Source organism: Xanthomonas sp. F14 (genome assembly GCF_014199865.1).
Map to the genome: position 1 here is coordinate 291,487 of NZ_JACHOM010000002.1, position 57,671 is coordinate 349,157.

The 57,671-nt window shown below is 66.6% G+C and carries 41 protein-coding genes, 2 pseudogenes and 1 riboswitch (2 of these 44 only partly in view); of the genes and pseudogenes, 24 read left to right on the forward strand and 19 right to left on the reverse strand.

The features are described 5' to 3' along the window. Positions 1-720, reverse strand: partial view of an outer membrane protein assembly factor BamD gene (locus tag GGR73_RS09765; protein WP_024939405.1) — the 5' portion only. Its footprint begins 162 nt before the window's first position; the window shows 720 of its 882 coding nt (coding positions 1-720); its start codon is at positions 718-720; its stop codon lies off the left edge, out of view. A 120-nt stretch (positions 721-840) separates the two neighbouring features. On the opposite strand from GGR73_RS09765, the gene rluD reads away from it, so the two are divergent. The 4 genes from rluD to GGR73_RS09785 all read left to right on the forward strand — a co-directional run bounded on the left by rluD (position 841) and on the right by GGR73_RS09785 (position 3,676). Next, entirely contained in the window at positions 841-1,836 is a 996-nt protein-coding gene (gene rluD, locus GGR73_RS09770) for a 23S rRNA pseudouridine(1911/1915/1917) synthase RluD (RefSeq protein ID WP_054592204.1), read from the forward strand. 1 nt (position 1,837) lies between these two features. Next, positions 1,838-2,653 carry a peptidoglycan editing factor PgeF gene (gene pgeF / locus GGR73_RS09775; protein WP_184456715.1) on the forward strand — a complete coding sequence of 272 codons (816 nt, stop codon included), beginning with the start codon at positions 1,838-1,840 and terminating at the stop codon, positions 2,651-2,653. A 2-nt stretch (positions 2,654-2,655) separates the two neighbouring features. Then, positions 2,656-3,180 carry a DUF4166 domain-containing protein gene (locus GGR73_RS09780; RefSeq protein WP_179465334.1) on the forward strand — a complete coding sequence of 175 codons (525 nt, stop codon included), beginning with the start codon at positions 2,656-2,658 and terminating at the stop codon, positions 3,178-3,180. Positions 3,181-3,250: 70 nt separating this feature from the next. Beyond that, complete coding sequence (locus tag GGR73_RS09785) at positions 3,251-3,676, forward strand: thiol-disulfide oxidoreductase DCC family protein (RefSeq protein ID WP_166767399.1); 426 nt, start codon at positions 3,251-3,253, stop codon at positions 3,674-3,676. 592 nt (positions 3,677-4,268) lie between these two features. Here GGR73_RS09785 and GGR73_RS09790 read toward each other — a convergent pair. From GGR73_RS09790 to GGR73_RS09820, 7 genes are all read right to left on the reverse strand, one after another. Beyond that, positions 4,269-6,137, reverse strand: coding sequence for a methyl-accepting chemotaxis protein (locus GGR73_RS09790; RefSeq protein ID WP_184456717.1), 1,869 nt, complete (start codon positions 6,135-6,137; stop codon positions 4,269-4,271). 170 nt (positions 6,138-6,307) lie between these two features. Further along, entirely contained in the window at positions 6,308-6,496 is a 189-nt protein-coding gene (locus tag GGR73_RS09795) for a hypothetical protein (protein ID WP_184456720.1), read from the reverse strand. A 186-nt stretch (positions 6,497-6,682) separates the two neighbouring features. Then, positions 6,683-9,121 carry a glucose/quinate/shikimate family membrane-bound PQQ-dependent dehydrogenase gene (locus tag GGR73_RS09800; RefSeq protein ID WP_172641715.1) on the reverse strand — a complete coding sequence of 813 codons (2,439 nt, stop codon included), beginning with the start codon at positions 9,119-9,121 and terminating at the stop codon, positions 6,683-6,685. A gap of 610 nt (positions 9,122-9,731) precedes the next feature. Further along, positions 9,732-11,099, reverse strand: coding sequence for an alpha,alpha-trehalose-phosphate synthase (UDP-forming) (otsA, locus tag GGR73_RS09805; RefSeq protein WP_024939412.1), 1,368 nt, complete (start codon positions 11,097-11,099; stop codon positions 9,732-9,734). Further along, positions 11,096-12,874: a glycoside hydrolase family 15 protein gene (locus GGR73_RS09810; RefSeq protein ID WP_039525842.1), complete on the reverse strand. Its 1,779-nt coding sequence runs from the start codon at positions 12,872-12,874 to the stop codon at positions 11,096-11,098. Before GGR73_RS09810 ends, otsA begins: the two co-directional genes overlap by 4 nt. A gap of 48 nt (positions 12,875-12,922) precedes the next feature. Further along, positions 12,923-13,681 carry a trehalose-phosphatase gene (gene otsB, locus GGR73_RS09815; RefSeq protein ID WP_024939414.1) on the reverse strand — a complete coding sequence of 253 codons (759 nt, stop codon included), beginning with the start codon at positions 13,679-13,681 and terminating at the stop codon, positions 12,923-12,925. A 127-nt stretch (positions 13,682-13,808) separates the two neighbouring features. After that, positions 13,809-16,244: a TonB-dependent receptor plug domain-containing protein gene (locus tag GGR73_RS09820; RefSeq protein ID WP_024939415.1), complete on the reverse strand. Its 2,436-nt coding sequence runs from the start codon at positions 16,242-16,244 to the stop codon at positions 13,809-13,811. A gap of 228 nt (positions 16,245-16,472) precedes the next feature. Here GGR73_RS09820 and GGR73_RS09825 point away from each other — a divergent pair, with 228 nt between their 5' ends. The 5 genes from GGR73_RS09825 (at position 16,473) to GGR73_RS09845 (ending at position 22,384) form a co-directional block, all read left to right on the forward strand. After that, on the forward strand, positions 16,473-16,946 hold the full coding sequence (locus tag GGR73_RS09825) for a DUF3574 domain-containing protein (RefSeq protein ID WP_166770468.1): 474 nt from the start codon (positions 16,473-16,475) through the stop codon (positions 16,944-16,946). 11 nt (positions 16,947-16,957) lie between these two features. Then, on the forward strand, positions 16,958-17,830 hold the full coding sequence (locus GGR73_RS09830) for an XAC2610-related protein (protein ID WP_184456722.1): 873 nt from the start codon (positions 16,958-16,960) through the stop codon (positions 17,828-17,830). Between the two features lie 136 nt (positions 17,831-17,966). After that, positions 17,967-19,568: a SulP family inorganic anion transporter gene (locus tag GGR73_RS09835; RefSeq protein WP_102580633.1), complete on the forward strand. Its 1,602-nt coding sequence runs from the start codon at positions 17,967-17,969 to the stop codon at positions 19,566-19,568. Beyond that, the gene (locus tag GGR73_RS09840; protein WP_184456724.1) at positions 19,565-20,734 is read left to right on the forward strand and encodes a lysozyme inhibitor LprI family protein; all 1,170 of its coding nucleotides are present in this window, start codon (positions 19,565-19,567) and stop codon (positions 20,732-20,734) included. Before GGR73_RS09835 ends, GGR73_RS09840 begins: the two co-directional genes overlap by 4 nt. A gap of 834 nt (positions 20,735-21,568) precedes the next feature. After that, positions 21,569-22,384, forward strand: coding sequence for a DUF3014 domain-containing protein (locus GGR73_RS09845; RefSeq protein WP_065032709.1), 816 nt, complete (start codon positions 21,569-21,571; stop codon positions 22,382-22,384). Between the two features lie 133 nt (positions 22,385-22,517). On the opposite strand, the gene GGR73_RS09850 is transcribed toward GGR73_RS09845, so the two are convergent. Both GGR73_RS09850 and GGR73_RS09855 read right to left on the reverse strand, forming a co-directional pair. Beyond that, positions 22,518-23,225 (reverse strand): glutathione S-transferase, encoded by a 708-nt coding sequence (locus GGR73_RS09850; RefSeq protein WP_184456727.1) that lies wholly within the window; start codon positions 23,223-23,225, stop codon positions 22,518-22,520. Between the two features lie 45 nt (positions 23,226-23,270). After that, complete coding sequence (locus GGR73_RS09855) at positions 23,271-23,579, reverse strand: GIY-YIG nuclease family protein (RefSeq protein WP_047129181.1); 309 nt, start codon at positions 23,577-23,579, stop codon at positions 23,271-23,273. A 273-nt stretch (positions 23,580-23,852) separates the two neighbouring features. Here GGR73_RS09855 and GGR73_RS09860 point away from each other — a divergent pair, with 273 nt between their 5' ends. The 14 genes and pseudogenes from GGR73_RS09860 to GGR73_RS09925 all read left to right on the forward strand — a co-directional run bounded on the left by GGR73_RS09860 (position 23,853) and on the right by GGR73_RS09925 (position 42,677). After that, a complete protein-coding gene (locus tag GGR73_RS09860) occupies positions 23,853-26,108 on the forward strand; it encodes a TonB-dependent receptor (protein WP_456362946.1) in 2,256 nt (751 codons plus the stop codon). A gap of 64 nt (positions 26,109-26,172) precedes the next feature. Further along, on the forward strand, positions 26,173-27,501 hold the full coding sequence (locus GGR73_RS09865) for an LLM class flavin-dependent oxidoreductase (protein ID WP_126966277.1): 1,329 nt from the start codon (positions 26,173-26,175) through the stop codon (positions 27,499-27,501). Between the two features lie 16 nt (positions 27,502-27,517). Continuing rightward, positions 27,518-28,558 carry an L-glyceraldehyde 3-phosphate reductase gene (gene mgrA / locus GGR73_RS09870; protein WP_184456729.1) on the forward strand — a complete coding sequence of 347 codons (1,041 nt, stop codon included), beginning with the start codon at positions 27,518-27,520 and terminating at the stop codon, positions 28,556-28,558. Beyond that, on the forward strand, positions 28,555-29,553 hold the full coding sequence (locus GGR73_RS09875) for an aliphatic sulfonate ABC transporter substrate-binding protein (protein WP_104609125.1): 999 nt from the start codon (positions 28,555-28,557) through the stop codon (positions 29,551-29,553). The genes mgrA and GGR73_RS09875 overlap by 4 nt, the downstream gene beginning before the upstream one ends. A 127-nt stretch (positions 29,554-29,680) precedes the next feature. Then, positions 29,681-30,475 carry an aliphatic sulfonate ABC transporter permease SsuC gene (ssuC, locus tag GGR73_RS09880; protein ID WP_184456731.1) on the forward strand — a complete coding sequence of 265 codons (795 nt, stop codon included), beginning with the start codon at positions 29,681-29,683 and terminating at the stop codon, positions 30,473-30,475. Continuing rightward, positions 30,472-31,275, forward strand: coding sequence for an ATP-binding cassette domain-containing protein (locus GGR73_RS09885; RefSeq protein ID WP_184456733.1), 804 nt, complete (start codon positions 30,472-30,474; stop codon positions 31,273-31,275). Before ssuC ends, GGR73_RS09885 begins: the two co-directional genes overlap by 4 nt. A gap of 198 nt (positions 31,276-31,473) precedes the next feature. Then, the gene (gene clpB / locus GGR73_RS09890; protein WP_024940653.1) at positions 31,474-34,059 is read left to right on the forward strand and encodes an ATP-dependent chaperone ClpB; all 2,586 of its coding nucleotides are present in this window, start codon (positions 31,474-31,476) and stop codon (positions 34,057-34,059) included. A gap of 210 nt (positions 34,060-34,269) precedes the next feature. Then, positions 34,270-35,556, forward strand: a complete 1,287-nt coding sequence (locus GGR73_RS09895; protein ID WP_184456735.1) for an aminotransferase class I/II-fold pyridoxal phosphate-dependent enzyme — start codon at positions 34,270-34,272, stop codon at positions 35,554-35,556. Between the two features lie 746 nt (positions 35,557-36,302). Next, a riboswitch (cobalamin riboswitch) is annotated at positions 36,303-36,525 on the forward strand. Between the two features lie 116 nt (positions 36,526-36,641). Further along, positions 36,642-38,519 (forward strand): TonB-dependent vitamin B12 receptor, encoded by a 1,878-nt coding sequence (btuB, locus tag GGR73_RS09900; RefSeq protein ID WP_184456737.1) that lies wholly within the window; start codon positions 36,642-36,644, stop codon positions 38,517-38,519. A gap of 44 nt (positions 38,520-38,563) precedes the next feature. Further along, positions 38,564-38,714 (forward strand): annotated as a pseudogene (locus GGR73_RS09905) (bifunctional adenosylcobinamide kinase/adenosylcobinamide-phosphate guanylyltransferase); the annotation flags it as partial. Further along, complete coding sequence (gene cobT / locus GGR73_RS09910) at positions 38,711-39,757, forward strand: nicotinate-nucleotide--dimethylbenzimidazole phosphoribosyltransferase (RefSeq protein ID WP_024940845.1); 1,047 nt, start codon at positions 38,711-38,713, stop codon at positions 39,755-39,757. The pseudogene GGR73_RS09905 and the gene cobT, both read left to right, overlap by 4 nt. Next, positions 39,754-40,380 (forward strand): annotated as a pseudogene (locus GGR73_RS09915) (histidine phosphatase family protein). The gene cobT and the pseudogene GGR73_RS09915 overlap by 4 nt, the downstream one beginning before the upstream one ends. Further along, complete coding sequence (locus tag GGR73_RS09920; protein ID WP_046343895.1) at positions 40,377-41,111, forward strand: adenosylcobinamide-GDP ribazoletransferase; 735 nt, start codon at positions 40,377-40,379, stop codon at positions 41,109-41,111. The pseudogene GGR73_RS09915 and the gene GGR73_RS09920 overlap by 4 nt, the downstream one beginning before the upstream one ends. 429 nt (positions 41,112-41,540) lie before the next feature. Continuing rightward, positions 41,541-42,677, forward strand: a complete 1,137-nt coding sequence (locus tag GGR73_RS09925) for a hypothetical protein (protein ID WP_166770968.1) — start codon at positions 41,541-41,543, stop codon at positions 42,675-42,677. 9 nt (positions 42,678-42,686) lie between these two features. Here GGR73_RS09925 and GGR73_RS09930 read toward each other — a convergent pair whose 3' ends face one another. The 9 genes from GGR73_RS09930 to ybaL form a co-directional block, all read right to left on the reverse strand. Beyond that, on the reverse strand, positions 42,687-43,253 hold the full coding sequence (locus GGR73_RS09930; RefSeq protein ID WP_184456739.1) for a hypothetical protein: 567 nt from the start codon (positions 43,251-43,253) through the stop codon (positions 42,687-42,689). A 796-nt stretch (positions 43,254-44,049) separates the two neighbouring features. Next, positions 44,050-45,246, reverse strand: a complete 1,197-nt coding sequence (locus tag GGR73_RS09935; RefSeq protein ID WP_184456741.1) for a type III PLP-dependent enzyme — start codon at positions 45,244-45,246, stop codon at positions 44,050-44,052. Beyond that, the gene (locus tag GGR73_RS09940) at positions 45,243-47,006 is read right to left on the reverse strand and encodes an IucA/IucC family protein (protein ID WP_184456742.1); all 1,764 of its coding nucleotides are present in this window, start codon (positions 47,004-47,006) and stop codon (positions 45,243-45,245) included. Before GGR73_RS09940 ends, GGR73_RS09935 begins: the two co-directional genes overlap by 4 nt. Further along, positions 46,984-48,180, reverse strand: coding sequence for an MFS transporter (locus GGR73_RS09945; protein WP_184456744.1), 1,197 nt, complete (start codon positions 48,178-48,180; stop codon positions 46,984-46,986). The genes GGR73_RS09940 and GGR73_RS09945 overlap by 23 nt, the downstream gene beginning before the upstream one ends. Further along, the gene (locus GGR73_RS09950) at positions 48,177-49,979 is read right to left on the reverse strand and encodes an IucA/IucC family protein (RefSeq protein ID WP_184456746.1); all 1,803 of its coding nucleotides are present in this window, start codon (positions 49,977-49,979) and stop codon (positions 48,177-48,179) included. The genes GGR73_RS09945 and GGR73_RS09950 overlap by 4 nt, the downstream gene beginning before the upstream one ends. Beyond that, the gene (locus GGR73_RS09955) at positions 49,976-51,202 is read right to left on the reverse strand and encodes a siderophore biosynthesis protein PvsA (RefSeq protein ID WP_184456747.1); all 1,227 of its coding nucleotides are present in this window, start codon (positions 51,200-51,202) and stop codon (positions 49,976-49,978) included. Before GGR73_RS09955 ends, GGR73_RS09950 begins: the two co-directional genes overlap by 4 nt. 233 nt (positions 51,203-51,435) lie before the next feature. After that, positions 51,436-53,568 (reverse strand): TonB-dependent siderophore receptor, encoded by a 2,133-nt coding sequence (locus GGR73_RS09960; RefSeq protein WP_184456749.1) that lies wholly within the window; start codon positions 53,566-53,568, stop codon positions 51,436-51,438. Further along, positions 53,569-54,330 carry an aldolase/citrate lyase family protein gene (locus tag GGR73_RS09965; protein ID WP_184456751.1) on the reverse strand — a complete coding sequence of 254 codons (762 nt, stop codon included), beginning with the start codon at positions 54,328-54,330 and terminating at the stop codon, positions 53,569-53,571. A 215-nt stretch (positions 54,331-54,545) separates the two neighbouring features. After that, on the reverse strand, positions 54,546-56,243 hold the full coding sequence (ybaL, locus tag GGR73_RS09970; RefSeq protein WP_046343878.1) for a YbaL family putative K(+) efflux transporter: 1,698 nt from the start codon (positions 56,241-56,243) through the stop codon (positions 54,546-54,548). Between the two features lie 446 nt (positions 56,244-56,689). On the opposite strand from ybaL, the gene GGR73_RS09975 reads away from it, so the two are divergent. Then, positions 56,690-57,671, forward strand: the 5' portion of a protein-coding gene (locus GGR73_RS09975; protein ID WP_184456753.1) for a cytochrome P450. The gene runs 212 nt beyond the window's last position; 982 of the gene's 1,194 nt are visible here — the first part of the coding sequence; its start codon is at positions 56,690-56,692; its stop codon lies off the right edge, out of view.

Below are 57,671 nucleotides of genomic sequence, written 5' to 3' on the forward strand. Positions count from 1 at the left end.
CAGGGTCTTGTTGCCCAGGTGGGTGTAGGCCTCGGCCAGCACCGCGACCGCGTCGTATTGGTAGGCGCTCTGCGGATAGGTTTCCAGCAGGTAGTTGGCACGACCGGCCGCCGAGACCCAGGCGTTGCGCCGCAGGTAGTACAGCGCGTTGTCCAGTTCATGCTGGGCGAACACGTCGCGCAGCTCGATCATGCGCTTGCGCGCATCCGGCGCGTATCGGCTGTTCGGATAGCGGTCGGTGACGGTGTTGAAGTCGTTGTAGGCCTGCTGCGGCGAGGACAGGTCGCGACGGCTCGGATCCAGCGACCACACGCGGCGCAGGAACACCGTATCGCGGTTGCTGTTGGCCAGCCCGCGCAGGTAGTACAGATACGAGATGTTGCGATGGGTCGGATAGGTCCGGATGAAGCGGTCGACGCTGGAGACGGTGTCGTCGTGCTTGCCGGCCTTGTACTGGGCATAGGCGGTTTCGATCATCGCCTGCTCGGTGTACGGGCCGTACGGGTACTGGGCGATCAGGCGCTTGTAGCTGGCTTCGGCGCCGGCCCAGTTGCCTTTCTCCATCAGGCCGTGGCCCTTGCCGTAGAGCTGCTCGACCGGCATGCCCTCATCGGGATTCTTGTCCTTGGCGCCGCGGTGGCAGCCGGTGACGACGAACGCCATGACCAGCATGAGGGCAATCAGGCGCGCAGGCGCGGAAAACGTGGACCGTCGGATCATGGGTCTGGGCAGGACGCATCAGGAAAACGAGAGCGCGATGATAGCCTAGTGGCCTGTCCGGCGACTGACTCCCGCCGCCCGGACCGCCAAATTCCCGCTTTTGCCTGAGTGCCCGTGTCCATGTCCGACCCATCTGCCGACCCCCTCGACCCGTCCATCCGCCAGGCCATCGTGCCCGACAACGCCGCTGGACGCCGTTTCGACGCGGTGCTGGCCGAGCTGTTCCCCGAATTCTCGCGCTCGCGCTTGTCGGAGTGGATCAAGTCCGGCGATGCGCTGCTGAACGGGGAAATGGCGCGCCCGCGCGACACCTTGCGCGGCGGCGAGAGCGTGCAGGTGCAGGTGGTGCTGGAAACCCAGACCCACGCCGCGCCGCAGGACATCCCGCTGAGCGTGCTGTACGAAGACGACCAGGTACTGGTGATCGACAAGCCGGCCGGGCTGGTGGTGCACCCGGGCGCGGGCAATCCGGACGGTACCCTGGTCAACGCCTTGCTGTTCCGCGACCCGGCGCTGGCGGCAGTGCCGCGCGCAGGCGTGGTGCACCGGCTGGACAAGGACACCAGTGGGGTGATGGTGGTGGCGCGTACCGTGCAGGCGCAGACCGCGCTGGTGGAACAGCTGTCCGCACGCGATGTGCATCGCCAGTATCTGGCGGTGGTGGTGGGCGCGCTGGTCTCCGGCGGCACCGCCAACGCGCCGATCGACCGCCATCCGCGCGATCGGCTGAAGATGGCGGTGCGCGACGACGGCCGCGATGCGGTCACCCATTACCGCCTGCGCGAGCGCTTCCGCGCACACACCGCGCTGGAATGCCGGCTGGAAACCGGGCGTACCCACCAGATCCGCGTGCACATGGCGCATCTGAAGTCGCCGATCGTCGGCGACCCGCTGTACGGCGGCGCGCTCAAGCTGCCCAAGGGGGCCACCGACGAACTGGTGCACGAGCTGCGCACCTTCAAGCGTCAGGCGCTGCATGCCGAAACCCTGGAATTCCTGCACCCCGTCAGCGGCGAGCCGGTGCGCGCCAGCGCGCCGGTGCCGGCCGACCTGCAGCGGCTGATGACGGCCCTGCGCGAAGACAGCGCACGCGCCGCCGAGCTGGCACGCCGCTGACGTGGCCGCCGCCGCACCCTTCGTGCTGCCGGCCGACTGGCCGGCGCCACCACGCATCCATGCGCTGACCACGCTGCGTCACGGCCTGGGCGGCTCGCTGGCGCCGTTCGACACGCTCAACCTCGGCAACCGCCACAGTGCCGATGGCGACGTGCCGGAGCAGGTGGAACGCAACCGGGCGCTGCTGGTCGAGGCGCTGGCACTGCCCGGTACCCCGCAGTGGCTGCGTCAGGTGCATGGGGTGGAGGTGTTGCGTGTCGACGCGCCCGTGCTCGCGCCCGGCGAACAGCCGCCTGCAGCGGGCACTGTCGCGCCAGGCGCGCAGGAACCGGTCGCCGATGCAGCGGTGACCGCTGTGCCCGGCGTGGTGCTGGCGATCCTCACCGCCGACTGCCTGCCGGTCGTGCTCGCCGCTGCCGATGGCAGCGAAGTGGCCGCCGCGCATGCAGGGTGGCGCGGCCTGGCCGACGGCATGCTGGAGCGCAGCGTGGCGGCGATGCGCACGCCGCCGCAGCAGGTGTTGGCATGGTTGGGGCCGGCAGCGGGGCCGCAGGCCTATGAAATCGGTGAAGACGTGTTCAACGCCTTCGTCGCGCACGATGCGCAGGCGCAACGCGCGTTTGTTGCGACCCGTCCGGGGCATTGGCGGGTGGACCTGTATGCGTTGGCGCGTCAACGCCTGCAGCATGCCGGTGTGCCGGCCAGCGCCATCCATGGCGGCGGGCTGTGCACCATTTCCGAGCCGCAACGCTTCTTCTCGCATCGTCGCGACCGCCGCAGCGGACGCATGGCCACGCTGGCATGGATCGCGCCCTGAGCGTGCCGTTGTTTGCGCAGGTGTTGGGGCAGGACGCGTTCGCGCAGCTGCCTGCGCCGGTGCGCGCGCTGCATTCGGTGCAGCAGCGGCAGACCTTCGCCGGCCGGGCAAGGATTCAACGCGGCACGCATGCGCTGGTCCCGTTACTGGCGCTGTTGAGCCGCTTGCCGCGCAGTGGCGAGGTGGAGGTCGAAGTGGAGTTTCTTGCAGACGCGGCGGGCGAGCGCTGGCATCGGCGGTTCGGCGGCCTGCCGATGCATTCGCGCCTGTGGCGCGAGGGCACGCGCCTGCGCGAACATCTGGGCGCGGTGCGGTTCGAATTCGCGCTGCGCGCCGACGCGCAATCGCTGTACTGGCAGGCCACGCGGGTGTGGGCATTGGGCTGGATCCGGTTGCCTGCGCGCTGGTTCGAGCAGGTGCGTTGCCGCGAGCATGCCGACGCCGGGCGTTACGGATTTCTGGTCGACGTGCACTTGCCGCTGGTCGGCCCGTTCATTCGCTACGAGGGCTGGCTTGAACCACGTTGATCCACCGCTCGCTGACGTGTCTCAGCTGGAGTCGTCTCGGTTGGAGCCTGCTCACTCGAAGCCGTCGCGCGTGGAGCCGCCCGGCCGTCAGCCAGGTGCTGTGCCCGCGACCATCGTGTTCGATGGCGTGTGCCTGCTGTGCAATGGCTGGGTCAGGTTCCTGCTGCGTCATGATCGACGCGGGCGTTATCGCTTTGCCGCAATGCAGGGCCAGGCCGGACGTGCGCTGTTGCAGCAGCATGGGCTGGATCCGGACGACCCGTTGTCGTTTCTGCTGGTGGATGACCGCGGTGCGTGGACCGACAGCGACGCGATCGTGCGGGTGCTGGCCGGGTTGGGCGGCTTCTGGCGGCTGGCCACGGTGTTGCGCGTGGTGCCGCGTCGCGTGCGCGACATCGGCTATCGCCTGATCGCACGCCATCGCTACCGCTGGTTCGGTCGCACCGAGCATTGCATGCTGCCGACACCGGAGCAGCGCGAGCGGTTTCTCGACTAGCGCCCCAGCTAGACGTAGGAGCGCACCTGGGCGCGATGGGGCGTTACCGATAAAGCTTCGTCGCGCCCAGGTGCGCTCCTACGACTGCGCGTTGATTTCTATGATGGCTTGTCGATACGGAGTGCTGTTCGGCCGCGTGCGCTGGATCTGTGGTGGCGGACAGGCACGCCTGCTCGGTGTAGGAGCGCACCTGGGCGCGATAGGGCGTTACCGGGAAAGCTTCGTCGCGCCCAGGTGCGCTCCTACGACTGCGCGCTGATTTCTATGATGGCTTGTCGATACGGAGTGCTGTTCGGCCGCGTGCGCTGGATCTGTGGTGGCGGACAGGCACGCCTGCTTTGTGTAGGAGCGCACCTGGGCGCGATGGGCGTTACCGGGAAAGCTTCGTCGCGCCCAGGTGCGCTCCTACGACTGCGCGCTGATTTCTCTGATGGCTTGTCGATACGGAGTACTGTTCGGCCGCGTGTGCTGGATCTGAGGTGGCGGACAGGCACGCCTGCTCGGTGTAGGAGCGCACCTGGGCGCGATGGGGCGTTACCGATAAAGCTTCGTCGCGCCCGGGTGCGCTCCTACGGTGATCCGTGACGGCGGCTTACGCGGCTGCGTTTTTGAAGCTTGCGGGCGCTGCTCTCGGGTTGCCGCTGTGCGCAGGCTGCAGGCGGAAGATCGACACCGCATCGGCCAGTTCCACGGCCTGTTCTTCCAGGCTGCGCGCGGCGGCGGTGGCTTCTTCCACCAGCGCGGCGTTGCGTTGGGTGACTTCGTCCAGTTGCGCGACGGTGCGGTTGACCTGTTCGATGCCGCTGGATTGCTCGGCGCTGGCGGCGGTGATCTCGCTCATGATGTCGGTGACGTGTTTGACCGAGCCGACGATCTCGCGCATGGTCGCGCCGGCGCGGTGCACCAGGCCCGAGCCCAGTTCGACCTTGTCGGTGGAGTCGGCGATCAGCGTCTTGATCTCCTTGGCCGCATCGGCCGAGCGCCGCGCCAGCGCGCGCACTTCCGAGGCGACCACCGCAAAGCCGCGGCCCTGTTCGCCGGCGCGTGCGGCTTCCACCGCAGCGTTGAGCGCCAGGATATTGGTCTGGAAGGCGATGCCGTCGATGACGCCGATGATCTCGCCGATCTTGCGCGAGGCGGTGCTGATCTGCCCCATGGTGGACACCACATCGTCCATCACCTGGCCGCCGTTGTGCGCGACTTCGCCGGTGCCCACTACCAGCCGGTTGGCCTGCAGCGCGCTGTCGGCGTTCTGCTTCACGGTGGAGGTGAGCTCCTCCATGGAGCTGGCGGTTTCTTCGAGATTGGCGGCCTGTTGCTCGGTGCGCTCGGACAGGTCGGCGTTACCGGCGGCGATTTCCACCGCCGCGCGGCGGATCGTGTCCGATGCGATCTGGATGTCGCCGATGATCTCGGTCAGCCGGGTCACGGTCTGGTTGGTGTCGTCGCGCAGGCGCGCGAAGATGCCGTGCGCATCACCCTCCACGCGTTGGGTGAGGTCGCCTTCGGCCAGTGCACCGATCACCCGCGCCAAGGCGGCCAGGTGGGTTTCCACCGAGTCGTAGATGCGGTTGATGCCCTGCGCCAGCGACAGCAGCACGCCGTCCATGCCGTCGATCTGCATGCGCCGGCTGAAATCGCCGGCCGCGGCGGCATCGATGATCTGGATCAGCGCCTGCTCGGCGTTGACCTGCGCGGTGACGTCCATCCACTGCGCGATGGTGCCCAGCTTGGTGCCGTCGGCGGCAATGATCGGGCTGTAGACGAAGTCGATCTGGCGGCCGAAGAACGGTGCGCGCACCGCCTTGGAGGCGGTCAGCGCACGCATGCGGTCGATCGCGGCCTGGCTGTCGGGATAGATGTCGCCGATGCTGCCGCCGACGAAGCCTTCGGCATGGAAGCTGGGGCGGAAGCTCTGCACATCCGGCTCGATCAGCTTGAGCATCGCCAGCAGTTTGCGGTTGGCGAACAGCACCTGGCCGTCGTCGTCGGCGATGCGGATCATGGTGTCCAGATCGTCCAGCGCCTTGATCACGAACTGGCCGTGGCGCAGCCCCTGTTCCATCACATCGAGACGGATGGCCAGCTTGTCCTGGGTCGCCTGCAGGGCGTGCAGCAACGGCGCGAGTTCGCCGGAGGCGGTGCGCAGATCCAGGCGCTGAAAGCGCCCTTCACCGATGGCGGTCACCGTGCCGATCGCCTGTTGCAGTTGCGCCACACCGCGACGGCGTGCCCACCACCACAGCCCGGCACTTGCCGCGCCCAGTACCAGCAGCGCCGGCAGCAAGCGGCCCAAGCCGGTCCAGACACCGCCGGGCAGCAGCGTGGCGGCGTAGAGCGTCAGCAAGCCCAGCAGCCCGATCTGTGCAGCGGCAGGCAGCCATGCGGCCGTGCTGGCACGCGCAAGGTTCCGGCCGGAAGGCGGGCGGGAGACGGCGGTGGCATCGGGTGAGGGCGACATAGGCTGAGTCCAACTGAGTGATTCGGAGTGGGGAGCGGCGTCCTGCGCTGCATGGGCTGCTATGGGGTATCGGCGGCCGAGCCCGAATCATGACGGCGTGAAATCACCGTTCGTCGGAATCTGCCGACCAGACCCCCGAAAACACCGATGTAGTTGATTTGGAAGCGGTTTCAGTACGTCCCGATGTGCTGCGAAACCGTGATTTGCAGCCGGATACCGGTCTTGCAATTGTAAATTTCACGTGAAATATTGGCGGGCTTCGTAAACACTTCGTAGACCTCGACGCCACGCAGTCCGATCGCATGCACGCCACCAAGACTGGCCAGCGGCGCCATCGGTGCAACGCGACGAACACGCATCGAAGCGCGGGGAATCGGGAGTGGGGATTGGGGAATCGGGCGCGCCATCAATCCAGCCCAGCCCTGAAAGACGACAGAAAAGCGCTTTTCCCATTCCCGAATCCCGATTCCCGATTCCCCAAAAAAAAACCGGCCATCTCACGATGACCGGTCTATCGATACCTAACTAGCTGACGCTACACCGGCTTACTTCGCCGGCTTGGCGCCCGCGTCGTCGGGCAGCGCCCAGGCGATCACGCTGTCGCCCGACTTGGTTTCCATGCGGTCGTGTCCACCCACGGCGGCCACGATGTACTGCTTGCCGTCGATGGTGTAGCTCAGCGGAGCGGCCTGCGGGCCGGCCGGCACGCGGGTCTCCCAGACCTGCTTGCCGGTGCGGGTGTCGAAGCCGCGCATGAAGTCGTCCAGGGTCGCGCCGATGAAGGTCACGCCGCCGGCGGTGGCCAGCGAGCCGCTGTTGTTGGGCGTGCCGATCTCGAACTTGGTCTTGGACGGGATACCCATCGGGCCCTGGTCGTAACCGGTGCCCAGCGGACGCCGCCAGATCACCTGCTGGGTGCGCAGGTCCACGCCGGAGATGTAGCCCCACGGCGGTGCCACGCACGGCGTGTTGAGCGGCGACATCCACGGCTCCTTGCGGGCGCCGTAGGCCAGGCCCTTCTGCGCCATGTAGCCGGGCGTCTTGCTCTTGCCGTCGAACACCGACACCACGCCCAGCTCATTCATCTTTTCGCGGGTGTAGACCTGCAGGGTGTAGGGCAGGCGATTGCTGTTCATCACCATGATGCCGCGCTGCAGATCGACCGAGACGCCGCCCCAGTTGATGCCGCCGTGATTGCCGGTAAAGGCCAGCGAGCCCTGCAGGGTCGGCGGGGTGAACATGCCTTCGTAGCGCAGCTGCTTGAACTGGATGCGGCAGGCCAGCTGGTCGAACGGGGTCATGCCCCAGGCGTCGGATTCGACGATGGTTTCATACTCGCGGCTCGGTGCGCCCACGGTATTGGGCATGCCCGGCGAGATCGGCTGCGTGGCCGCGGTCCAGTCGCCGTGATCGGTGCCCTGCGGCACGGCGATCTGCTTGACCGGCATGAGCGGCGCACCGGTGGCGCGGTCCAGCACGAACACCTGGCCGGACTTGGTGGCCTGGATCACCGCAGGACGGGTAGCGCCGCCGGCGACCGGCCAGTCGACCAGGTTCGGCTGCGGGCCGATGTCGTAATCCCACAGGTCGTGGTTGACGGTGCGGAAGTGCCAACGCTCCTTGCCGGTGGCCGCATCCACGGCAACCAGCGAGGCGGTGTATTCCTCATCCTGCGGGGTACGGCCCTTGCCGAAGAAATCGCCCGAGGCATTACCGGTCGGCAGATAGACCAGGCCCAGCTCGTCGTCGGCGGCCATCAGCGACCACACGTTCGGGGTGGAACGGGTATAGGTCTGCCCGGCCGGCGGCTCGGCGGTGATCGCCGGGTTGCCCAGGTCCCAGGCCCAACGCAGCTGGCCGGTGAGCGCATCGAAGCCGCGCACCACGCCCGACGGCGCATCGCCTTCCTGGCCGTCGCGCACCTGGCCGGTGGGCTGGATTACCACGCCGCGCATCACTACCGGTGGCGAGGTCGGGCCGACAAAGCCCGGCTTGGTGTTGCCGGTGCCGGCATTGAGATCGACAAAGCCGTTGTTGCCGAAGCTGGTGCACAGCTTGCCGGTCTGCGCGTCCAGCGCGCCGAGGCGGCCATCGACCATCGGCCAGAAGATCCGCGTCGGGCACTCGGCGGTGCCTTGCGGCGCCTGGTAGTACGACACGCCGCGGCAGGTGGTGGCGGCAACGCCGGCCATCGCCTTCGGATTGGTCTGCGGGTCGAAGCGCCAGCGCTCCTTGCCGTTGGCCGCTTCCACCGCGATCACCTTCTGGGTCGGGGTGCAGATGTAGAGCAGTTCGCCGACCTTGAGCGGGGTGTTCTGGAAGGCGTAGCCCAGCTTGGAGCCGGCCGGCTTCAGATCGCCGGTATGGAATTCCCAGGCCACCTTCAGGTTCTTGGCGTTTTCCGGGGTGATCTGCGCACCGGGGGTGTAGTGGTTGGACAGGTTGGAGCCGGCGTACGAGGTCCAGTTGCTGGCATCGTGATTGGCCGCGACGTTGCCGTCCGGGCTGGGCACGTTGGCGCGGCTGAACGGCGTCGCGTTCTCGGCCGGCAGCTTGGAGGCATCGGCCAGTTCGACATTGCGCGGCACCAGCAGCGGCCACAGGATCAGCGTCGCGCCCAGAATCGGCAGCACGCCGGTCACCAGCACATAGCCCAGTCCCGACAGCGGCTGCATACGGCGGCGGGCCACGCCCCAGAACGGCAGCAGCACCAGACCCAGCACCGACATCCAGGCCAGACGCGGGACCAGGCCCCAGCCATCCAGGCCCACTTCCCACAGCGCCCAGGCGATGGTGGCCGCCAGCGTGGCGCCGAACAGCCACAGGCCGGCACGCTTGCCCAGCGCCAGCAACACGCCGGCCAGGAACAGGCCGATGCCTGCCAGCAGGTAATACCAGGAGCCACCGACGGCGACCAGGCGGCCGCCCTCGTAGGCAAGCACCGCACCGAGCACGGCGATCACCACGGCATAGACCACCAGCAACCAGGTGCCTAGTCCACGTTTTGAGGATTGATCAGTCATTTTGAGATGTCAGGAAGGACCCAGGCACCGGCAGGCGGTGGCGAGTCGTGGAGGGAGCAAGATCACAGGCTGGCAAAGGGCGGCCTTGGATCCAACAAAAACGTCCTAAAGCAGAACGTCCGGATATGAACGCGCAGCCCCTCCCAGGGTCCTCAGCGCTACTCATGCGGATATTTTAGACCGCAATGACGCTTGTGTCCGTGATGGAATGAGAACCAACGTTCCAGGCCATGCGGTTGAGGCGCTGAAATTGCTCAAATTCGATATGGCTGGAGATTGCTGCAGGCGTCAGTCGGTGTTTGGTGCATTCGTGCGCCGCGACAAATGCAGGATCCTGCAGTAGTTCTATAGAGTTATTGACTCAAGTGGTGAGGCGGGGATGTGGCATTCGGGAGTGAAGATTTGTAGAAGCTGGGAATTTGCGCTTCGGACATTTCCACTTGTACGTGCACGCGTACCCTCATCCGCCCTTCGGCCCCCTTCTCCCGAGGGGAGAAGGGGGGCGCTGCCGGTGCGCAGCGCGTCTGTGCTGATAGCGTGGTGCTGGCAGCCTGCGTTGCGGACACCGGAGTCAGATATCTGCAAGTGCCTGCAGGTAGCGCTGGCGCCAGTGATTGATGTTGTTCTTGCGCAGATGATCCATCATCGCGCTCCAGCGTTCGATGCGTGTTGCCAGCGGCATGCTTGCCGCAGTGGCGATCGCGTCGGCTACGCCGTCCAGATCGTGCGGATTGACCAGCAGTGCCTCTTTCATTTCGTCCGCTGCACCGGCCAGCAACGACAGCACCAGGACGCCCGGATTCTGCGGATCCTGCGCCGCGACGAATTCCTTGGCGACCAGGTTCATGCCATCGCGCAGTGGCGTGACCAGGCCGACCGAGGCTGCGCGATAGAAACCGGTCAACGTCGCATGGCTGAAGTTCTGATTGACGTAACGCAGCGGCGTCCAATCCGGCTCGGCATGTCCACCGTTGATGTGGCCGGCGATCTGCTCCAGCTGCCCGCGCAACTGGCGATACTCGTTGACGTCGCCGCGCGATACCGGCGCGATCTGCAGATAGGTCAGGCTGCCGGATTGGTCCGGATAACGCTCCAGATAGCGCTCGAAACCCTGGAAGCGTTCCGGCAGGCCCTTGGAATAATCCAGCCGGTCCACGCCGATCGCCAGTTGCCGGCCGCGCAGGCTTTCGCGCAGGTCGCGCACCGCCTGCTTGCCGACCGAGGCCTTGGCCTGGTTGGCGATCAGGTCGGTATCGATCCCGATCGGGAACGCCGCGGCACTGAAGCGACGCCCGCCGGGGCCTTCGACGATGTCGCCGTCGAGAATGCGGCCACCGCCGAACAGACGCACATAGGCCTTGAAGCGCTCGGCATCGCGCTGGGTCTGGAAGCCAACCAGGTCGTACGCATAGAACGTGCTGAACAAGCGCGCGTGATCCGGCATCGCCTGCATCAGGTCGGCCGAAGGCATCGGCACGTGCAGGAAGAAGCCCATCTTGCAGCCCACACCCAGCTCGCGCAGCATCGCGCCCAGCGGAATCATGTGGTAATCGTGGATCCACAGCGTGTCGCTGTCTTTCAGCAACGGCGCCAGCTTCTCGGCGAACAGCCGGTTGACGCGCATATAGCCTTCGCGGGTGGCGCGGTCGTAATCGACCAGGTCCAGGCGGAAGTGCAGCAGCGGCCACAGCGTGCGATTGGCGAACCCGTTGTAGTACGAATCGATGTCGCGCTTGTTGAGGTCCATGGTGACGAACTTGATGTCGCCCTCGGTCTGTTCGTGCATGCCGCCGCTGTCGCCGCGGACGGTCTTGCCGCTCCAGCCGAACCACACACCGCCGCGCTCCTTGAGCGCAGCCAACAGACCAACCGCCAGCCCGCCGGCGCGGTTTTCGCCGGGCACTGCAACGCGGTTGGATACCACCACCAAACGACTCATGACGCCTCCTGCCAGCTCCGCGACAAGCGCATCGCTGCGATGATCAAGCCCACATGCGAATAGGTCTGGGGGAAATTCCCCCAGGCTTCGCCGTCTTCAAACGATAGGTCCTCCGACAGCAAGCCGAGGTGATTGCGGCGCGAGAGGATGCGCTCGAACAATTCACGCGCTTCCTCCTTGCGGCCGATCGCGGCCAGCGCGTCGATGTACCAGAACGTACAGATGGTGAAGCTGGTTTCCGGCTCACCGAAGTCATCCGGTGCGATGTAGCGATACAGCGCATCGCCATGCTTGAGCACGCGGCCGACCGCTTCGACCGTGCGCACGAAGCGGCTGTCGTCGTTGGCGACGATGCCGATATCGGCCAGCAGCAACAGCGATGCGTCCAGGCGATGACCGCCCAGCGTATCGGTGAAATGGCCGCGCTCTTCGCTCCAGGCCTCGCCCAGCACGCGTTCGCGGATGGTGTCGGCGCGCTCGCGCCAGTACACGCTGCGCTCGGGCAGCACCAGCCGGTCGGCGATCTTGGAGAGGCGATCGCAGGCGGCCCAGCACATCGCGGCGGTATAGGTATGCACTTCAGCGCGGCCGCGGAATTCCCACAGGCCGGCATCGGGCACGTTGTGCAGCGCGAACGCGCGCTCGCCCAGTGGCTCCAGGCGGCGGAAGGTGTCCGCATCGCCCTGATCCTTCAGGCGAAGATCGAAGAACAGTTGGGTGGACGCCAGCACCACGCTGCCGTAGACATCGTGCTGCTGCTGGATCCAGGCCAGGTTGCCGCGGCGTACCGGGCCCATGCCGCGGTAGCCGTCCATCGTTTCGACTTCGTGCTCTTCCAGCTGCGATTCGAAACCGATGCCGTACAGCGGCTGCATGGTGCCGTCGGCGGTGGCGATGTTGAAGATGTAGCCGATGAACTGCTCCATCGTGCGGGTGGCGCCCAGGCGATTCAGCGCACGCACCACGAATGCGGCGTCGCGCAGCCAGCAATAGCGGTAATCCCAGTTGCGCGGGGTATTGGGTGCTTCCGGGATCGAGGTGGTCATCGCCGCGATGATGGCGCCGCTGTCTTCGTACTGGCACAGCTTGAGCGTGATTGCGCTGCGGATCACCGCTTCCTGCCAGTCGAGCGGAATCGACAGGTAGCGCACCCATTCGCGCCAGTATTCTTCGGTGCGTTCCTGCGCTTCCTGCACGTAGCCGGTGAGCGAGCGGGTCAGCGATTCGTCCACGCCCAGCACCAGGTTGACCGGGTGGCTGAGCACGAACGGCAGGCCGTCGCGCACGAAGCGTACCGGCACGTCGGTGGTCAGGCGCAGGGTGAATTCGGGCAGCACCCAGCGGATGTGATTGCTGCCCCAGGTGGTTTCCGGGCTGCGCCCGCCCCAGTCGGCCAGCGGGCGGGCGCGCACGATGATGCGCGGGTTGCCGGCCAGCGGGCGGATCTGCCGGATGATGCTGACGGGCCGGTAGAAACGCCCGTTATTGCGCCAGCGCGGTGCGAAGTCGATGACTTCCACTTCGCCGCCGTGGTGGTCGCGCAACACGGTGCGCAGCACAGCGGTATTGGGCAGATAGTGTTGCTCGCTGCTGGCGAAGTCCTCCAGCTCCACGGCAAAGTCACCGCCTTCGCGCTTGGGCGAGAGCAGCGAACAGAACGCCGGGTCGCCGTCGAAGGCCGGCAGGCAACTCCACACCACGCGTGCCTGCCGATCGACCAATGCCCCAAAGCTGCAGTTGCCGATGACGCCCAGATCCAGGTTTGGCTCGGTCATGGAGTGCGAACGATCCTTTTGAAGAAAAGAGGGGAAGGCGCGCTGCGCTCAGGCCTGGCGCGCATTGCGTTGCAGCCACGCATGCACGTCGGCGGTACCGTCGACGCGGAAGCGCGCGCTGGTCTGGGCGCGATCGCCGACCAGTACGCTCCAGCCGCCGAGGCGGTTGGCCGCTTCGAAACCGAATTCGTCGGTGAGGTCGTCGCCGACGAACACCGGCGTGCGGCCGGCGAATGCGCCCTGCTGCATCAGTTGTTCGACCGCCAGGCCCTTGTTGCTGCCTTCGGGGACGAATTCGACCACGTGGTCGCCCGGTTGCAGGCGGTACCCGGAAAGCTGGGCGATTTCCTGCTGCGCAAAGGCGAGCACGTCGGGGCCGGCCAGCGGCTGTGCGCGCCAATGCAGCGCGACGCTGACGCCCTTGTCTTCGACCAGCACGCCGGGGTGCCGGTGCGTGAGTGCGGCGGCACGCTGATGCAGGCCATGCAGCCACTCGGAGGTGTCCTGCGGCATCGCCGCGCGTGCGGCGATGTCGCTGCGCAGTTCGTGTCCGTGCAGGCCGGCGGCCGGAAGCAGCAATGGCGCGAACAAGGCGTCCAGCTGCGACAGCGGTCGGCCGCTGACCAGTGCCACGGCGCCCTGCAGGCGGTCACTTAGCTGGCCGATGGCCGCGCGGACCTCGGGCAGGAGCCGCACAGCCTCAGGGCTGTCGGCAAAGTCAATGAGGGTACCGTCCACGTCCAGAAACAATGCGCAGGCATCGTCCAGCAATGGCGGCGACGGAAGGGGGGAGTGCACGTCTGCCATCGCGCTAGTGTGCGCAAGGCGATGTGATATTCAGGTTATGCAACAGCGGGGAGTGGGGATTCGGGGGTGGGGTTTCGCGATGCGCCCCACTTGCCAATCCCGAATCCCCGATCCACCCATGCCGGCGTCAGAACGAGTAGCGCACCCGCCCATACCAATACGCGCCATTGCTGCCGATTGGCGAGAGCACGTCGTACGGCAGGTTGCCGAAGTAGGCGATGTCGTCGATGGAGCGGTCCGAGTAGTTGTCGAGAATGTTCTGGCCGCCGACCGCCAGCGTCCACTGCGTGCCCAGGTGGTACTCGGCTTCCAGGTCCAGCTGCCATTCCGCGCCATAGGTCTGGCGTGGCACGAAACCGCCGCCGAAGTCGAACACGCGCGTGGCGCTGCCGTAGCGATTGACCCGGGTCTGCAGGTTCCAGTGTTCGTTGTTCCAGTTGGCGGCCAGCGCGGCGCGCGTGCGTGGTGCGGCATCGGTGAGCGTGTTGCTCTCCTCGACACCGAACAGCACGTAGTCCGGGTCCAGCGCGAGCAGCTGCGCCGGGGTGCCGATGACGTTCTTCAACTCGGTCTTGGCGTAGCTGTAGGTGCCGGTCAGCAGCAGGTCGCCGCCGAAGGCGTACTGGCGCCAGTTGCCGACCAGCTCGGCGCCGCGGGTGCGGGTGTCGGCGGCGTTGAGGAAATAGCTGGCGCTCTGCACGCCGGCAACGGCGAAGTTCTGCTGTACGAAGTCGGTCAGCGTGGTGCCGGTGATGTCTTCGGACAGCGCGATGCGGTCGTCGATATCGATCTGGAAGAAGTCCAGCGACAGGTCGAAGTGATCGCCCAGCTGGCTGGTGAAGCCCAGGCTGTAATTGAGCGACTTTTCCGGCTTCAGGTCGGTGGCACCGAGCGCGCGTGCGATCGGGTTGTTGACCGACAGCAGGCGGCCCTGGGTGAGGCGGCCGGCGGCGTCATAACCGGTGGACGTGGCTTCGTAGCCGATCTGGCTGAGCGAGGGCGCACGCACGTTGTTGGAGACTGCGCCGCGCAGCGCGAACGCCGGGGCGAAGGCATAGCGCGCGGCCAGCTTGCCGGTCCACTGGCTGCCGAAATCCTGGTAATGCTCGTAACGGCCGGCCAGGTCGGTGGAGAACTTGTCGCCGAACTGGCTGGACACGTTGGCATAGGCGCTGGCCACGTTGCGGGACAGGTCGGCCTCGTCCTGTGGGGTCAGGCCGCCGCCAGCCTGCGAGCCGGTGGGGCGATCGGTGAACGGGCCGGCCGCATAGCTGGCCGGGTCGCCGGCATGGGTGCGGTATTGCTCGCGGCGGAATTCGGCACCGGTGCCGAAGGTGTGGGTGGCGCCGGCCGCATCGAACACGCGGGTCAGATCCAGATTGCCCACGGTCTGCGCAAAGGCGAAATCGCCGGTCTTGAAGCGGGTGGTGCTGCCCGGGCCGAGCGAGGCGTTGAGCGAGTTGCGCAGCCGGTAGGTGAAGTCGTTGCGGCCGTAGTTGACGCTGGCGTCGTAGTCCCAGCTGCCGAGCTGCCCACGTGCGCCGGCGACGACCTGCAGGTCGCGGTTCTCGCCTTCGGAAATCGGGCGGTAGCCGTTGGGATAGATCTCACGCCAGTTGGCGCTGCCATCCGGGTAACGGAAGTAATTGGCGCCTTCGGTGTCGCGCTGGTTGTAGGTGCCGAAGGCGTAGAACTCGCCGGTGGCACTGAAGGGCACCTTGGTGTTGAGCCAGGCGTTCAGGCCCTTGGTGGCGCCATCCCCGAGCACGTAATTGCGCTTGCCGGCCAGCGCCAGGTTGGCCGGGGTCTGCTCCTCGAACGACGGAATCTGGTCGAAGCCGGCGCGGTTGGTCGCCTCGCGATTCTTCAGCTCCAGGCCGACCTTGAAGAAGCCGCCGTCATCGCCGAGCAGGCTGCCGACCTTGGCGCTGGCGTAGCTGGTCTGGCCGTCGGTGACGCGGCGATTGATCGGCTCCACGTCGGTGTTGTAGGCGCCGAAGCTGGCTTCCAGCTCGCCACGCTCGGGGTTGTCGTCCAGGATCACGTTGATCACGCCGGCGATCGCGTCCGAGCCGTACTGCGCGCCGGCACCATCGCGCAGCACTTCGATGCGCTTGATCGCATTGATCGGGATGGAATTGAAATCCACCGGCGTGGTGCCCTTGCCGATCTTGCTGTCGGTATTGACCAGCGCCGAGGTGTGGCGGCGCTTGCCGTTGACCAGCACCAGCACCTGGTCGGGCGAGAGCCCACGCAGCTGCGCGGCGCGAATATGGTCGGCACCACCGGAGTTGGACTGGCGCGGGAAGTTGAACGAGGGCAGCAGCGCCTGCAGCGCGCTGCCCAGCTCGCCGTTGACCACGCCGGCCTTGCGGATGTCCTCGGCGGTGAGCACGTCCACCGGCACGGTCGATTCCAGCACGGTGCGGTCGCTGGCGCGGGTGCCGGTGACGATCACGGTGTCCAGCGTGGTGGCGCCGGGGGCGGCCTGCTGGGCCTGGGCGTTGGCGCTCAACACGGCGGCCACGGCCAGGCCGATAGCCGAAAGGGTGGGGCGGGTCATCTCTCTCTCCTGCGACAGCAACTGCGAACGCGCCGCGCGGACGGCATCCGGCCGGGCAGGGGCGCAAAGGGGTTCGGATCGTCCACATTCATCCGGATGGAGAGATATTATCGCGTTGTTCAGGCGCGTGCGAGATGGCACAGTGCGCGCACGCCGGCATCAGCTGATGCCGGCCCTGCATGAGCCCGCCCCCGATCCGTCGTAAACGTACCCGTTGTGGAGAAGTCGATGAAGTTGCTGCCGTCCTGCCTGCTTGCCGCCATGCTGGCGCTGTCCGCCTGCGCCACCATCCCCGGCGGCGCGCCGGGCCCGACCACTGCCAGCCTCCAAGGCGATGCGGCGCGGCCGGCGGCGGCGCGCGGCTGGGTACGCAGCGAGCTGTACTTCGGCGTGGGCGAGGAAACCGGCCCGGCCGATCGCCCGCAAACCCGTACCATCGACGAAACCCAATGGCGGGCGTTTCTGGACAAGGAAGTGACCCCGCGCTTTCCCGATGGCCTAACCGTGTTCGACGCCTATGGCCAGTGGCTGTTCCGCGGTGCCAAGGAGCCGAACCGGCTGGGCACCAAGGTGCTGGTGATCCTGCACGAGGACACCCCGCAGCGGCGCAACGACATCGAGGCGATTCGCCTGGCCTGGAAGCAGGCCACCGGCCACCAGTCGGTGCTGTGGTCGCGGCAGGCGGTGGAGGTGTCGTTCTGAGTCTGGCGACCATGCGGCTTGAACATCTGCAGCGACTGCGCGTGAGCGCTGCACGCAAGCTGTTGTTCGCCGCACTGGGCGGGCTGTCGTTTGCGTGCTTTGCGCGCGACACCAGCGTGCAGGTGACGCTGGACGCAAACACGCAGGCGACCGCCACACTGGTCGGCGCACGCCTGCATGTGGTGTTGGGCCCGGGCGGCAAGGAGCAATGGTTCGACGCGAACCTGGACGAGGGCGAAGGCGGCGCCGGTGTGGACAGCGACGACTACAACTTCGACGGACATGCGGATCTTGCGGTGTCGGCGATGCTTGGCCAGGTCAACGAAGCGGTGCTGGTCTTTGTGTTCGATCCGGCGCAACGGCGCTTTCGTGCGCTGACCGCGCCCACGCGCCCGGCAGTGCAGTGCGAGGGCTTCTTCAATCTGACGCCCGACAAGCAGCAGCGCAGCCTGACCAGCTCCTGCCGCAGCGGGCCGATGTGGTACGCCGATGTGTATCGCTACGCGGCCGATGGGCGGTTGTATGTGGCCAGGACGCAGCAGCCGATCGCCTCGCCCGACATCCAGACCTTGCTGGATCCAGGCACCGGCGATGGCATGCCGCTCTCGGTGTGGCCCAGTTACGACGCGCGCGGGGCGAAGCTTTCAAGCGAGATCGGCACCACCCTGGACGCGCCGATGCCGGTCCAGCTGCGCGTGCAGGTGGCGCGTCTGCCGCTCTACGCCACCCCTACGGCGACCGGCACCAAGCGCTATCTGGTGCAAGGCGATCGGGCCGACGCGCTGGATGTCAGCGCCGATGCCACGCGCGTGCAGGTGCGCTATCGCAGTGCCGGCCGTGGCGACATCGTCGGCTGGATCGAGGTCGCTGCGGCAATGAAGTAGGGCCGTTGCTGCCACGCAGCCGCCTGGCATGGAACAGACCGGCGCAATCGCGGCGACACGCTCTGATCCACCGCGCCGCTGTCGCGCGTGCGGAGCAGCGGCTACCATCGGTCGATCCCCACGCTTCCTGGCTCCCATGTCGGCCCCTTCCTCGCGTACTGCGGCATCGCCGCGCTGGTTCGTCGCCGGCGACCTCAATGGCTTCTTCGGCCTGGTCGTCGACAATCTCTCCATCCTTGGTTTCATCGCGATGGCGTTGGTCGGGATGTTCCAGTTCCCGGCCGAGGTGGTGTTCGGGCGCATGTTTCCCGGCACCGCGTTCGGCGTGCTGGTGGGCAACCTGCTCTACACCTTGATGGCGCGGCGGCTGGCTGCACGCACCGGGCGCGACGACGTCACCGCGATGCCGCTGGGCCTGGATGCGCCGACCAGCATCGGCATGGCGCTGTTGGTGCTGGGCCCGGCATTCGTCGGCTTCAAGGCACAGGGGCTGGACCCGCAGGCGGCTGCCATCGCCACCTGGAAACTCGGCATGGCCGCGCTGGTGGTGATGGGCCTGCTCAAGCTGGTGCTGTCGTTCGTCGGCGAGGCGGTCACGCGCGCGCTGCCGCGCGCGGCCTTGCTGGGTTCCATCGCCGGCATCGCGCTGGTGTTGATGGGCTTGCTGCCACTGCTGGAAACCCTGCGTTCGCCGGTGGCCGGCTTCGTCACCCTGGGCCTGCTGCTGTACGTGCTGCTGGCCAAGGGCCGGCTGCCGACCAAGTTGCCCGGCGTGCTGGTGGCGTTCGTGATTGGCACGGCGTTGTACTACGGGCTGGGACTGGCCGGATTGGGCGCACCGGGCTTCGCGGTGCCGGAATGGACGCCGCCGCAGATCGTGTTGCCGTTGCCGAATCTGGGCTTCATCGACGGTCTGCCCGCCACGCTGGCGTACCTGCCGCTGCTGCTGCCGTTCGGCCTGTTGATGGTGGTGGGCGGCATCAATGTCAGCGAGAGCGCACGTGCCGCGGGCGATGACTACCGCACCCGCGACATCCTGCTGGTGGAAGCCCTGGCGACGCTGGTCGCAGGCGTCTGCGGCGGGGTGGCGCAGACCACGCCCTACATCGGCCAGCCGGCCTACAAGCACATGGGCGCGCGCTCCGGTTACACGCTGCTGACCGGCCTGTTCGTCGGCATCGGTGGCATGCTCGGCGTGATCTCCGGCTTGGTGCAATGGCTGCCGCTGGCGGTGCTGGCGCCGATCATCGTGTACGTGTCGATCGACATCACCACGCAGGCGTTCCAGGCCACGCCCAGGCAGCACGCCGGTGCGATGGTGCTGGGCTTTCTGCCATCGGTGGCGTACCTGCTGACCATCAAGGCACCAGGCTGGATTGCGCCGGATCAACTGGTCGCACTCACCACCAAACTCGATGGGCATGGCCTGCCGGAGCTGGCGGTGATCTTCGCGTTGGGCAATGGCTTCATCATCACCGCGATGCTGTGGATCGCCGCCGTGGCGGCGATGATCGATGGCCGCCTGCGCCGTGGTGCGGTCTTCCTGCTGGTGGCCGCGGGGCTGACGCTGTTCGGCCTGATCCATTCGGTGGACCCGCGCGGCGGCATCTATCTGCCATGGTCGCTGCACGGCCTGGCGCGCGTGATCAGCTGGCAGTTCGTGGGTGCCTATGTCGCGCTGGCGGTGACCCTGCTGCTGCTCTCGCTGCTGCCCGCACGCAAGGAGGCAGTGCAATGACATCCTGCTCCAGCGTGTTGCGGGTGATCATCGGTGGCGCACTGTTGCTTGGCGCCGGCGGTGCCTGGGCGGCCTCGTTCGATTGCAAGCAGGCCGGCACGGCGGTCGAAAAACGGCTGTGCGCGGTGCCGGCGCTGGGCCATCTGGACGATCAGCTGGACGAGTCCTATCGGGCGCTGCTGGACACCACGCCGCGTGGCGCGGTCGCAGGCGTGCGTGATCAGCAACGCGCCTGGCTGCGGCAGCGCAATGCCTGCGCGCAGGACGCCAAACTGGACGACTGCCTGCAACGCACATTGAAGGCCAGGGCCGATGTGCTGGCCAAGGCGCTGACTGTGCAGCAACAGGCGCTGGATCGCATCATCGCCTTGATTCCCACTGCGCCTGCCGACGCCGCGCGCCAGTTGCAGGGCTACGACACGCCGCTGGCTTCGGCGTGGCTGGCGTATCTGCATCAGTTTGTCCCCGCCGCGGGCGTGGATGCGAAGCTGGCGAGTGCGCGGTTTGAAAGTGCGCGCAAGGCGCTGCGCAAGGTCGACGACTTCGCCGCATCCTTGCTCGACGATGTGGATGGCATGCCCGCCATGCAGGCGCAGGAACGCGTGCTGACATTGCTGCGGATGTGGATCGAACGCGACAACAGCGATCATCGTCCTTACGTGCATTGCTTCATCTTTGCTGCAGTGGGCGAGCCGGCGTATGAGGCGTTCGGGTCGCTGTATGGCTCGACACGCGACGGGTTCGCGCCGATCTGCGAGCCGCCGGGCGGTCTGTTTGCATTGGCCAGCTGGAAGCAGCTGGATGCCGGCTTCGACGGGTTGATCGAGGCCCTGAGCAAGGACGCCGGCACCATTCGCTACGCCAGTTACGCCGAGTGGAAAATCATCGCGTTACGCGCGTCGGTATCGCCATTGCTGTACCTGACCCCGGCATTGCGCAAGCGCTACGGCGACGATCCGGACAAGGCGATTGCCGCCTGGACCGGGGAAGACAGCGACTGGCCGGCGGCACAGCGCAAGGCCGTGCGCGCGTTACTGCCGAAGGTGCGCGCCGACACGGCCGCATGGCTGGTGCGCGAGAAGCGCCTGCCTGCGAAGCAGGCCGAGCAGGCGGCCGCCGCCATCGTGGCGGCCTGGGTGAACGCGCGGCTGGATTTCGCAAGCTGAGAGCGGCGGACATTGCCACTCGCGGCCATCGGGCGGGCGGCGTTGTTGCTTGATGCGGCAACGCTGGTCGTTCTGGTTCGAGCGTTGGCGATGTAGGTGAGCGAGAGTCAAAGCCAGAGCTAGAGCCAGAGCCAGAGCATGTGATCTGCGGATGGCTGCGGGGCCCTTGCCCGCCCACCCTCGCAGGACACGCCGCAAGTACGTCCATGTAGGCTCTTACGCGGCATCCATGCCGCGTAAGGTCCCGCGACGGTGGGCCGGCAAGGACCTGTCGAGATGGTCGGTGGTTTGGTTGCAAGCAAAGCATGGTGTGCGTTGTTCGGATCACCGTGTGTTCGATCAGCTTTCCAGCGCAAACCGAGTAACGGCAGCGGCTCAACAAAGCAACCTGCAAACTTTTCAGCGTCCCGACGCAAGACTTGCAATCGCAACAGGCAGCTTTTCATTCGACCACCAACCAACCTCCTGGCGCGGTGTCCTTGCCGGTTGCGGGACCCTTGGCGGCATGGATGCAGCCAAGGAGCCTCCACGGACGGATTCACGGCGTGTCCCGCAAGCGGTGAGGGCATCGCGCCCCTCGATCACTGAGTTGTGACTGCATCGGACTTCGCTGCGCGCGTGATCGGTTCGCAATGAGAAGGGTGGTCACAGGTATGTCGTTGCCAGTTCTAGCGCTGCAGCCAGCGTTTCCTGCCAGAGGCAGGCATCCTCGCGGCCAATCGCTCTTGTGCGATGCACATGGTCTGCTTGATGGCGTCATCGCCGCACATCGATGGAACCACCGCGATATCTCGTTGTCACACCATGGATGTCGTCGATGTAAGGAGTTCCACGATGCAATCCAAGTCTTCGCGTTGGCCGTGGCTGCTGGCGGTGCCGGTGGTGGCTGGCGCCGCCTGGTGGCTATTCAGCGGGTCACCCACTGCACCGGGCGCATTGCCTGCGCCGATCAGCCAGACCGCCAGCGCCGTGGCAGCGGCGGTGACCCCCGCGCCGCCGGCACCGGCCGGGCCGCGCCATCCGGTGCAGCAGCCCTCGGCCGATGCCGCCGACGCCGCGATTCCTGCGCTGGCACAGAGCGATGCCGCTGCGTGGCAGGCCTTGGTGGAGTTGGTGCAGGACGATGGCGCCTTGTCGATCGTGCTGCGCAAGCACCTGATCGAACGCGTGGTGGTGATGATCGACAATCTCACCCAGCCCAGCATCAGCCGTCGCGCCTCGGTGCTGCAGCCGGTGGCGGGCGAGTTGGCAGTGTCCGATGCCAGCGGCAGTGTGGTGATCGATCAGGCCAATGCGGCGCGGTATGCGCCTTATGTGGCGGCGTTCACCCAGGTGGATGCGCAGGCGCTGGTGCGCAGTTATGCGCGTTTCTATCCGCTGTTCCAGCAGGCCTATGCCGACCTGGGCGCGCCGGACCGCTACTTCAACGACCGCGTGATCGACGTGATCGATCATCTGCTGCGCACGCCCGACCCGGTACAGCCGATCAAGGTGCAGCGCGACGAGCGTGGCCGTTATCGTTTTGTCGATCCCGCGTTGGAGTCGCTGTCGGTCGGTCAAAAAGCGCTGCTGCGGTTGGGGCCAGCGCAAGCGGCTGCAGTGAAGGCGCAGTTGCAGCGGATCCGGACGGCGTTGCTGCAGGGACGCTGACGCAGCGTGTGATGACGTGAGGAGAAGGCCGCCCGAATGCGGCCTTGCATGCATGGATGCAGCGTCGTGCGCCAGCCCAGCAGGGAAACAACGCAACTTCGGCGGCACGCGGTGCATCACACGCCGCCATCGCTTACGCCGCATCCAGCTCCGGATAGTGGCGGAAGATGCCGTTGGTATTGAACGCCACGCGTCGTTCGGAGGCGAGATAGGCCGCGATGCGTGGGCGGGCGGCCACGCGCTCCTGCAAGGCCTTCAGGCCGGGAAGATCGGCTGACAGTGTCTTCATGCGCTTGGGGAACATGTATTCCAGCCCGCTGATCAGCTGGAACAACGACAGATCCACATAGGAATGCGTGCCAAGCACATGCGTGCCGCCGGCCTGTTGCAGCACCTGCTCGAAGTGGCCCAGGAACTTGGGCAGGCGGTTGTCGCGTAGATCCTTGGCGCGCTTTGCTGCCTCGGCTTTCTGGTCTTCGTAATACAGCCCAGTGGCAATAGGATGATGGCTGTCGTGCACCTCGGCCACCAGATCGGCGATGGTCAGCTGCAACTGCAATGCCTGGATGCGCTGTGCGTCCGAATCCGGCACCAGCTGCAGTTGCGGTCCGATGACATGCAGGATCGCCGCCACCTGCGCAACCACCGTGTCGCCGGCCCTGAGGAAGGGTGGTGCGAACGGCTGCGCGCCGGCCTGGTGGCCTTCCAGAAAGGCATTCATCACCTCATCGCCTTCGACGCGCGCCACGTCGGTGTAGTCGGCGCCGGCGTCTTCCAGTGCGAGCCGGACGAATTCGCCGCGGCCTTGCAGGCCGGTCCAGTAATAGAGCTGATAGTGCATGCGCTGCTCCGCGATCGATGGCGCTACAGCGTAGAAACCGCGCGGCTAGGCGGGCGTGAGCGAAGCGTCAGCGGGCTGTGACCCGATATCGTCGTGCGGTTGCGCCAGCAACCAGGCCAGCTTGCGCGCCCGCGGTTGCTGCTTGAGCTGCCACTCTGCGCGCGAGGCGGCGGCGCGGTCCGCATACGGATGGCTGGCAAGCAGCTCCAGCGGCGGGTTTGCACGGGTATAGCGCGCGCCGGTGCCGCGCTGATGCGCCTGGAAGCGCCGCTCCAGATCGTTGGTGATGCCGGCGTAATAGCTGCCGTTGCGACACAGCAGCAGATAGAGGTGCCAGGGCTTGGGTGCATCCATGGGCCCATTATCGCCATTGGCCTGGTGTCGTGCAGCGATGGTCTTGGCGAGCGCTGGGCACGGACGGTCGACACGCGGCGGCGCGTGAGTGAATAACCACCTAAACATTGGTTATTTGACGCTCGCGGCCGCTGCAAACAGCATGCGCTACTGCGTTGCAGCGCCGTGTCGGTCTGCACTGCGGCCGGGTCGCCGTGCATGCATGGCGCTGGCCAATTCGCAAGAAATCTCCCCACGCTGCTGCACGACAGCCGACGCCACGAAAGGACGTACATGCCTGCGCGACACCGGACCCCTGCAAGGATCCTCGCTGCTTCGAGATGGTTGGCCAGGCCGCAGGTGCTGGCGTGGAGTCTGGTGTGGGCATGTGCGCCGGTGCTGGCCGATGAAGTGAGCGAGGCTGCTGCGACGCCGGAGCACGCCGCGCAGACCCTGGGCGCGGTCACCGTGACCGCCACGCGTCGCGAAACCACCTTGCAGCAGGTGCCGGTGGCGGTGTCGGTGGTGCAGGGCGAGACGCTGGAGCGCGAAAACCGCAACAGCGTGGCCGACCTGCCGGCGCTGGTGCCCAGCCTGAGCTTTCGCAACGGTGCCTCCAACAAGGACACCTCGTTGTTCCTGCGTGGCGTGGGCACCATCTCCACCTCGCCAGGCGTCGAGCCCAGCGTGGCGACGGTGATCGACGGCGTGGTGCTGGGGCGTCCGGGCCAGGCCACGCTGGACCTGCTCGATGTCGAACGCATCGAAGTCCTGCGCGGGCCGCAGGGCACCTTGTTCGGCAAGAACGCCTCCGCCGGCGTGCTCAATATCGTCAGCAGGCCGGCGCCGGAGCTGTTCGGCGGCTATGTGGATTACTCGCACTTCGGTGGCGGCGACGAAGACCGCGTGCGTGCCAGTGTCGGCGGCACGCTGGTGCCGGAGCTGCTCAAGGCCAGCGTGTCGGCAGTGTGGGCCGAGTACGGCGGCAACGTGCGCAACGTGGCCGACGGCCAGACCGTCAACGGCTACCGGCGCGCCGGCGCGCGCTTGCGGCTGGACCTGAGCCCGAACCCTGGCTTGAACGCGACGCTGCTGGCCGACTACCTGCAATCGCACAGCGACGCGCCCAGCGGTGTGGTGGTGGACAGCACGCGCGCCGACTTCGCCGCGGCGCTGGCACCGGTCGTCGCCAGGGACGACAACCGCCAGATCAACAGCGATTACCGCACGTATCTGGACGACATCAACAAGGGCGCCTCGCTGCAGCTGGACCAGCAGCTCGGCGATGCGCTGCTGACCTCGATCAGCGCGTGGCGGCAATGGGACAACACCCAGTTTCAGGATGGCGATCGCACCGCGCAACGCAGCGCGGCGTTTCCGTCCTCGCACGACCGTGGCGACCTGGGCTACACGCAGTATTCGCAGGAGTTGCGCATCCAGACCCCGCGCGATCGTGCGGTGGAGGCGGTCGCCGGGCTGTATTACCTGCATGCGCGCAATGACGAAACCTACCGCCGCACGGTGACGACGCCCACCGCCAGCAACGTGGGCGTGGCCGATTACGCCACCCGCGCGAAAACCTATGCCGCCTTCGGCGAGGCCACCTGGCATTGGCGCCCGGATCTGCGTGCGCTGCTGGGCGCGCGCTTCACCCGCGACACGCTCGACTACCAGCATCAGCGCCTGTCCAGCTCGGCAACCGCAGTCACCGGCATCCAGCCGTCCACCGCAAGCAGCGGCAGCACCGCAGAAAACGGCGTGTCCGGCCGCACCGGCCTGCAATACGATTTCGACGCGCGGACCACCGGTTACCTGACCTATTCGCGCGGCTACAAGGGCCCCGCCTACAACGTGTTCTTCAACATGCAGCCGCGCGATACGCCGGCGCTGAAACCGGAGACCTCCAATGCCTGGGAGCTGGGCCTGAAGGCGCGCGCCCTGGACGATCGCCTCAGTGCGAACGTGGCGCTGTTCCATACCGACTACGCCAACTATCAGGCTAACTTCTTCGACACCGTGGCCGGGCAGGTGGTGACGCGCCTGATCAACGCCGGGCAGGTGCGCACGCAGGGCCTGGAACTGGATCTGGACTACCGGCCCACCGAGCGGCTCAGCCTGGCCGCCTCGCTGGCCTACACGCAGGCGCGCATCCAACGGTTTGCCTGCCCCACCGCAGCGGCGGCCAACTGCAATGTCGACGGCCGGCCGTTGCCGTTTTCGCCGGACTGGAAGGGCAATCTGCGCGCCGGTTACCGGGTGCCGTTGCGCGGCAGCCTGGCGCTGGAATTCAATGGCGACGTGAGCTGGCAGGACAGCGTGCAGTACGACCTCAGCCAGACCCCGCAGACCATCCAGGGCCCGTACGCGATCTGGAATGCCAGCATCGCACTGGCCGACGATGTGCATGGCTGGCGGGTGGCGGTGCTCGGCCGCAATCTCGGCGACCGCTCATACGCCCCGCTGCTGGCCAATGCCACCGGCAACGTGTTCCGGCTGGTGCCGCGCGACGACCAGCGCTATGTCGGGCTGCAACTGCACAAGGATTTTTGACGATGTCCGTGATGTTCTTCGATGCTGATTCGAGCAATGCAGGCGCACCGCACGGTGGGCTGCCATGAGCGCTGCACGACAGCTCTCGCTCGGTGCGTTCCTGATGGCCACCGGCCATCACGTGGCCGCATGGCGGCACCCGCAGGCCAGTGCCGACCCGCTGGTGTTCGACCATTATCGCGAGATGGTGCGCATCGCCGAAGCCGCCAAGTTCGATGCGGTGTTTGTCGCCGACAGCCTGGCTGCAGCTGGTGGGCCGGTGGCGTCGCGGATGGCGCGTTCCAGCCTGTTCGAACCGCTCACGCTGCTGAGTGCGTTGGCGGTGGTGAGCGAGCGCATCGGCCTGATCGCCACCATGACCACCAGCTACAACGAGCCGTATCACGTGGCGCGCAAGTTCGCCTCGCTGGATCATCTGTCCGGTGGGCGTGCCGGCTGGAATCTGGTCACCTCCGATGCCGCCGACGAAGCATTGAACTTCAACCGCGACGCGCATTACGTGCATGCGGAGCGCTATGCGCGGGCGCGCGAATTCCAGCAGGTGGTCGCGGGGCTGTGGGACAGCTGGGACGACGATGCCTTCATCGCCGACACCGCTGCAGGCGTGCACTACGATCCGGCGCGGCTGCATGTGCTGGATCATCGCGGCGCGCACTTCCAGGTCCGCGGCCCGCTCAACATCGCGCGTGCGCCGCAGGGGCATCCGGTGCTGGTGCAGGCCGGCTCGTCCGAGCCCGGGCGCGCGCTGGCTGCGGAAACCGCCGAGGTGGTGTTCACCGCGCAATCGTCGCTGGCCAAGGCGCAGGCGTTCTATGCCGACATCAAGGGGCGGCTGGAACAGTTCGGGCGCGCGCGCGATGCGTTGAAAGTGATGCCGGGTGTGTTCATCGTGGTCGGGCAGAGCCAGGCCGAGGCGCAGGACAAGTTTGCGCAGTTCCAGGAGTTGGTGGAGCCGGAGGTCGGCATCGCGCTGCTGTCGCGCATGCTGGGCAACTTCGACCTGTCCGGCTATCCGCCCGATGGCCCGTTGCCGGAATTGCCGCTCACCGAAACCGGCCAGCGCAGCCGCCAGCAGTTGTTCACCGAGCTGGCCGGACAGGAGCAGCTGAGCATTGCCCAGCTCGGTCGGCGCATCGCAGGCGGACGCGGGCACTACAGCCTGATCGGCACGCCGACACAGATTGCCGACGAGCTGCAGGCCTGGTTCGAAGGCGGGGCCGCGGACGGTTTCAACGTGCTGGTGCCGCATCTGCCCGGCGGCCTGGCCGATGTGGCCACGCACGTGGTGCCCGAGCTGCAGCGGCGTGGACTGTTCCGGCGTGAATATGCAGGGCGCACCCTGCGCGATCATCTGGGGCTGGCACGCCCCGTCAATCGCTTCAGCGCACGCTGACTCACCGGATACCCTGATGACCTATCTCGCACATCCCGATCGTTACGACCGTATCGCCTACCGCCGTGTCGGCCGCAGCGGCCTTGTCCTGCCTGCGCTGTCGCTGGGCCTGTGGCACAACTTCGGCGACAGCACACCGATCGACACGCAGCGCGCATTGCTGCGGACCGCCTTCGATCTGGGCATCACCCATTTCGATCTGGCCAACAACTACGGCCCGCCGTATGGCAGCGCGGAAATCAACTTCGGCCGCCTGCTGCGTGAAGACTTCAAGCCGTATCGCGATGAATTGATCCTCTCCACCAAGGCCGGCTGGGACATGTGGCCGGGTCCGTACGGGCAGGGCGGCAGTTCGCGCAAATACCTGCTGTCCAGCCTGGATCAGAGCCTGCAGCGGCTGGGCGTGGACTACGTGGACATCTTCTACTCGCACCGCTTCGATGCGGACACGCCGCTGGAAGAGACCGCCGGCGCATTAGCCAGCGCAGTGCAGCAGGGCAAGGCGCTGTATGTGGGCGTGTCGTCGTATTCGGCGGCGCGCACGCGCGAGATCGCCGCGTTGCTGCGCGAGTGGAAGGTGCCGCTGCTGATCCACCAGCCGGCCTACAACCTGTTCAATCGCTGGGCCGAGCATGAGCTGTTCGATGCGACCGACGACGTCGGCGCGGGGGTGATTGCATTCACGCCACTGGCGCAGGGCCTGTTGACCGGCAAGTACCTCAATGGCGTACCCGGCGACGCGCGCGTGAATCGTCCCGGTGGCGACTCGCTGCGGCCGGAACATCTGTCCGAGGCCAACCTGCAGCGCGCACGCGGGCTGGATGCGATCGCGCAGCGGCGTGGGCAGAGCCTGGCGCAGCTGGCCCTGGCCTGGGTGTTGCGCGACTCACGGGTGAGCTCGGCATTGCTGGGCGCCAGCCGCCCGGAGCAGTTGATCGAAAACGTCGCGGCCCTGCAGACGCCCGGGTTCAGTGCGGACGAGTTGGCCGAGATCGACCGCTTTGCGGTCGAGGGTGGCGTCAACCTCTGGGAAAAACCGTCCACCGATTGGCAATGAGGAACGCTCCGATGCGCTACCGCTTTTTGATTGCTGCATTGCTGTTGTCCGGCATCGCGTGGCTGCAACCCGCAGCGGCGGCCGAGCCGGCGCAGTTGCGTATCGGCTATCAGAAAGCGGTGTCCAGCCTGGTGCTGGCCAAGCAGCATCGGTTGCTGGAGCAGCGCTTCCCGCGCACCAGAATCAGCTGGGTCGAGTTTCCGGCCGGCCCGCAGCTGCTGGAAGCCTTGAACGTGGGCAGCATCGACCTGGGCGGTGCGGGCGATATTCCGCCATTGTTCGCGCAGGCCGCCGGTGCCGATCTGCTGTACGTGGGCTGGGTCCCGCCCACGCCCAAGGCCGAGACCATTCTGGTGCCGGCCAGCAGCACGCTGCGGCGGGTGGCCGACCTCAAGGGCAAGCGGGTGGCCTTCCAGAAGGGTTCCAGCGCGCACAACCTGCTGCTGCGGTTGTTGGCCAAGTCCGGCCTGAGCATGCGCGACATCACGCCGTTGTATCTGTCGCCGGCCAACGCACGTGCGGCATTCGCGGCCGGGCAGGTGGATGCCTGGGCGATCTGGGACCCGTGGTATTCGGCATTGACGCTGGATGGCAGCGCACGCCTGCTCGCCAATGGCGAAGGGCTGGGATTGACCGGCGGGTTCTTTCTATCCTCGCGGCGTTACGCCACCGCGTGGGGTCCGTTCGTGCAGCAGGTGATGCTGCAGCTCAACCAGGCCGATGGCTTGCTGGAGCGCGACCGCGCCGGCAGCATCAAGGTGCTGGCGCAGGTCAGCGGGCTGTCGCCTGCGGTGGTCGAGCGCACGCTGACGCATCGCCCGCCGGCCAGCGTGCAACCGCTCAGCGCCGAGGTCATCAAGGCGCAGCAGGCCACCGCCGATCTGTTCTACGCGCAGCGCCTGCTGCCCAAACGCGTGCTGGTGGCCCCGGCGGTATGGCGGGCGCCCGCAGTTGCCGCGGTGCAAGCGGCAGGCAAGCAGGCGGCGGGCAAGTGATGCATGGAAGCAGGAATACACTCGCAAGCAGGAGCGCATGCGCAGGCCGGAACGCATGCCGAGCATCCGTGAGCGGGCAGACGCACGCCGTTGTTTCGCTGCATCGCCCAACCAGCAAGGCCGTGCGATGAGTCGCCGCTCGCAGCGTCTAGGCAACGTGCTGGTGCCCTGGCTAGTGCCGCTGGCCTTGCTGGTGGCCTGGCAGGTCGCGGCCTCCGGCGGCTGGTTGCCGCAGCGCATCCTGCCCGCACCGGATGCGGTATTGCGTGCCGCAGTGACGTTGGTACAAACCGGCGAGTTGTGGCAACACCTGGCGATCAGCAGCTGGCGTGCGGCGGTGGGCCTGGCCATCGGCGGTAGCATCGGGTTTGCGCTGGGCCTGCTCACCGGCGTGTCGCGTATGGCCGAACGCCTGCTCGACAGCACCTTGCAGATGCTGCGCAACGTGCCGCATCTGGCGCTGATTCCGCTGGTGATCCTGTGGTTCGGGATCGACGAGGGCGCCAAGCTGTTCCTGGTGGCGCTGGGCACATTCTTCCCGATCTATCTCAATACCTATCACGGTATCCGCAGCGTGGACCCGGCCTTGATCGAGATGGCGCGCAATTACGGCTTGCGCGGCCCGCAGCTGTTTGTCGATGTGTTGTTGCCCGGCGCATTGCCGTCGATTCTGGTCGGCTTGCGCTTTGCGTTGGGCCTGATGTGGCTGACCCTGATCGTGGCCGAAACCATTTCCGCCAGTTCCGGCATCGGCTATCTGGCCACCAACGCACGCGAGTTTCTGCAGACCGACATCGTGTTGGTGGCCATCGTGCTGTACGCGCTGCTCGGCAAGCTGGCCGATCTGGCCGCACGCGGGCTGGAAGCCTGGTGGCTGGGCTGGCATCCGGCGCAGCAACAGCGTGCGGAGCTGCGCCGGTGAGCGCGGCCGACACCGGCCTGCCGCTGAGCCTGCGCGGCATCGGTAAGCGCTACGGCGACAGCGAGGTCTTGCGTGGCGTCGACCTTGAGATCGCGCCTGGCGCCTGCGTGGCGGTGGTCGGGCGCAGCGGCTGCGGCAAGAGCACCTTGCTGCGCGTGATCGCCGGGCTGGAAGCGGCCGATACCGGCACCGTCGACAGCGGTCATGCAGCGCTGGCTGCGCAGCGCGATGCGGTGCGGCTGATGTTCCAGGACGCGCGGCTGCTGCCGTGGAAGCGCGTGATCGACAACGTGGCGCTGGGCCTGGGGCGTGCCGGGCGTGCGCAGGCACAGGCGGCGCTGGATGCGGTGGGGCTGGGTGCACGCGGTGGCGAGTGGCCGGCGGCGCTGTCCGGCGGTCAACGCCAGCGCGTGGCCCTGGCGCGCGCACTGGTACACCGGCCGCGGCTGCTGTTGCTGGACGAACCGCTGGGCGCACTGGATGCGTTGACGCGCATCGAGATGCAGCAGCTGATCGTGCAGTTGTGGCGGCAGTACGGCTTCACCCTGGTGCTGGTCACCCACGATGTGGCCGAGGCGAGTGCGCTGGCCGATCGCATCGTGCTGATCGAGCATGGCCAGGTCGGCCTGGACCTGCCGGTGCCGGTGCCGCATCCGCGTGCCCCCGGCGCGCCGGCCCTGGCGGCAATCCAGGCGCAGGTGCTGTCGCGTCTGCTGGGGGCGTCGCACGTGCCGGCGCCAGCGGCTGCGGAGAATCCTGCCGTGGCGCCTGCGTCGCTGCCGCTGCGGCGGATCGTGTAACGACGTGTCCGTCGGCCTGGGGTAATCCAGGTCAGTGGGCGAACCAACACCGCCCAGCCCAGGCGCCACCGTGTGTGAGCCGGTCCTGCTGCCCCGCATCGGCACCTGCGCAGCCGCCAAACCTTGAAACCCCGCACGGCAGCCGCATCTGCACGGTATCGTCGGCGTCGCCGGCCACCAGTTCAGAGGATTATCCCCATGCGGATGGACAAGCTCACCTCGCGGTTCCAGCAGGCGCTGGCCGACGCGCAGTCGCTGGCCGTGGGCCGCGACCACAACATCATCGAGCCGGTGCACGTGCTCGCCGCATTGCTCGACCAGAGTGGCGGCAGCACACGCCCGCTGCTGTCGCAGGCCGGCGTCAACGTGCCGCTGCTGCGCGAGCGGCTGGGCGAGGCGCTGGACACGCTGCCCAAGGTCTCCGGGCAGGAAGGCAACCTGTCGATCGGCAACGATCTCAACCGCCTGCTCAACCAGACCGACAAGCTGGCCCAGCAACATGGCGACGCCTTCATCGCCAGCGAGTGGTTCGTGCTGGCCGCCGCCGACGATGCCAGCCCGCTGGGCGTGGCCCTGCGCGCGGCCGGCGGCGACAAGAAGAAGATCGAAGCCGCCATCGACAAGTTGCGCGGCGGCGAGACCGTGCAATCGGAAAACGCCGAGGAACAACGCCAGGCGCTGGAAAAATACACCATCGACCTGACCGCACGTGCCGAGAGCGGCAAGCTCGATCCGGTGATCGGCCGCGACGAAGAAATCCGCCGCACCATTCAGGTGTTGCAGCGGCGCACCAAGAACAACCCGGTGCTGATCGGCGAACCCGGCGTGGGCAAGACCGCCATTGTCGAAGGCCTGGCGCAACGCATCATCAACGGCGAAGTGCCCGAAGGCCTGCGCGGCAAGCGCGTGCTGTCGCTGGACATGGGCGCGCTGATCGCTGGCGCCAAGTTCCGCGGCGAGTTCGAAGAGCGGCTAAAGGCGGTGCTCAGCGACCTGTCCAAGAACGAAGGCCAGATCATCCTGTTCATCGACGAGCTGCACACCATGGTCGGCGCCGGCAAGGCCGATGGCGCGATGGACGCCGGCAACATGCTCAAGCCGGCGCTGGCGCGCGGCGAGCTGCATTGCATCGGCGCCACCACGCTGGACGAATACCGCAAGTACATCGAAAAGGACGCGGCGCTGGAGCGGCGCTTCCAGAAGGTGTTCGTGGGCGAACCGACGGTGGAAGACACCATCGCGATCCTGCGTGGGCTGAAGGAGCGCTACGCGGTGCATCACGGCGTGGAGATCACCGACCCGGCGATCGTTGCCGCCGCCACCTTGTCCAACCGCTACATCACCGACCGCCAGCTGCCGGACAAGGCGATCGATCTGATGGACGAGGCGGCATCGCGCATCCGCATGGAGATCGACTCCAAGCCGGAGGAACTCGATCGCCTGGAGCGTCGCCTGATCCAGCTCAAGATCCAGCGCGAGATGCTGAAGAAGGAAAAGGACGACGCCTCGCGTCAGCGCCTGGCCGATCTGGAAACCGACATCGACAAGCTCGAGCGCGAGTTCTACGACCTCAACGAGTTGTGGAAGTCGGAAAAGGCCGCACTGCAGGGCACCACCAAGGTCAAGGAGCAGATCGAGCACGCCAAGCTGGAACTGGAGGCCGCGCAACGGCGCCAGGACTACGCCAAGATGAGCGAGATCCAGTACGGCGTGCTGCCGCAGCTGGAAAAGCAGATGGCGCTGGCCAACGAGGTCGAACATCACGACTTCAAGCTGGTGCAGGACCGGGTGACCGCCGAGGAAATTGCCGAGGTGGTGTCGCGCTGGACCGGTATCCCGGTCAACAAGATGCTCGAGGGCGAACGCGACAAGCTGCTGCGCATGGAAGACGAGCTGCATCAGCGCGTGGTCGGCCAGAACGAGGCGATCAAGGTCGTCTCCGACGCGGTGCGGCGTTCGCGCGCCGGCCTGTCCGATCCCAATCGTCCGAGCGGCTCGTTCCTGTTCCTGGGCCCGACCGGCGTGGGCAAGACCGAGTTGTGCAAGGCGCTGGCGGATTTCCTGTTCGACAGCACCGAGGCGATGATTCGCATCGACATGAGCGAGTTCATGGAGAAGCACTCGGTCTCGCGGTTGATCGGCGCGCCTCCGGGCTATGTGGGCTATGAGGAGGGCGGCTATCTGACCGAGGCAGTGCGGCGGCGCCCGTATTCGCTGATCCTGCTGGACGAGGTGGAAAAGGCGCATGCCGATGTCTTCAACATCCTGCTGCAGGTGCTCGACGACGGCCGCCTGACCGATGGCCAAGGCCGCACGGTGGACTTCCGCAACACCGTCATCGTGATGACCTCCAACCTGGGCTCGCACCAGATCCAGGAGCTGTCCGGCGACGGCAGCGCCGAGGCCTATACGCAGATGAAGGCAGCGGTGATGGGCGTGGTGCAAGCGCATTTCCGCCCGGAGTTCATCAACCGGCTCGACGACATCGTGGTGTTCCATCCGCTGGACAAGGCGCAGATCAAGTCGATCGCGCGCATCCAGTTGCATGGCCTGGAAAAACGCCTGTCCGAGCGCGGCCTCAAGCTGGACCTGGACGATGCCGCGCTGGAATTGCTGGGCAATGTCGGTTTTGATCCGGTGTATGGAGCCCGCCCGCTCAAGCGTGCGATCCAGTCGCAGGTGGAAAACCCGCTGGCCCAGCAGATCCTGTCCGGCCAGTACCTCGGCGGCGACACCGTGCGCGTGCGTGCCGAGGGTGGGCGGCTGGTGTTTGGCAAGGGCTGAGACGCGGCGCCGGTTGTGCGCCGCATCGCTGGCAGCGGTTGAAGCAAGCAACGGGCACTGCGCAGGCAGTGCCCGTTTGCATGAGGGGGATGGCGCATGCGGCGTATCGTCCGTGCTCACAACGCGGCGGCATAAGGTCATCACCGCTGGTTTGCAGACACGCGTGCAGGGCCGGCTATGGTCGGCACTCCTGTCCGAGCGAGCCGCGCCATGACCGATCCGCAGTGGAAGCCCGAAACCATCGCCGTGCACGGCGGCTACCAGCCCGATCCCACCACGCGGGCGGTGGCGGTGCCGATCTACCAGACCGTCGCCTACGCCTTCGACGATACCCAGCATGGCGCGGACCTGTTCGACCTCAAGGTGCAGGGCAATATCTACAGCCGCATCATGAACCCAACCAACGCCGTGCTGGAGCAGCGCGTGGCTGCGCTGGAAGGCGGCATCGGTGCATTGGCGCTGGCCTCCGGGCAGGCCGCGGTGACCTATGCGATCCAGACCATCGCCGAGGCCGGCGACAACATCGTCTCCTCCAGTGCGTTGTACGGCGGCACCTACAATCTGTTCGCGCATACCTTGCCGCAGTTCGGCATCGGCACGCGTTTTGCCGATTATCGCGATCCGCAGGCGTTTGCCGGCTTGATCGATGAACGTACCAAGGCGGTATTCGTCGAGTCGATCGGCAATCCGCGCGGCAACATCACCGATATCGAGGCCGTGGCCACGGTGGCGCATGCGCATGGCGTGCCGCTGATCGTGGACAACACCGTGGCCACGCCGTCGCTGCTGCGGCCGATCGACTTCGGCGCCGACATCGTGGTGCACTCGCTGACCAAGTATCTGGGCGGCCATGGCAATAGCATCGGCGGGGCGATCGTGGACAGCGGGCGCTTCCCGTGGGCGGCGCACAAACAGCGGTTTGCACGGCTCAACGAGCCGGACGTGAGCTATCACGGCGTGGTCTACACCGAAGCGCTGGGCGAGGCGGCGTACATCGGCCGTGCGCGCGTGGTGCCGCTGCGCAATACCGGCGCGGCGCTGTCGCCGTTCAACGCATTCCTGATCCTGCAAGGCATCGAAACGCTGCCGTTGCGGATGGAGCGCATCAATGCCAACACGCTGGCGACTGCGACGTATCTGCAGCAGCACCCGCGGGTTGCCTGGGTCAATTACGCCGCGCTGCCGGATCATCCGGAGCATGCGTTGGCGCAGAAGTACCTGGGCGGGCATGGTTCGGGCGTGCTGACCTTCGGCCTGCCCGGCGGACGCGTGGCCGGCGCGCGTTTTCTGGATGCGTTGCAGTTGTTCACGCGGTTGGTGAACATCGGCGATGCGAAGTCGCTGGCAACGCATCCGGCATCGACCACGCACCGTCAGTTGGGCCCGGCCGAACTGGAACATGCCGGGGTCAGCGAAGACACGGTGCGGCTGTCGATCGGCATCGAGCACATCGACGACCTGCTGGCGGATCTGGAGCAGGCGCTGCAGGGGGCGTGAAGTTTGATAGCCGTGACCTGAGCAGGAGTGCGGGAAGACACGAGCTAGCCTCTCTCTCGTCGGGGCGAGGAGGCACAGCTGGCGCGCCATGGTCGCGCGTGCCTTGGAGCGCCCGCGCTGCAAGCGCGGGCCGGGGCGCGGAGCGGGAGTTGGGGTGAGGGTACGGGTTCTCCAGGCACCGCCAAGTACGCCGTCTGTCTCTGGCTTCGGTCAGGGCGTCAGCGCGGCCGGGGATCGGCTCTTCGGCTCGGCAGACATCCTGTCTGACTCGCCGTCGCGGCACATCCCTGTGCCGCTCTCCGCCAATCCCCGGCCACGCTGCCGCCTCGGCACGTTGTTGCCGCGACTTCGAAAAGTGCTGAACGCGGTCATGACGAAGTTGCCCGAAGCCCCTCTCCCGTCGGGGAGAGGATGCACAGCTGGCGCGCCATGGCGCGCGTGCCAGGGAGCGCCCGCGCCGCAAGCGCGGGCTGGCGCGTGGAGCGGGGGTTGGGGTGAGGGTACGGGGGCGAAGCCCACTCGCATGTGCGAGATGACGCTCGGTGGCAGGCATGCGGCCATGCCGGCAGCCCCGGCATGCTGCTTCCATCCATTGCATGAGGCCTCGCTCCGTATCCTCATCCGCCCCTTCGGGGCACCTTCTCCCGGTGGGAGAAGGAATCGGCCATTCGCCATCCAGACGCGTGGCGACGCGTTGCGCCTGGCCGCCTGTCGCAGACCTCGGAGGCGCCCTGGGCCAATCCTGCTACCATGCGCGCCCCTGAGGTGACTGCCGGAGTTGCGGTGGTTTAAACGGGAATCCGGTGCGCGGATCGCCTTGGCGAACTGCAATGCCGGAGCTGCCCCCGCAACGGTGGGCGAGGTCAGATGCCGCAACACGCCACTGTGCAGTCGCATGGGAAGGCGCGGCATCGGAGGCGCAGGCTTCCACTCGCGAGCCCGGAGACCGGCCTGAGGGATTGAACCGGCACGCGGTGGGCGTGGCCTTGATCGTCTGGCGCTGCCGCGTTGGACGGCTGGCCCGTTGCTGCCTGCCGTCCCCATTGCCCCCGCGCGGGTAGGCGCGGTTCCAGGAGCAGCAGTCGATGTCCCTTTCTTCCGTTTTGCCGCGTCGTGCGGTGCTGGCCGTGGGGCTGTCGCTGTGCGTGGCCACCCTGGCCCGTGCCGAGGCCGCCATCGATCTCGACCAGGTCGTGGTCACCGCCTCGCGTACTGCGCAGACCCAGGACCAGACGCTGGCGCCGGTCACCGTGATCGACCGCGCGCAGATCGAGCGTCGCCAGGTGAATTCGCTGCAGGACCTGCTGCGTGGCGAAGCCGGGGTGGCGCTGGCCAACAACGGCGGCCCGGGCAAGCCGACCTCGCTGTTCCTGCGCGGCACCGAGTCCGATCAGGTGGTGGTGCTGATCGATGGCGTGCGCATCGGTTCGGCCACCTCGGGCGGGGCGGCGTTGCAGGATCTGCCGATCGAGCAGATCGAGCGCATCGAGATCGTGCGTGGTCCGTTCTCCAGCCTGTACGGTTCCGAGGCGCTGGGCGGGGTGATCCAGATCTTTACCCGGCGCCCGCAAGGCCGCTTCGTACCCACCTTCAGCGCGGCGGCCGGCAGCGACAATGCGCGCCGCTATAGCGCGGGCCTGGCCGGGCGCAGTGCAGGCGATCTGAGCGAAAGCGGTGGCTGGTATTCGGCCAACGCGGTGCATGACGAAACCGACGGCATCAACGCGTATCTGGACACCAGCTCCAGCGACTACGACCCGGATCGCGATGGCTACCGCAACGATTCGCTGAGCATGCAGGGTGGCTGGCGCTTCAATCGCCAGTGGGATGCCGACGTGCATGCCTTGCGCGCGCAAAGCCGCAACGAATACGACGGCTCGGCCTTCGGCGGCAACCTGTCCAAGGGCGTGCAGCAGGCGGTCGGTGGCCGTGTGCGTTACGCGCCCACCGATGCGGTCAAGCTCACTGCCAGCGTCGGCAGCAGTTCCGACTTCAGCGATGCGTATTACGATGGTGCGTATCTGTCCACCTATGACACCCGCCGCAAGCAGGGCACGTTGCAGGCCGATATCGCTGCCGGCGCGGGCCTGTTCACGGTCGGCTTCGACTGGCAGCGTGACGCCATCGCCAGCAGCGACAATTACGATGCCGACAGCCGCATCGACCGCGCCGCATTCGCGCAGTGGCAACAGAGCTTCGGTGCGCAGTCCTTGCAGGCCAGCCTGCGTCGCAACGACAACAGCCAGTTCGGCGGCAAGACCACCGGCAGCCTGCTGTGGGGCTGGGATGTTGCCGAGCATCTGCGCCTGACCGCCAGCTACGGCACCGCGTTCAAGGCACCGACCTTCAACGAGTTGTATTACCCCGATTTCGGCAATCCGTTGCTGGGGCCGGAAACCTCCAAGAGCGCCGAGCTCGGCCTGCGCGGCAGCTACGGCTGGGGCACCTGGACGCTGAGCGCGTTCCAGACCCGCATCGACGATCTGATCGCCTACGACGCGTCGTTGGTGGATGCGGCGCATCCGTTCGGGCAGCCGAACAATATCGATCAGGCGCGCATCCGCGGCGTGGAAGCCGGCTACGACACCGAGCTGGCCGGCTGGACCGTACGCAGCGCCTTGACCTGGCTGCAGCCGCAAGCCGATGGCGAGGTCAACAACGGCAACTGGTTGCCGCGGCGCGCGCGGCAGAGCGGGCGCATCGATGCGGACCGCAGCTTCGGTGCATTCGGCGTCGGCGCGAGCCTGTTCGGGTCCGGCAAGCGCTTCGACGATCTGGCCAACACCGAGCAGCTGGCCGGTTACGGGTTGCTGGATCTGCGCGTGAGCTATGCCGTGACTGCGGACTGGAAGGTCTCGCTCACCGCCAACAACGTGTTCGATCGCCAGTACGAAACCGCACGCTGGTACGCGCAGCCCGGGCGCAATTATCTGCTGACGTTGCGTTATCAGGCCGCGCAGTAAGCGCGGCTGTTGCGCCGGGCATGCGCACTGTGGGGTGAGCGCGCAACGAAGCGGGGCAGGGCGCCGTGCCGCTGGGCGAACTCACGCCTCGATTTGTCGACAGGCCGGCTGCACCAGGCATTGGCGCTACAGTGCGAGCGTGTGGTGCTGGTGATGGCAGGTTTGCCGATGGTTCTGACGGGAGAGGCGGTGTGACAAGCGATTGGATCCATGGTGCCTGTGCGGTGCCGGACGCGCGCGTGCGCGCGGCTGCGCTGGCGCGGCAGGAGCAACTGACCAAGCCGCACGGCGCGCTGGGCCGGCTGGAACAGCTGGCAGTGCAGCTGGCGGCCTGGCAGCGCAATGAGCACCCCACCGTGCAGCGGGTCTGGATCGCGGTGTATGCCGCCGACCATGGCGTCGCCGCCGAGGGCGTGTCTGCGTTTCCGCAGGCGGTCACCGGCGAGATGGTGCGCAATTTCGCCCGCGGTGGCGCCGCCATTGCGGTGCTGGCGCGCGAGCTCGGTGCGCGCCTGGAAGTGGTCAATCTCGGCGTTGTCAACGACCCGGGCGAGTTGCCGCGGGTGCGGCGTGCCTGGATCGCCCCGGCCAGTGCCAACATCTGCGAGCAGCCGGCGATGAGCTCCACCCAGCTGCGCGACGCGCTTGCCGCGGGCGCCGAAAGCGTCGCGCAGGCAAAGAGTTGCGACACGCAGCTGTTTGTCGGCGGCGAAATGGGCATCGGCAACACCACCTCGGCCGCGGCGTTGGGCTGCGCGCTGCTGTCGCAGTTTCCGCAGGCGATGGCTGGCGCCGGGACCGGGCTGGATGCCGAGGGCATCGCCCACAAGGCCACCGTGATCACCCGTGCGCTGGCCCTGCATGCCGATGCTGCGACTCCGCTGGAGCGGTTGCGCCGGCTGGGCGGTTTCGAGATCGCCGCCCTGGTCGGTGCCTACATCGCCGCTGCGCAGGCCGGGATTCCGGTGCTGGTGGATGGCTTCATCAGCACTGCTGCAGCGCTGGTCGCCACCCATCTCAATGGCGGCGTGCGCGAATGGCTGTTGTTCGGGCATCGCTCGCAGGAGCGCGGCCACGCCGCCTTGCTGCGCGCGCTGGATGCCGAACCCTTGCTGCAGCTGGACCTGCGTCTGGGCGAGGCCAGCGGCGCAGCGGTGGCGATTCCGCTGCTGCGTCACGCCTGCGCCTTGCACAACGGCATGGCCACCTTTGCCGAAGCCGGCGTGTCCGACGCATGAGTGTGCAGATCAGCCTGCTGCGGCACGGCACCGGCCAGCGCAGCGACCGCGGTTAGCTCGACGACCCCTCACCGCGTTGGGATGGCAGCAATTGCGCGTAGCCATCGCCGCAGGCGAATGGGACGTGGTGGTGTCGTCCAGCTTGCAGCGCTGCGCGGCCTTCGCCACCGAACTGGCCCACGCGCGTGGGGTGCCGTTGCAGCTGAACGCGCGGCTGCGCGAATATCACTTCGCCCGCTGGCAGGGCGTGCCGGTGGCCGAGATCGATCGCGACGAAGGACAAGCGCTCGGCCGCTTCTGGGCCGACCCGCTGCGCTACCCGCCGCCGCAGGCCGAGCCGTTTGCCGATTTCTGCGCGCGCCTGTCTGCCGCACTCGATGCGATCATTGGCGCCCATCCGAACCGACGTGTCTTGGTGGTCACCCACGGCGGTGCGATCCGCGCTGCGCTGCATGGTGGCCGGCAACGGATTCGCCCGCATGACCGAGCTGGCGGTGCCGCACGCCTCGCTGCATCCGCTGGCCTGGCCACCGGCCAACGGCGTCGCTGCGGCGCTGCCGTCGGAGCCGTCGGAGCCGTCGGAGCCGTCGGCAGCGCCGCAGTCGGCACGCGACGCCGGATGATCAACGGGCTGCTCGCGGCGATCGGCTTCCTGACCCGCATTCCGGTGCCCGGCGCGGTGTTCGCTCGGCCGGGCGCGCAGGCGCGTTCGTTGCCGTGGTATCCGGCGGTCGGCCTGCTGCTCGGTGCGCTGCTGTGCGGCCTGACAGGGTGCCTGCGCGATGTGGCGCCACTGCTGGGCGCGGCAGTGTTGTTGAGTGCATGGACTTGGCTGACCGGCGCCCTGCACCGGGACGGGTTGGCCGACACGACCGACGCCTGGGTCGGCGGCATGGGCGACCGCGCACGCACGCTGGCGATCATGAAGGACCCCACCAGCGGCCCGATGGCGGTGACTGCGCTGGTGCTGGTGTTGCTGCTCAAATGCGCCGCATTGGCCAGCCTGCTGGCGCAGGCGCCCACCACGCTATGGCTGGCGCCGCTACTGGCGCGCAGCGCGCTGGTTGCCGCGTTCCTAAGTACGCCGTATGTGCGCGCCGGCGGGCTGGGCAGCGCACTGTCGGGCGCCCCACGTGCAGGCCTGTGGCTGGCGCTGAGCGCCGGCACCGCGGTGTGCATCGTTGCCGGGCTGGCCACCGCGGCGTTGTGCGTTGGTATCACCGCACTGGTGTTCGCACTCTGGCGCCGCGGCTGCCTGCAGCGCCTTGGCGGCATGACCGGCGATACCTGCGGCGCATTGGTAGAACTGACCGAAACGGCCTTGCTGGTGACGCTGGCGCTGTGGTCGGCTTGAACAGGCAGGCGCTGCAGCTGACGTAATCGTCCTCACGACTGATGCCCCAGCCCGCGCATCGTCTGCGCCTGCGTAGCGGCCGTGGGCGCTGCGACCAACGGCATCCGTCAGCGTGCGTCATCTGCTGAGTTCTCCGGTGCAGGTGCAACGCCAGCGTCGCTCGTGGCTTCCCGGCACTCAGAGAAGTCCCTCGCTTGGTCTACAAGGCTAACGAGAGCGTTCCGCAACAAGGCTTAGCATTTCCGACGTCGCTGCAGCACAATCGACCTGGAAACGCCAGGTTCCGGCAGAAGCTTCAAAATTGCGTACTCAAATTTTGAGAACGTCTTGATATCAGTAATATACGTGCGCGGTAGAGCGCGAGTTGACATAACGGGTAAGGAAGCGCTCATGACACGACAAATCACAAAACTCGTAATCGGCGCGGGCATTATGGCCATCGCAACGCAAGTCGGGGCCAGCGAGTTTCTGATCGATATGCAAGGTGCAGCCGGAAAGCGTGTCAACGTCTACGCCAGTGACGCAATTATGGACCACACGCCGATCAATGATGATCTCGCAAATCCTGACTCAAACCGTGTCATTCAGATTGATTTGACGATGGTCTATGAAGCGGTCGACCAACCCCTATGGTTGGAATATCAACTTCAGTTCAAATGCCCCAAATCGATTCGGCGCGGCCGTGGCGCACCCAAGCACAAGGCTGATTCAACCGGCATATTAGACACGCCGGATTCCGTAGAATTCCGGGTGGCCAGCGGCGCAAAGACCATGAAACAGGATCCGGCGATCATTGATCTGCAGCCCACCGATTGGCAAAGCACGACCAGCTACACGATGCGACAGGCATGGAATGTAGCCTGCAACAGTGCCAGCATTGGCGATGCCAAACAAGCTGCGGCGGTCGATCGTGTGGTTAAGTCCGATACATTGCGAGCGAAACTGGCAGCCATCGGCTTGAATGGACTGGAACTGGTCCCCGCCGGACTGTCGATGAGTTCGCTTGCCGATTTTACCTGGGAAACGCTGTGGTCTGACGTGCCGAAGCCTGCGATCAATCGCGGCCGCAAGCTGACGCCAGCAGAATCGGCAGCGCTCACGGCAAAATTGGCCCAAATGCAGCAACAAGTAACCGAAGCGCAGGGGAGGGTACAGGGCAACCTGGCGGCAATGAAGGCCGATATGGACTTTACTCAGATCGCCGCTGAATACCGTGGGAAAAGGCGTTTATCGCGCAGTGAATCGCTCCTGATCCAGGTGTGGCTGGGTAAGACTGAGCAAGAGGTCGTCGCCGCGAACGGCAACCCCGCTGTCCGTCAGGCCGGGATCGCGCGGACGCTCTCTTATGGGCAGGCCTTTGACAATCGCGTCATGTGGCAGAATCTCGTGACCGGCGCGACTTACACTGGCGGCGGCTATAAAAGTTGCAACGTTCGCTATGCGCTGATCCCGGACAGCGCCGGGATGCTGAGGGTTGCCGATGTGAATATCTTCGTTGATTCAAGTGGCGACACAAGCGGGATGGGTCGCGCCTGCGCCGACATCTTGAACGTGCCAAACGGCTGAAATCATGGTCTATTTTCGAGCCGCGCTCATGCAAGCCGAAAGCTGGCGATACGCCAGCTGCAACTGGACAACTTTTGACCGGAACACCTCTTTCCCCTGAAGCTGGATGGCGAGCTCATTACTGTCCGGCTTTTCCTGTACCGATTTCTGCACGTCGATGGTCAGCAACAACGCCCCACTGCTCTGGCCAGGCATGCTCACATGGGCGGCCTGAACATTCTGCGTAGGGTGGTTGGTAGATGACAACGTGATCGGAGCGATCTCGGGCTTTGTCACCGGGGGGATTGCCTCGCTGATGAACCAAAGACTGCCATGACCCTTTCTCGCCATCCCAGCGTCGGCGGGACCGCGAAACGACAAGGTGGAATCTGGCGTGATGAAATTAACCGAGCAGTGGTACCCGGTGTTGACGGGTTCGCGTACCAGCACCCAATTGCCCTCGATCCCCTTGTAGAAGGATTCGCTAAACATCGGCTTATCCGGATCCGCGCCCCCGAGCAACTCAGGGGCGATTTGAGCAACGCAGGGGCTAGTCCATGCCATGGTGATTACTAAGCCGATCAGCCAATTCTTCATCTAAAATCGTTCTCCATTCGTTGGTCTTTGACATACGGTTTCGTGCAATTCTTGTCGTGACCCTATGCAAGCGGCTACAAGCCATAGCTTAGCCTTCCAGGATTGCAGTGGGGGTTCTACCCCGTTTTCACGGACACTTACAAGAAGGTCCAGGCCATGATGAGTATTCATGTCAAAGCATAGGAAGTTCAGTGCCGAGTTCAAGCGCGGTGCGGTTGAGCAATGGTTCCGAGCGTGCAGCTTCCAGCATCCGGAACCATTCCTGCGCCTGGCAGGCGGTGAGCGATAGCCACGCCAAATCTTCCGGGAGCAGCTCGCGACCTTCCGGGAGCGGTCAGGCGATCACCGAGGAAATAGAACCGGTCCGAGGGCCGGTCAGATCTATACGATGGTGCGGGTCGAACTCAATCATGCCGCGATCCCATCCTTTTTCGGGGTCTGAGGGCACAGGCAAGAGCCGAGCCATAGGCCAACTGATGGATGGTGCGCCGGCAATTGCTGCCGGCCCGGGGGTAATGCTGCCTGGCGGCAGCTAAAACGCTAGAAAGTTGCAGAAATCGCACCAAACACGACATGTTGCTCGTCACTGACATGCAAGAAGCTGGAATTTGAGAGGTTTGGTGGGTCGTTCAGACCTTCCCTAGGAGAGTTGTCACTGGGCAACAATCCGCTTGGCTAACTTCTACGAAATTTCTGCACAGCTACTTCGAGTCACCTCAGGAAATTGCGGCAACAGCACATCTGCATGTGGGCCTGCTGACCCAGGCCTAAGCTTTGTTCGTCCGCAATCGGTACGTCAATGCCCCTGCGTAAGGAACACCATCTGCGGCGGCGGATGCATCAGGAACTGCTGGTGCGAGATATTCCACGCATACGCGCCGGCCAGCGGGAAGGCCAGGCAGTCGCCGGGTGCCAGCGCTGCGACAGGTTGGTTGCGCGCCAGCACGTCCTTGGGCGTGCACAGCTGCCCGACCAGGGTGACCGGGGTGTCGCGCAGCACCGGCGCATGCCTGCCACGCAACACACGGAACGGATGATCGTGGCCTTGCGCGGCCGGGGTGCGGAAGTGATGGGTGCCGCCGCGGGCGATCGCAAACCACGCGCCGTGGCTGCGCTTGAGGTCCAGCACGTCCATCAGATACCAGCCGCAGCTGGCGCTGACATAGCGCCCGGGTTCCAGCCGCAGGCGCAGTGCCTGGTCGTGTTCGCGTAGCAAGGCAGGCAAGCCGGCGCAGAAGCCGGCCCAGTCGAACGACGATTCTGGCGCCAGATAATCCACACCGAAGCCGCCGCCTGCATTCACCCGCAACGGGCCAAGCGCATAGGTCTGCCGCCACTGCTGCACGGTGCGCAGGTAGGCGGCGATCAGATGCAACTGCGCGCCGGCATCGCGCTGGTGCGACATCAGATGGAAATGGAAGCCTTCCAGCCGCAGCGAAGGGCTGGCCCGCAGCCGCTGGATCGCCGCATCCAGATCGTCCGGGTCCAGGCCGAACGGCGAGGGCTGCCCGCCCATCATCAGGCGCGTGCTCTGCGCGCCGGGCACGGCGATGTTCATGCGCAGGAACACCGGCACGCAGCGGCCGGCCTGCGCCGCGATCGCGGCCAGGCGTTCCAGTTCGCCCAGGCTTTCCACATGCACGGTGCAGTCGGGCAGCGCGACGGCCTGGGCCAGTTCGCCATCGAGCTTGCCAGGGCCGCCGAACAACAACGCGGCCTGGGGTTGTTGCCGATGCAGCCAGGCCAGTTCGCCGCCGGAGGCCGCCTCGAAGCCATCCACGTGCGGGGCGAGCGTGTGCAGGATCGGCGGCTCCGCATTGGCTTTTGCCGCGTAGAACAGCTCGCAGTCGGCCGGCAGTTGCGCGCGCATCCAGGCTGCATGCGCATCCAGTGCGGCCAGGTCGTAGACGTAGGCGCACAGCGGGCCATCGCTTTGGTCGCGGATGCCCGGCAATGCCTGCATCACTGCGTCAGTATCGATGCGCAGGCTCATGCCGCCACCCGCCGTGCCGCTGCGAAGCGTGGAATCGGATTGGGCAGCGCGGTGTAATCGGATTGGCGATCGGCGCGTTGCCACAGCCGCGTGCCCAGGTTGTTCTTGCCAGGCAGCGGCGCGCCGTCGAGCAGGCCCTGTAGCGCGGTTTGCGGACCATGGCGCTGTTGCCAGCGTGCGGCGAGCTCGCCCACGCATTGCCACAGGCGCGCCTCCAGCACGGCATCGCCTTCGGTCAGATGGAAGATCGCCTCGGCCAGATTGTTGACCAGCGCGCAATACGCCACCCGATTCCAGCCCTGTTCCGGTGTGTAGTACAGCGATTGCCGCGCGCGTTCGCCCACGCCCTGCAAGCGCGTGGCGGGCCAGTGATGTGCGAGCAGCTTGGTGCCCTCCAGGTCGCGGATCCATACCCGCGTCGGCCAGCCATCGGCAAACCCGATCACGGTGTTCTGCAGGTGCGGTTCCAGCGCGATGCCGTGCTGGAACAAGGCACTCCACACTCCGTCCAGCAGCAAGCCGGCATAGGCGCGGAACCACAGCAGCGTGGCGGTGTGGCAATCCATCTGCGCGCCGCCCAATGCCTGCAGCCTGGACGCACACACGCTGTTGCCCTGCGCATCGCAGGTGAACAACGCGGCGGCCACCTGCGGTTGCCAGCGCGCGCGTTGCGCGGCGGGCAGGGTCTGCCGGTACAGGATGCCGAAGCTCTCCGACAGGCCACGCGCCGCCAGCGGGTCGGCGTCGTGCAAGGCGGGATCGACCTGGGCGACCTCCAGCGAGGTGGCCGCCGGCTCCAGCATCACATCGAAGCCTGGCACGGCCAGCGCACGCCAGCTCGGTGCCAGCAGCTCGGTGAGCGCGACCGCACTTTCCAGCTCGTACCAGGCGTTCTTGCGCACGCAGTTGGTCAACCGCACATGCACCGAGCACTTGAGGAAATAATCCAGTTCCGGGTGATACAGCGTGCGCACCGACGAGGTGGGCCGCAGTGCCTCGCCCAGCATGCCGACAGGCTCGATCAGCCCGCGCGCCTGCAGGGTGCGCAGCAGCGGGTCGTCGAGCAGGCGCTGCGCTTCCCACGGATGACAGGGATACAGCGCCTCGCCGCCGGAGAGCTGCCGCAGGCTGGCACGTACATCGCGGCCCTGCATGCGCAACAGCCGTGGGTCGATGCGGAACCAGAACAGCTGGAACGCGGCGCGCGCCTCCGGCGCGCAGGCCAGCACCTGCGCTAGGTCGACGCCTTCGCGGCTCTTGGGCGTGGGATGCAAGGCATGCCCCCACAGCATCGATTGTTCGGCGTCGATCATCGCCTCGCCGGTCGCGGCGGTGCCCTGTGCCTGGCGCAGCAGTGCGGCAGTGATCGCCACGCTGTTGGCGCTTTGCGCGAGCAGTTCCGGGTTGACCGCCTGCGTGCTGCCCAGCGCCTGCAGCAGGCAACGCGCCAAGGCATGCGCGTCCAGGCTCTGCCACGGTTGGCCGGCGCCCTTGAGAAACGGCGTGGAGGCAAAGCGGCAGCGGCCCAGGCGATCGGCATAGGCAATGCGCACGCACAGCGTGCCGGTATCGCCCAGCGCGATCCGCAGCCAGCGCTGCTCGGCCACGCGCGGGCCGGGGCGATCCAGCCCGCGGTAATCGAAGTCCACTGCGCGTTGCGGAATTGCGAACTCGCGCAGGTAGCAGTTCAACCAGCAACTGCAGGCCTGCGCGTCGGCCATGCTGTCGTACCAGGGGTCATGCATCGTGTGCGGCGACATCGGCGGATCTCCTCGAAGGGAAGCGCACCAGAACGGTGAGCGCAGCGGCCGCCGCAGCCAGCGCGGCAGCCAGGAAGGGAGTGGCAGGGCCGGCCGCCTGGGCCAGCGCGCCGGCAGCGGCACCGGCGAACACGCCGGCCCATTTGCCGCAGGCATCGAAGCGGCCGAACAGGCGCCCGGCGCCATGCCCGCTGGCGACCAGCGCCAGGCTGCGGTTGAGCCCACGCAGGCCGAACAACATGCCGAACCCAAACAGCAGCCGTGCCGCTGCCAATGCGATGGCGTCGTGCAGCAGCGCCTGCCACAGGCAGGCCAGCGCGAACAGCGCCAGGCCGGGCACCAGCCAGGCTTCGCCATCGCCGCGCCGCCACCACGGCAACACCACCAGATAGACCAGGTGCGGCAGGCTGTAGAGCAGGCCGGCCAGCGCGTCGTGGCCGGCGCCGCGCGCCAGCGCATACGGGATGAAGTAGGGGAAGGTCACCACCATCGCGAAGCAGAACAGGAACTGCGCGATCAGCAACGCAGGCCACAGTGCGCTGGCCGGTGCTGACGCCGATGGCGCCGACGCAGCCGCATGCCCGGAGGGCGCGGACTGCGCAGGGGACGCGGTCAGCCGCGGCGCCGGCCGGTCGGCGGGCAGACGCCAGGTCAGCGCGAACGCCAGCAGCGGCAGCAGCGCAAGCGCGCGATACAGCGACTGCGCCGGGCCAAGCGCCACGGCCAGGCCCAGCAACGCGGGCGCGCTGACCATCGCCAGGCGCGCCGAATACTGCGTCCAGTCGAGCGCGCGCGCCAGCGGGCCGGCCTGCGGCTGGCTGGCCAGGTACGCATTGGCCGCCGCCAGTGAGCCGCCGCAGGTGCCTTGCACGATCAGGCCGATCACCAGCCAGCTCAGCGACGGCGCGAAGCCGGCGATCGCAAAGCCCAGCGCCAACCCCAGCTGCGCACGCAGCAACGAGCGCTTGCGTCCATAGCGGTCGGCCAGGCGCCCCCAGGTGCCGGCCGTCAACGCGGTGCACAGCGTCGGCAACACGTACAGCACGCCGCTCCAGCCAACCGCCGCAGACGGTGCCAGTTCGGCCAGCACCTGCGGCAGAAACAACGGCATGCCCAGTGCGGTGAAGGCGGCCAGGTAATGCGCGGCCAGCACCGGGCCCAGGATGCGCTTCATCGCTGAGCACCCGCCTGCCGACGCGGCCTGTGCTGCGCGCCAGCGAAGGCGTCGCCGAAAGGATTGGGCGCGCTATCGCCGTAGAACTTGTTGATGTCGCTCGCACCGGTGAGTTGCTTGCTGAGCAGGCTGCCGGCGCTGAGCAGGTATTTCACCGGCAGCCGCGGTGCGGCCAGCAGGCGACGTGCGGGAGCGGTATCGATGCCATCGACATCCAGCTGCGCCAGCGTCAAGGCGAACTGCGTCTGCAACTGCGTGTACAGCGGCGTGCGCAGCGCTGGCTGCCATTCGGCCAGGCCTTCCAGCACCGCCTGCAGATCCAGCTGCAGCACGATGGTGCAGAACATCTGCGCCAGGGCCTGCGGCTGCTCCACCGCGATGCGCGCATCGTGCAGCGGGCCCAACGCGTCCAGATCCGGCAGCTGCGCGCGCAACTGCGGCATCGCGATGCGCGCGGCGTCGTTGTCCTTCATCAGCAGCCGCGTCGCCTGGCCATCGGCGTAGACCAGCACGCTGTTCTGCTGATTGGCTTCCAGCGCAATGCCGTAGCGCAGCCACAGGCGCAAATGCACCGCCAGCATCAGCTCGGTGTACGCGCGCCACCAGCCGAGCACATCGCCCTGTGCAAAGCGCTCGGCCAGATGGATCGCCATCGGCCGGCCGTCGGGCAAGCGCGCGCACAGCGCGGCCACCGGCACCAGCGTGGCGTCCTCCAACGGTGGATAACGCCGCAGCAGATAGGCCAGATGACGGGTCTGTCCCACATGCCCGCCATGCGATTCGTCCACGAACACGCAGCGGCCGCGCAGGGCCGGATCCAGCGCATCGATGCGCCGCAGTGCGCGCTCCAGCCAGTGGCCGTCGTACAGCGTGGAGGGCTTGATCAGGCGCAGATTGAGCGCGCCCAGCGTGCGCATCGGAATCGGCAGCTTGAGATGCAGCTGCGGATGCTGCAGCGGCACCAGCGTGCGGACCGACAGGGTGGGGCGCACCTCCAGCCAGGCCTGCGGCGCCCGCAGTGTGCCTGGCGGCAGTGCAAACCCGTCCTGCTCCAGCCGCGCCCACACCAGCGGATGCACCGGCCAGGCGACATGCGTGTCGGCCAGCGCAGGCGGCAGGCCCAGCGTGGCGAAGTCCGGCCACAACTCGGCCGGCGGCGCGCTGGTGCAGCTGACCTGCGCACGCGGAACCGCCAGCCAGCGCAGCGCGAAGGTGGGGGCGAATTCCGGTGCGTAATCGCGCAGTTCCGAGGCATCCAGCCCGGCCTTGGCACGTGCGGTGGGATAGAACGGATGATCGCGATAGCTGGCCAGTTGATCGCAGCGATACGCACGCTCGGCTGCATCTGGGTGCTGCAAGGCATTGAGCAGCGCAGGTGCCTGCGCGTCGTAGGCCTGGCGCGCCAGGCCCAGGTGGACGGCAGCGCAATCGGCTTCTTCGGCGTAGGCGCGATGCAGCTGTTGTGTCTCGCTGTCCAGCTGCGCGCTCATGCGTTGCAGCCAGGCCTGCGCACCGCGTTCGACATGCGCGCCATCGGCGCCCTGCACGATCCAGCTGTCGCCGCAGGCGCTGATGTCCTGCAGATAGCCCTGCCGATGGATCGGCAACCACAGCGTGCCGTCGGGCAGATGCGCGATGCGCCACCAGCCCTCCACCGGGCTGGGGTCGGTCCATGCCGCCAGTACGCCTGCCTCGGGTATTGCGGCGCTGCCGCGGCTGGCAATACCGCGCAGGTCCTCGCGCAGGCAGGCATCGATGATGCGGGTGGCGATATAGCGTTGGTCGGCGGCACTGCTCATGCGCGCAGCTCCGCGCCATCGATCCGCCACTGCAGCCCCGCTTCGGCATGCACCACCGCCTGTTGCAGCGCCTGTGCATCACTGGCCACCGCGCTCAGCACACCCAGGTAATCCTTGTTGGAATGGCTCAGGCGGATGCGTTCACCGGGCGCGCGCATGCGCCGGTAGTGCACATCGCTATGCGCATCGTGGTGGCGGCGATCTTCGCTGGCGGTCACCAGCTCGCCGTCCTGCGCGGCGACGTAGTAACGCAACAAGGCATGGGCACGATCGCAGCGCAGCTGCGGCAGCGGCAGGCCCAGATGTGGTGCCAGCGCGGCGGTGAACCACTGCCCGCCGAACATGTCGTCGAGCAGGAACTCGCGGCGGTCGCCGATGCTGCGGTAGTTGATCTCCACCAGCACCGGGCCGTCGCTGGTGAGGATGAATTCGCTATGGCACAGCCCGAAGCCGACCCCGAAGCTGCGCAACTGTTGCAGCGCCTGCGCAATCACCGGCGTGTCCACGCGGGCATCCCACTGCGCCTCGCATTCCACGAAGTGCGGCGGTGGCGACAAGCGCACCCTGAAGCCGCCCAGCGCTTGCAACGTATGGCCGTCGCCCAGCGTTTCCAGCGTAAACAGCGCCCCTTCCAGCATGCCTTCCAGCAGCACGGTGCGCTGCGGATGGCGCTGCCACACATCGTCCAGATAGGCCTGCAACTGCGCGGCATCTGCACAATGGCGAACGTCCAGACTGGCCACGCCCTCGCGCGGTTTGGCCACCACCGGCCACGGAATGTCGGCCGGCAATGCGGCGCCCGGCGCCAGCGTGCAGAACCACGGCGATGGCAGCTCACGCGCACGCAGGCGCTGACGCATCGCCGCCTTGTTCTTGGCCGCGTAGCAGACCTGCCAGTCCTTGCCGGGCAGGCCGAGACCCGCTGCGACCAGCGCGGTGCTGGTCTGCAGATGATCGCTGTTGCTGAACACCGCGCGCGGCGACACATCGGCGTCGTGCAGTACATCCAGCACGCCGAGCGGATTGAACACATCGCATTCGATCACCCGTTGCGGTGCATGCGCCGGATGCTCGCGGAAATGGCTGAGGTGATCGAGTCGGTGGTCGGTCAGCAGCCACACCGGCAGGCCGAGCGCATGCGCGGCCGGAAGAAAGCCTTCGGTGATGGCCGGATGGCAGACATGGGTGAGGATCACCAACGGTGCAGCGGATGTCGCAGTCATGGCAGCTCTCGTTCAACAGGACGGTGGAAAAACCGGTACTGAAACGGGCTGCCTGGCGCCGCAGGGGCGTTGGGTGGCCTGCGATACGGTGATCGCATGCCGCATGCTGCGGCAGGGAGGCGTGCGTCATGCACGCCGTGTTGTCTGCGGCGCCCGCCAGCGCGAGCGCCGTTGCCGTCAGCCGACCGACGCCCCTGTACGTCGGTTGCTACGGCATGTGCCGGGTGGGAGGCCTAAAACGTGTACTCCAGCCCGGCGGTGACGGTGCGTGACGGTGCGGCCTGGCGGCCCCACGGGCTGGTATCCACACCGCGGAACCAGTACTGCCGATCGAACAGATTGTTGATCGCCAGCGACGCGCTGAATTTTTGTCCATCGCGTTCGAACAGGGTATGGCTCACCTGCGTGTTCCATACCCAGTACGACGGCAACTCGCCGACCGAGGCGATCGCGTTCTCCTGCACGGTGTTCGCCGCATCGCTGTAGGCCTTGCTGAAGTAGTAGCTCGACAGTGCGACAGTGGTGTGACCGAGCGTGTAGTTGCCGCCCAGGGTGATCTGGTTGCGCGAGGTGTAGGGCACGCGCAGCCCGCGGAATGCGCCCGATTCCTGGCTGGCATCCAGATATGCATAACCGGCGTTGAGGGTGAGCGCGCGCAGGTTTTCCGGGCTCCATTGCAGTTCCAGCTCGCCGCCTTGATGGCGGGTCTTGCCGAGGTTGCGGAACACGCGCGTGGTGTTGTCCAGCTGGATCTGCTGATCGAAATCGATCAGATACGCACCTAGCTGGATGCGGGTGCGGTCGTTGGGCTGGTAACGCGTGCCGGCTTCGTAATTCCATGCCAGTTCGGCATCCAGGTTGTTGCCGAAGATGATCTGGGTGACCTGCGGCGCACGCAGCGAGCGCTGCCCGTCCGCGTAGAAGAACCAGTGTGCGTTGGCCTGGAAACCAATCGTCAACCCCGGCAATACATCGCGGGTCTGGTTGCGCGTACGCAAGCCGGTGGCGCGATTGAAATAGCGCGAATCCAGCCGCTCGTAGCGCAGGCCCGGGGTGATGGTCAGGCGTTCGTCGGGCAGGGTGATCGCATTGCTGACGTAGGCGGCCAGGGCGCGGTCTTCGAACTGCCAGTCACGCACGCTGGTGAACAGGCCATCGCGCAGACGCAGATTGCCGACCAAAAAATCGATGTCCTCGTGCACCGCACGCACGCCGGCGGTCCACTGCTGACGCACGCCACCGGCATCGCCCATGCTCCAGCTCAGCCGCGGCTCGCTGCCGACCACGCGGAAGTCGCGCGGTGCGGTCTGGCGCAGTTGCGGCGGCAGGTCCGAACGCCAGGTTTCGGTGGCGACCTGGCGCATGCCGACGATGAAGTTGCGGCTGCTGCGCGCGCTGAAGTTGGTCCAGGACAACCGGACATCTTTCAACGGACCCCAGTCTCCGAACAATTGCTCGTAGCTCAACGATGCGCGCGTGGTACGCCCATTGAAGCTGTCCAGCGGGCGCGTGGACTGGCGCGGGTCGCGCCGGTAATCGTCCGGGCTGAGCGCGCCGGCCAGATCCATGTCGACCAGATAGCGTTGCACGCTGGCCTTGAGCAACTTGGTGTCATCCAGCCACCACTCCGCACGCACGCGCAGATTGCTGATGTCGGTATCGCTGTGCGCGCGCCAGTACTCGCCGTAAGTGCGATCGGCATCGACCTGCAGGCCGAGGTTGTCGGTGAGGTAGCCGCCGCTGCTGAGCGCGCTGTCCTGCAGGAACTGGCCCTGGCCGCCGGCGGTGACCTTGTGCGCCAGCGTGGTACTCCACTCGCTGGGGATCTCCTTGCTGACCAGATTGATCACCCCGCCGACATTGTTCGGCCCGTACTGCACGGCCGCGCCACCGCGCACGATGTCGATGCGGTCGATCTGGTTCAGCCCCACCGGAAACAACGACAGGCTGGTCTGCCCATACGGCGCCAGTGCCAGCGGAATGCCGTCTTCCAGCACCTGCACGCGGCCGCTGCGGCTTTCGTACAGGCCGCGCAGCATCAGCTGCGGCAACGCGCCGGTGCCGGTCTCGTCGAAGATCTTGATGCCCGGCACGCGCTGCAAGGCATCGTCCAGCGAGCGGTTGCCGCCATTGCGCAGTTGCTCGCGGTCGATCACCTGGCGGCTGCCGGCATAGCGCTGCACATCGTCGGGCCTGGAACGCCCGAGCAGGCTGCCTTGCACCTGGATCGTGTCCAGCGCACGGATCGGCGTTTGCGCATCGGTGGCTGCCGCATCCGGCGACTCGGTGGCGAACGCAAACGGCGGCAGGGCCCAGGTGGCCGCAGCGATGGCGATGGTCAGGGCGTGGAAACGGAACGTCGACATCTACGGCGTGCTCCTGCAGGCGGGTGGTGGAGTGGGTGCGGCGAAGCTGGCCAGGTGGCCGCGCAGTGCACGTTGAATCAGCGCGCGGTCTTCGCCGGCCAGCAGCCAGCGCAGGTCCGGCTGTTGCAGCCAGTGCGCGCGTTGCGCGTCGGTGCGCGGATTGGGGCAGAACGGCACGTTGGCCGCAACGCAGTGCGCATGCAGTTGCAGCAGCAGCTCCCACACCTGTGGATGGGTCGGTTGCGGGCCCAGGCCCAGATCCAGCGCAAGATCCAGCGCGCCTTCCATCACCAGCGCCACGCCGGGCAGCGCCAGCAGCTCGGGCACTGCCGCAATGCCGGCGGCACTTTCGATCATCGGCACGATGCGGATATTGCGATTGGCCTGCGCGATATACGTGGGCAGGTCGACATTGCCGAAACCGGTGACGCGCCCGCCGGTCATGCCGCGCCGGCCCAGTGGCGGAAACCGTGCCGCGGCGATGGCATCGGCCAGTTGCGCGGCCGATTCGGCGCGTGGAATCACGATCCCGCGCGCGCCGGCATCCAGCACGCGGCCGATCAGTTTTTCGTCCACCTCCGGCACGCGCACCCAAGCCTCGCAGCCGGACAGCTCGCAGGCGCGGATGGCGTGTTCCAGTTCGTCCGGCGCGCGCAGCACATGTTCCAGGTCGAGCACCACAAAGCCGTAGCCGATGCGGCCCAGCAGCTCGCACAACTGCACGCTTGGCACTGCGTTGAGAACGCCAACCGCAAACGTCATGGATGAGGCCGCCAAGGAAACGGGCGCTCATCCTGCTCCGGATGGGAATGATTATCAAGTGGATTTGGTGGGCATTTTTCGGTGCCCTGGTCGCAGTTCGATCAATGCACGGCTGCAAGCCGTTTCGCACTGAACCACCTGCAGGCAACAAAAAACCCGCAGGCGCCGCCGGCGGGTTTTCGTGTCGTGCAGCGCTGCGTCGCCCCGCCTTGCGGTTACGACGCCGGTACGCGCAATGCCCGATACGGCGGGGTGGACATCACCATCTCGGCCAGCGAATAGGCCAGCTCGCGTTCGGCCAGCACCGCGCCGTCGGCGCCGTGTTCGAGCAGGTGCTTGACCTCGGTGTCGCTGTGCGCGCGCGCCAGCAGCGTCAGCGACGGGTTGATCGCGCGCAGCTTGGCCAGCGCCTCGCCGGCTTCCAGCGGCTGCGGGATCGCCAGGATCGCGATCTTGGCGTGCTCCGGGCGGGCTTCGGCCAGCACGCGGTCGGCCGCCGCACTGCCGCGGATACCGGGAATGCCGGCCGCATGCGCCTTGGCCACATGATCGCTGTTGTCGTCGATCACCAGCACCGGCACGCCGCGGCTACGCAGCAACTGCGCCAGCGCGCTGCCGACGCGGCCATAGCCGATCACGATGGCATGGCCGTCCAGCGGTAGCGGCGGGCCGGGCGGCAGTTCCGGCTCCACCGCGGCTGGGGCGTCCTGCGCCTGCCTGGCCTGCCAGCGGTCCAGCCACGAGAACAGGAACGGGTTGGCGATGATCGACAGCAGCGCGCCAGCCAGGATCAGGTCGCGCCCGGTTTCCGGCAGGATCGCCAGCTGCACGCCCAGCCCGGCCAGGATGAAGGAGAACTCGCCGATCTGCGCCAGGCTGGTGGAAATGGTCAGCGCGGTGCCGGTGGGGTGGCCGAATGCACGCACGATCACGAATGCGGCCAGCGACTTGCCCAGGGTCACGGTCAGGAACGTGGCCAGCACCTGCCACGGATGCTCGACCAGGATCATCGGGTCGAACAGCATGCCCACCGAGACGAAGAACAGCACCGCGAATGCATCGCGCAACGGCAGCGAATCGCTGGCGGCCTTGTGGCTGAGCTCGGATTCCTTCAGCAACATGCCGGCGAAGAACGCGCCAAGCGCGAACGACACGCCGAACAGCGTGGCCGACAGGAACGCCACGCCCAGCGCGATGCCGAGCACGGCCAGGGTGAACAGCTCGCGCGAGCCGGTGGCGGCGACCTTTTCCAGCGACCACGGAATCACCCGCCGCCCGACCACCAGCATCACTGCCACGAACGCCACCATCTTGAACAGCGTCAGGCCCAGCGCGGCCAGCAGCGAGGTGGATTCGCCGGCATGCGCCGCGGCCGGCGCGGCGGTGCCCAGCACCTCGGCCAGCGCCGGCAACATCACCAGCGCGATCACCATCACCAGATCTTCGACGATCAGCCAGCCCACCGCGATGCGGCCGCGCTGGGTTTCCAGCAGGCGGCGTTCCTCCAGTGCACGCAGCAGCACCACGGTACTGGCCACCGACAGCGCCAGACCGAACACCAGCCCATGCATCAACGGCCAGCCCATGCTCCAGGCCAGCGCCCAGCCAAGCAGCGTGGCGACCACGATCTGCGCCAACGCGCCCGGAATGGCGATCCATTTCACTTCCATCAGATCGTCGAGCGAGAAGTGCAGGCCCACGCCGAACATCAGCAGCATCACGCCCAGCTCGGACAGCTGGTTGGCCATGGTCTGGTCGGCCACGAAGCCGGGCGTGAACGGCCCGACGCAGACGCCGGCCAGCAGATAGCCGACCAGCGGCGAGAGTTTCACTTTCTGTGCGAGCGTGCCCAGCACGAAAGCGACCGCGAGGCCGACTGCGATGATGTCGATGAGGCTGGTGTCGTGATGCATTCCAATCCGTTGTGAGAGTGTCCGAGAGAGCGTCGCGGGCGCGACCAGCCAACGGCACTGCGCCGGGCGTCGCCTGCGGGCATTGCGTGGTCATGGCTGGAGTCCGGCGCGGGGGAACCGGGACCGCGTTGCTGGTCCGGTTGGCCGGACGCCCATAGTACACAGCGCTTGATTAACGCGATGCGACACGCAGCGCATGCACGCAGGCCGATCCATGCGTCAGACGCCGCGCGTAAACCGCTGTGGCCCGCGCCTGCGCGTGCGAGTTGCGACGCAGGGCGCAAGTCCGGCACGCCGATTCAACATTGACGACACCTCTTCGCGCTTGCGCAAGGCCACAGCGTGGCGCCGGCCGACAATCCGGGCTCCCAGTGGAGCGCCTGCGTCGTTCGGCAGGCCCACGCACGCATCGCCCCTGTTGCGGGTGACGCCACACGAGCCAGGCCATGCATCTCAGCGATTTGGCAACACTCCAGTTCCGGCACGATCCCTATCCGACCTATGCACGCCTGCGCGCCGAAGGCGCGTTGGTGCAGGTGGCAGACGGGCGGCTGATGTCTGGCCGCTACGCCGTGGTCGATCGCCTGCTCAGCGATCGCCGGGTCGGCCGCGACTATCTGCAAAGCATTCGTCTGCGTTACGGCGAGGCGGCGGTGCAGCTGCCGCTGTTTCAGGGCATGAGCCGCATGTTCCTGCTGCTCAACCCGCCGCTGCACACCCAGTTGCGCGGACTGATGACACAGGCCTTCGGTGCGCGGCAGATGGAGTCCATGCGTGAAGTGGCCAGCGATACCGCCGCCGGGTTGATCGATGCTTTCCAGGCAAACGGCCACTGCGATCTGCTGACCGAGTTCGCGTTCCCGCTGCCGATCGCCATCATCTGCCGGATGCTGGATATCGATGCGGCCGATGTCACCGCGTTGAGCCACGCGACCAGCGCACTGGCAAAAGTCTTCGATCCGATGATGACGGCGGAAGAACTGCAGGCCACCAGCGTTGCGTACGACCAGCTGGCGACATATTTCCACGGCGTGATCGCGCAACGGCGCAGCGCTGGCGGCGATGATCTGATCGCGCGTTTTATCCAGGCCGAGGACAACGGCCGCCGCCTGAGCGACGAGGAGATCGTCTCCAACGTGATCCTGCTGTTCTTTGCCGGCCACGAAACCACCTCCAACATGATCTGCAATGCGCTGGTCGCGCTGCATCGGCATCCGCAGCAATTGCGCCTGCTGCAGGAAACCCCGAGCGTGCTGCCCAATGCAGTGCTTGAATGCATGCGCTACGACAGCTCGGTGCAGATCGCCACGCGCACGGCGTTGCAAGATGTCGAGATCGAGGGCGTGGCGGTCCCCCAGGGCGCCATGCTGTATCTGATGCTGGGCGCGGCCAATCACGACACGCTGCAGTTCACCGACCCGCAGCTGC

Bases quoted from the DNA above. Each gene is read 5' to 3' on its own strand.
- GGR73_RS09855 (WP_047129181.1), bottom strand. From the start codon at position 23,579: ATGGATGCACCCAAGCCCTGGCACCTCTATCTGCTGCTGTGTCGCAAC.
- GGR73_RS09955 (WP_184456747.1), bottom strand. From the start codon at position 51,202: ATGACTGCGACATCCGCTGCACCGTTGGTGATCCTCACCCATGTCTGC.
- otsB (WP_024939414.1), bottom strand. From the start codon at position 13,681: ATGGCAGACGTGCACTCCCCCCTTCCGTCGCCGCCATTGCTGGACGAT.
- GGR73_RS09935 (WP_184456741.1), bottom strand. From the start codon at position 45,246: ATGAGCCTGCGCATCGATACTGACGCAGTGATGCAGGCATTGCCGGGC.
- GGR73_RS09820 (WP_024939415.1), bottom strand. From the start codon at position 16,244: ATGACCCGCCCCACCCTTTCGGCTATCGGCCTGGCCGTGGCCGCCGTG.
- GGR73_RS09895 (WP_184456735.1), top strand. From the start codon at position 34,270: ATGACCGATCCGCAGTGGAAGCCCGAAACCATCGCCGTGCACGGCGGC.
- GGR73_RS09965 (WP_184456751.1), bottom strand. From the start codon at position 54,330: ATGACGTTTGCGGTTGGCGTTCTCAACGCAGTGCCAAGCGTGCAGTTG.
- clpB (WP_024940653.1), top strand. From the start codon at position 31,474: ATGCGGATGGACAAGCTCACCTCGCGGTTCCAGCAGGCGCTGGCCGAC.
- GGR73_RS09875 (WP_104609125.1), top strand. From the start codon at position 28,555: ATGAGGAACGCTCCGATGCGCTACCGCTTTTTGATTGCTGCATTGCTG.
- GGR73_RS09945 (WP_184456744.1), bottom strand. From the start codon at position 48,180: ATGAAGCGCATCCTGGGCCCGGTGCTGGCCGCGCATTACCTGGCCGCC.
- GGR73_RS09845 (WP_065032709.1), top strand. From the start codon at position 21,569: ATGCAATCCAAGTCTTCGCGTTGGCCGTGGCTGCTGGCGGTGCCGGTG.
- GGR73_RS09950 (WP_184456746.1), bottom strand. From the start codon at position 49,979: ATGAGCAGTGCCGCCGACCAACGCTATATCGCCACCCGCATCATCGAT.
- ssuC (WP_184456731.1), top strand. From the start codon at position 29,681: ATGAGTCGCCGCTCGCAGCGTCTAGGCAACGTGCTGGTGCCCTGGCTA.
- GGR73_RS09960 (WP_184456749.1), bottom strand. From the start codon at position 53,568: ATGTCGACGTTCCGTTTCCACGCCCTGACCATCGCCATCGCTGCGGCC.
- GGR73_RS09930 (WP_184456739.1), bottom strand. From the start codon at position 43,253: ATGAAGAATTGGCTGATCGGCTTAGTAATCACCATGGCATGGACTAGC.
- GGR73_RS09825 (WP_166770468.1), top strand. From the start codon at position 16,473: ATGAAGTTGCTGCCGTCCTGCCTGCTTGCCGCCATGCTGGCGCTGTCC.
- GGR73_RS09840 (WP_184456724.1), top strand. From the start codon at position 19,565: ATGACATCCTGCTCCAGCGTGTTGCGGGTGATCATCGGTGGCGCACTG.
- mgrA (WP_184456729.1), top strand. From the start codon at position 27,518: ATGACCTATCTCGCACATCCCGATCGTTACGACCGTATCGCCTACCGC.
- otsA (WP_024939412.1), bottom strand. From the start codon at position 11,099: ATGAGTCGTTTGGTGGTGGTATCCAACCGCGTTGCAGTGCCCGGCGAA.
- GGR73_RS09795 (WP_184456720.1), bottom strand. From the start codon at position 6,496: ATGCGTGTTCGTCGCGTTGCACCGATGGCGCCGCTGGCCAGTCTTGGT.
- GGR73_RS09810 (WP_039525842.1), bottom strand. From the start codon at position 12,874: ATGACCGAGCCAAACCTGGATCTGGGCGTCATCGGCAACTGCAGCTTT.
- GGR73_RS09920 (WP_046343895.1), top strand. From the start codon at position 40,377: ATGATCAACGGGCTGCTCGCGGCGATCGGCTTCCTGACCCGCATTCCG.
- btuB (WP_184456737.1), top strand. From the start codon at position 36,642: ATGTCCCTTTCTTCCGTTTTGCCGCGTCGTGCGGTGCTGGCCGTGGGG.
- GGR73_RS09790 (WP_184456717.1), bottom strand. From the start codon at position 6,137: ATGTCGCCCTCACCCGATGCCACCGCCGTCTCCCGCCCGCCTTCCGGC.
- GGR73_RS09835 (WP_102580633.1), top strand. From the start codon at position 17,967: ATGTCGGCCCCTTCCTCGCGTACTGCGGCATCGCCGCGCTGGTTCGTC.
- GGR73_RS09940 (WP_184456742.1), bottom strand. From the start codon at position 47,006: ATGTCGCCGCACACGATGCATGACCCCTGGTACGACAGCATGGCCGAC.
- GGR73_RS09830 (WP_184456722.1), top strand. From the start codon at position 16,958: ATGCGGCTTGAACATCTGCAGCGACTGCGCGTGAGCGCTGCACGCAAG.
- GGR73_RS09860 (WP_456362946.1), top strand. From the start codon at position 23,853: ATGCCTGCGCGACACCGGACCCCTGCAAGGATCCTCGCTGCTTCGAGA.
- GGR73_RS09850 (WP_184456727.1), bottom strand. From the start codon at position 23,225: ATGCACTATCAGCTCTATTACTGGACCGGCCTGCAAGGCCGCGGCGAA.
- ybaL (WP_046343878.1), bottom strand. From the start codon at position 56,243: ATGCATCACGACACCAGCCTCATCGACATCATCGCAGTCGGCCTCGCG.
- GGR73_RS09865 (WP_126966277.1), top strand. From the start codon at position 26,173: ATGAGCGCTGCACGACAGCTCTCGCTCGGTGCGTTCCTGATGGCCACC.
- rluD (WP_054592204.1), top strand. From the start codon at position 841: ATGTCCGACCCATCTGCCGACCCCCTCGACCCGTCCATCCGCCAGGCC.